Origin of the sequence: Sphingomonas sp. M1-B02 (assembly GCF_026167525.1) — a bacterium.
Lineage (GTDB): Bacteria > Pseudomonadota > Alphaproteobacteria > Sphingomonadales > Sphingomonadaceae > Sphingomonas.
This window is the reverse complement of the sequence record NZ_CP110679.1, coordinates 675,958-731,334: the sequence shown is the minus strand read 5'-3', so window position 1 is coordinate 731,334 and position 55,377 is coordinate 675,958. Positions and strand designations below refer to the sequence as shown.

At 66.6% G+C, this 55,377-nt stretch carries 56 protein-coding genes and 1 pseudogene (2 of these 57 cut by a window edge); 35 read left to right on the top strand and 22 right to left on the bottom strand.

The features are described from left to right. From OKW87_RS03635 to OKW87_RS03600, 8 genes are all read left to right on the top strand, one after another. On the top strand, window positions 1–210 hold the final stretch of the coding sequence (locus tag OKW87_RS03635) for a D-alanyl-D-alanine carboxypeptidase family protein (protein WP_265542356.1). It extends 951 nt beyond the left edge of the window; 210 of the gene's 1,161 nt are visible here — the last part of the coding sequence; its start codon lies beyond the left edge, outside the window; its stop codon occupies window positions 208–210. Window positions 211–330: 120 nt separating this feature from the next. Continuing rightward, a complete protein-coding gene (locus OKW87_RS03630) occupies window positions 331–1,311 on the top strand; it encodes an AAA family ATPase (protein ID WP_443025076.1) in 981 nt (326 codons plus the stop codon). A gap of 135 nt (window positions 1,312–1,446) precedes the next feature. After that, window positions 1,447–2,949, top strand: coding sequence for a methionine--tRNA ligase (metG, locus tag OKW87_RS03625; protein WP_265542353.1), 1,503 nt, complete (start codon window positions 1,447–1,449; stop codon window positions 2,947–2,949). Further along, on the top strand, window positions 2,946–3,725 hold the full coding sequence (locus OKW87_RS03620; RefSeq protein ID WP_265542351.1) for a TatD family hydrolase: 780 nt from the start codon (window positions 2,946–2,948) through the stop codon (window positions 3,723–3,725). Before metG ends, OKW87_RS03620 begins: the two co-directional genes overlap by 4 nt. A 214-nt stretch (window positions 3,726–3,939) precedes the next feature. Next, entirely contained in the window at window positions 3,940–4,707 is a 768-nt protein-coding gene (locus OKW87_RS03615; RefSeq protein WP_265542349.1) for an MBL fold metallo-hydrolase, read from the top strand. Continuing rightward, entirely contained in the window at window positions 4,704–5,411 is a 708-nt protein-coding gene (locus OKW87_RS03610; RefSeq protein ID WP_265542347.1) for a retropepsin-like aspartic protease family protein, read from the top strand. Before OKW87_RS03615 ends, OKW87_RS03610 begins: the two co-directional genes overlap by 4 nt. Window positions 5,412–5,523: 112 nt before the next feature. After that, window positions 5,524–6,243 (top strand): nucleoside triphosphate pyrophosphohydrolase, encoded by a 720-nt coding sequence (gene mazG / locus OKW87_RS03605; RefSeq protein ID WP_443025096.1) that lies wholly within the window; start codon window positions 5,524–5,526, stop codon window positions 6,241–6,243. Beyond that, complete coding sequence (locus OKW87_RS03600) at window positions 6,240–6,584, top strand: low molecular weight protein tyrosine phosphatase family protein (RefSeq protein ID WP_265542343.1); 345 nt, start codon at window positions 6,240–6,242, stop codon at window positions 6,582–6,584. The genes mazG and OKW87_RS03600 overlap by 4 nt, the downstream gene beginning before the upstream one ends. A 263-nt stretch (window positions 6,585–6,847) precedes the next feature. Here the strand turns inward: OKW87_RS03600 and hflX are convergent, their stop codons facing one another. The 7 genes from hflX to dusB form a co-directional block, all read right to left on the bottom strand. Further along, on the bottom strand, window positions 6,848–8,137 hold the full coding sequence (gene hflX, locus OKW87_RS03595; RefSeq protein WP_265542341.1) for a GTPase HflX: 1,290 nt from the start codon (window positions 8,135–8,137) through the stop codon (window positions 6,848–6,850). A gap of 7 nt (window positions 8,138–8,144) precedes the next feature. Continuing rightward, window positions 8,145–8,636, bottom strand: coding sequence for an RNA chaperone Hfq (hfq, locus tag OKW87_RS03590; protein WP_265542339.1), 492 nt, complete (start codon window positions 8,634–8,636; stop codon window positions 8,145–8,147). Between the two features lie 126 nt (window positions 8,637–8,762). Next, on the bottom strand, window positions 8,763–10,142 hold the full coding sequence (gene ntrX / locus OKW87_RS03585) for a nitrogen assimilation response regulator NtrX (protein ID WP_265542337.1): 1,380 nt from the start codon (window positions 10,140–10,142) through the stop codon (window positions 8,763–8,765). Next, entirely contained in the window at window positions 10,139–12,397 is a 2,259-nt protein-coding gene (locus tag OKW87_RS03580; RefSeq protein WP_265542335.1) for a sensor histidine kinase, read from the bottom strand. Before OKW87_RS03580 ends, ntrX begins: the two co-directional genes overlap by 4 nt. A 59-nt stretch (window positions 12,398–12,456) precedes the next feature. Next, window positions 12,457–13,899, bottom strand: a complete 1,443-nt coding sequence (ntrC, locus tag OKW87_RS03575; RefSeq protein WP_265542333.1) for a nitrogen regulation protein NR(I) — start codon at window positions 13,897–13,899, stop codon at window positions 12,457–12,459. After that, window positions 13,896–14,993, bottom strand: a complete 1,098-nt coding sequence (locus tag OKW87_RS03570; RefSeq protein ID WP_265542331.1) for a two-component system sensor histidine kinase NtrB — start codon at window positions 14,991–14,993, stop codon at window positions 13,896–13,898. The genes ntrC and OKW87_RS03570 overlap by 4 nt, the downstream gene beginning before the upstream one ends. Continuing rightward, entirely contained in the window at window positions 14,969–15,967 is a 999-nt protein-coding gene (gene dusB, locus OKW87_RS03565) for a tRNA dihydrouridine synthase DusB (RefSeq protein ID WP_265542328.1), read from the bottom strand. The genes OKW87_RS03570 and dusB overlap by 25 nt, the downstream gene beginning before the upstream one ends. 82 nt (window positions 15,968–16,049) lie before the next feature. Here dusB and OKW87_RS03560 point away from each other — a divergent pair, with 82 nt between their 5' ends. Both OKW87_RS03560 and OKW87_RS03555 read left to right on the top strand, forming a co-directional pair. Continuing rightward, complete coding sequence (locus tag OKW87_RS03560) at window positions 16,050–17,195, top strand: bifunctional 2-C-methyl-D-erythritol 4-phosphate cytidylyltransferase/2-C-methyl-D-erythritol 2,4-cyclodiphosphate synthase (protein WP_265542326.1); 1,146 nt, start codon at window positions 16,050–16,052, stop codon at window positions 17,193–17,195. Window positions 17,196–17,232: 37 nt separating this feature from the next. Continuing rightward, the gene (locus tag OKW87_RS03555) at window positions 17,233–17,751 is read left to right on the top strand and encodes a CinA family protein (protein WP_265542325.1); all 519 of its coding nucleotides are present in this window, start codon (window positions 17,233–17,235) and stop codon (window positions 17,749–17,751) included. Here the strand turns inward: OKW87_RS03555 and OKW87_RS03550 are convergent. Together OKW87_RS03550 and lipA are read right to left on the bottom strand one after the other, a co-directional pair. Beyond that, window positions 17,694–18,173 carry a type II toxin-antitoxin system RatA family toxin gene (locus OKW87_RS03550; protein ID WP_265542324.1) on the bottom strand — a complete coding sequence of 160 codons (480 nt, stop codon included), beginning with the start codon at window positions 18,171–18,173 and terminating at the stop codon, window positions 17,694–17,696. The genes OKW87_RS03555 and OKW87_RS03550 overlap by 58 nt on opposite strands. Beyond that, on the bottom strand, window positions 18,173–19,105 hold the full coding sequence (gene lipA / locus OKW87_RS03545; protein ID WP_265542322.1) for a lipoyl synthase: 933 nt from the start codon (window positions 19,103–19,105) through the stop codon (window positions 18,173–18,175). The genes OKW87_RS03550 and lipA overlap by 1 nt, the downstream gene beginning before the upstream one ends. A 54-nt stretch (window positions 19,106–19,159) precedes the next feature. Between lipA and OKW87_RS03540 the strand changes: the two genes are divergently transcribed. Then, on the top strand, window positions 19,160–19,789 hold the full coding sequence (locus tag OKW87_RS03540) for a carbonic anhydrase (RefSeq protein ID WP_265542320.1): 630 nt from the start codon (window positions 19,160–19,162) through the stop codon (window positions 19,787–19,789). 9 nt (window positions 19,790–19,798) lie between these two features. Here the strand turns inward: OKW87_RS03540 and OKW87_RS03535 are convergent, their stop codons facing one another. After that, window positions 19,799–20,584, bottom strand: a complete 786-nt coding sequence (locus OKW87_RS03535) for a polyphosphate kinase 2 family protein (protein WP_265542319.1) — start codon at window positions 20,582–20,584, stop codon at window positions 19,799–19,801. A gap of 218 nt (window positions 20,585–20,802) precedes the next feature. Beyond that, on the bottom strand, window positions 20,803–22,599 hold the full coding sequence (gene aspS, locus OKW87_RS03530; protein WP_265543984.1) for an aspartate--tRNA ligase: 1,797 nt from the start codon (window positions 22,597–22,599) through the stop codon (window positions 20,803–20,805). Between the two features lie 187 nt (window positions 22,600–22,786). Here aspS and rnd point away from each other — a divergent pair, with 187 nt between their 5' ends. Then, window positions 22,787–23,959 (top strand): ribonuclease D, encoded by a 1,173-nt coding sequence (gene rnd / locus OKW87_RS03525; protein ID WP_265543982.1) that lies wholly within the window; start codon window positions 22,787–22,789, stop codon window positions 23,957–23,959. Next, the gene (locus OKW87_RS03520) at window positions 23,956–24,246 is read left to right on the top strand and encodes an I78 family peptidase inhibitor (RefSeq protein WP_265542318.1); all 291 of its coding nucleotides are present in this window, start codon (window positions 23,956–23,958) and stop codon (window positions 24,244–24,246) included. Before rnd ends, OKW87_RS03520 begins: the two co-directional genes overlap by 4 nt. Before the next feature lie 16 nt (window positions 24,247–24,262). On the opposite strand, the gene OKW87_RS03515 is transcribed toward OKW87_RS03520, so the two are convergent. Genes OKW87_RS03515 through OKW87_RS03500 form a run of 4 tightly spaced genes read right to left on the bottom strand, consistent with a single transcriptional unit; the run spans window position 24,263 to window position 29,845 of the window. Beyond that, a complete protein-coding gene (locus tag OKW87_RS03515) occupies window positions 24,263–25,759 on the bottom strand; it encodes a Ppx/GppA family phosphatase (protein WP_265542317.1) in 1,497 nt (498 codons plus the stop codon). 3 nt (window positions 25,760–25,762) lie between these two features. Then, window positions 25,763–27,907, bottom strand: coding sequence for an RNA degradosome polyphosphate kinase (locus tag OKW87_RS03510; RefSeq protein WP_443025075.1), 2,145 nt, complete (start codon window positions 27,905–27,907; stop codon window positions 25,763–25,765). A 46-nt stretch (window positions 27,908–27,953) separates the two neighbouring features. Beyond that, entirely contained in the window at window positions 27,954–28,559 is a 606-nt protein-coding gene (locus OKW87_RS03505) for a chromosomal replication initiator DnaA (RefSeq protein ID WP_265542315.1), read from the bottom strand. Next, window positions 28,556–29,845, bottom strand: coding sequence for a heavy-metal-associated domain-containing protein (locus OKW87_RS03500; protein ID WP_265542314.1), 1,290 nt, complete (start codon window positions 29,843–29,845; stop codon window positions 28,556–28,558). The genes OKW87_RS03505 and OKW87_RS03500 overlap by 4 nt, the downstream gene beginning before the upstream one ends. A gap of 62 nt (window positions 29,846–29,907) precedes the next feature. Between OKW87_RS03500 and purM the strand changes: the two genes are divergently transcribed. The 14 genes from purM (at window position 29,908) to OKW87_RS03430 (ending at window position 42,068) form a co-directional block, all read left to right on the top strand. Continuing rightward, window positions 29,908–31,002 carry a phosphoribosylformylglycinamidine cyclo-ligase gene (gene purM / locus OKW87_RS03495; protein ID WP_265542313.1) on the top strand — a complete coding sequence of 365 codons (1,095 nt, stop codon included), beginning with the start codon at window positions 29,908–29,910 and terminating at the stop codon, window positions 31,000–31,002. A gap of 150 nt (window positions 31,003–31,152) precedes the next feature. Then, window positions 31,153–31,674 (top strand): phosphoribosylglycinamide formyltransferase, encoded by a 522-nt coding sequence (gene purN, locus OKW87_RS03490; RefSeq protein ID WP_265543980.1) that lies wholly within the window; start codon window positions 31,153–31,155, stop codon window positions 31,672–31,674. After that, complete coding sequence (locus tag OKW87_RS03485) at window positions 31,659–32,027, top strand: MmcQ/YjbR family DNA-binding protein (protein WP_265542312.1); 369 nt, start codon at window positions 31,659–31,661, stop codon at window positions 32,025–32,027. The genes purN and OKW87_RS03485 overlap by 16 nt, the downstream gene beginning before the upstream one ends. A gap of 102 nt (window positions 32,028–32,129) precedes the next feature. Further along, on the top strand, window positions 32,130–32,339 hold the full coding sequence (locus OKW87_RS03480; RefSeq protein WP_265543978.1) for a hypothetical protein: 210 nt from the start codon (window positions 32,130–32,132) through the stop codon (window positions 32,337–32,339). A 49-nt stretch (window positions 32,340–32,388) separates the two neighbouring features. Beyond that, window positions 32,389–33,084, top strand: coding sequence for an endonuclease/exonuclease/phosphatase family protein (locus OKW87_RS03475; RefSeq protein WP_265542311.1), 696 nt, complete (start codon window positions 32,389–32,391; stop codon window positions 33,082–33,084). Next, window positions 33,084–35,369, top strand: coding sequence for a patatin-like protein (locus OKW87_RS03470; RefSeq protein ID WP_265542310.1), 2,286 nt, complete (start codon window positions 33,084–33,086; stop codon window positions 35,367–35,369). Before OKW87_RS03475 ends, OKW87_RS03470 begins: the two co-directional genes overlap by 1 nt. A 60-nt stretch (window positions 35,370–35,429) precedes the next feature. After that, window positions 35,430–35,741 (top strand): lipopolysaccharide assembly protein LapA domain-containing protein, encoded by a 312-nt coding sequence (locus OKW87_RS03465; RefSeq protein ID WP_265542309.1) that lies wholly within the window; start codon window positions 35,430–35,432, stop codon window positions 35,739–35,741. Then, window positions 35,738–36,412, top strand: a complete 675-nt coding sequence (gene pyrF, locus OKW87_RS03460) for an orotidine-5'-phosphate decarboxylase (RefSeq protein ID WP_265542308.1) — start codon at window positions 35,738–35,740, stop codon at window positions 36,410–36,412. The genes OKW87_RS03465 and pyrF overlap by 4 nt, the downstream gene beginning before the upstream one ends. Window positions 36,413–36,571: 159 nt before the next feature. Continuing rightward, complete coding sequence (locus tag OKW87_RS03455) at window positions 36,572–37,207, top strand: phosphoribosylanthranilate isomerase (protein WP_265542307.1); 636 nt, start codon at window positions 36,572–36,574, stop codon at window positions 37,205–37,207. Beyond that, window positions 37,204–38,433 (top strand): tryptophan synthase subunit beta, encoded by a 1,230-nt coding sequence (gene trpB / locus OKW87_RS03450; RefSeq protein WP_265542306.1) that lies wholly within the window; start codon window positions 37,204–37,206, stop codon window positions 38,431–38,433. The genes OKW87_RS03455 and trpB overlap by 4 nt, the downstream gene beginning before the upstream one ends. Before the next feature lie 118 nt (window positions 38,434–38,551). Continuing rightward, window positions 38,552–39,364, top strand: a complete 813-nt coding sequence (gene trpA, locus OKW87_RS03445) for a tryptophan synthase subunit alpha (protein ID WP_265542305.1) — start codon at window positions 38,552–38,554, stop codon at window positions 39,362–39,364. Continuing rightward, window positions 39,361–40,215, top strand: coding sequence for an acetyl-CoA carboxylase, carboxyltransferase subunit beta (gene accD, locus OKW87_RS03440; RefSeq protein ID WP_265542304.1), 855 nt, complete (start codon window positions 39,361–39,363; stop codon window positions 40,213–40,215). The genes trpA and accD overlap by 4 nt, the downstream gene beginning before the upstream one ends. Window positions 40,216–40,256: 41 nt before the next feature. Beyond that, entirely contained in the window at window positions 40,257–41,573 is a 1,317-nt protein-coding gene (locus OKW87_RS03435) for a bifunctional folylpolyglutamate synthase/dihydrofolate synthase (protein WP_265542303.1), read from the top strand. 69 nt (window positions 41,574–41,642) lie between these two features. Next, the gene (locus OKW87_RS03430) at window positions 41,643–42,068 is read left to right on the top strand and encodes a DUF6628 family protein (RefSeq protein ID WP_265542302.1); all 426 of its coding nucleotides are present in this window, start codon (window positions 41,643–41,645) and stop codon (window positions 42,066–42,068) included. Here the strand turns inward: OKW87_RS03430 and OKW87_RS03425 are convergent. Continuing rightward, complete coding sequence (locus OKW87_RS03425) at window positions 42,065–42,574, bottom strand: DUF2939 domain-containing protein (RefSeq protein ID WP_265542301.1); 510 nt, start codon at window positions 42,572–42,574, stop codon at window positions 42,065–42,067. The genes OKW87_RS03430 and OKW87_RS03425 overlap by 4 nt on opposite strands. Next, window positions 42,571–43,926 (bottom strand): AmpG family muropeptide MFS transporter, encoded by a 1,356-nt coding sequence (locus OKW87_RS03420; protein ID WP_265542300.1) that lies wholly within the window; start codon window positions 43,924–43,926, stop codon window positions 42,571–42,573. The genes OKW87_RS03425 and OKW87_RS03420 overlap by 4 nt, the downstream gene beginning before the upstream one ends. Window positions 43,927–43,983: 57 nt before the next feature. On the opposite strand from OKW87_RS03420, the gene OKW87_RS17455 reads away from it, so the two are divergent. Next, window positions 43,984–44,295 carry a hypothetical protein gene (locus OKW87_RS17455; protein WP_322740327.1) on the top strand — a complete coding sequence of 104 codons (312 nt, stop codon included), beginning with the start codon at window positions 43,984–43,986 and terminating at the stop codon, window positions 44,293–44,295. Next, on the top strand, window positions 44,271–45,107 hold the full coding sequence (locus OKW87_RS03415; protein ID WP_322740343.1) for an SRPBCC family protein: 837 nt from the start codon (window positions 44,271–44,273) through the stop codon (window positions 45,105–45,107). The genes OKW87_RS17455 and OKW87_RS03415 overlap by 25 nt, the downstream gene beginning before the upstream one ends. Here OKW87_RS03415 and OKW87_RS03410 read toward each other — a convergent pair. Next, complete coding sequence (locus OKW87_RS03410) at window positions 45,088–45,513, bottom strand: response regulator (protein ID WP_265542299.1); 426 nt, start codon at window positions 45,511–45,513, stop codon at window positions 45,088–45,090. The two genes, OKW87_RS03415 and OKW87_RS03410, sit on opposite strands and share 20 nt — an antisense overlap. Before the next feature lie 116 nt (window positions 45,514–45,629). Here OKW87_RS03410 and OKW87_RS03405 point away from each other — a divergent pair, with 116 nt between their 5' ends. Both OKW87_RS03405 and rsmD read left to right on the top strand, forming a co-directional pair. After that, window positions 45,630–47,021, top strand: a complete 1,392-nt coding sequence (locus OKW87_RS03405; protein WP_265542298.1) for a pseudouridine synthase — start codon at window positions 45,630–45,632, stop codon at window positions 47,019–47,021. Then, complete coding sequence (rsmD, locus tag OKW87_RS03400; RefSeq protein WP_265542297.1) at window positions 47,021–47,560, top strand: 16S rRNA (guanine(966)-N(2))-methyltransferase RsmD; 540 nt, start codon at window positions 47,021–47,023, stop codon at window positions 47,558–47,560. The genes OKW87_RS03405 and rsmD overlap by 1 nt, the downstream gene beginning before the upstream one ends. Here rsmD and OKW87_RS03395 read toward each other — a convergent pair. Further along, window positions 47,538–48,803, bottom strand: coding sequence for an MFS transporter (locus OKW87_RS03395; RefSeq protein WP_265542296.1), 1,266 nt, complete (start codon window positions 48,801–48,803; stop codon window positions 47,538–47,540). The genes rsmD and OKW87_RS03395 overlap by 23 nt on opposite strands. A gap of 125 nt (window positions 48,804–48,928) precedes the next feature. On the opposite strand from OKW87_RS03395, the gene OKW87_RS03390 reads away from it, so the two are divergent. Beyond that, window positions 48,929–49,114: a hypothetical protein gene (locus OKW87_RS03390; protein ID WP_265542294.1), complete on the top strand. Its 186-nt coding sequence runs from the start codon at window positions 48,929–48,931 to the stop codon at window positions 49,112–49,114. On the opposite strand, the gene OKW87_RS03385 is transcribed toward OKW87_RS03390, so the two are convergent. Next, a complete protein-coding gene (locus tag OKW87_RS03385) occupies window positions 49,111–49,293 on the bottom strand; it encodes a hypothetical protein (protein WP_265542292.1) in 183 nt (60 codons plus the stop codon). The two genes, OKW87_RS03390 and OKW87_RS03385, sit on opposite strands and share 4 nt — an antisense overlap. Before the next feature lie 97 nt (window positions 49,294–49,390). On the opposite strand from OKW87_RS03385, the gene OKW87_RS03380 reads away from it, so the two are divergent. Next, window positions 49,391–51,703: an ATP-dependent helicase gene (locus OKW87_RS03380; RefSeq protein WP_265542291.1), complete on the top strand. Its 2,313-nt coding sequence runs from the start codon at window positions 49,391–49,393 to the stop codon at window positions 51,701–51,703. A gap of 308 nt (window positions 51,704–52,011) precedes the next feature. Then, window positions 52,012–53,562: pseudogene (locus OKW87_RS03375) on the top strand (ATP-binding protein); the annotation flags it as partial. 41 nt (window positions 53,563–53,603) lie between these two features. Here the strand turns inward: OKW87_RS03375 and OKW87_RS03370 are convergent. Further along, complete coding sequence (locus tag OKW87_RS03370; RefSeq protein WP_265543975.1) at window positions 53,604–54,500, bottom strand: L-lactate dehydrogenase; 897 nt, start codon at window positions 54,498–54,500, stop codon at window positions 53,604–53,606. 138 nt (window positions 54,501–54,638) lie between these two features. Between OKW87_RS03370 and OKW87_RS03365 the strand changes: the two genes are divergently transcribed. Continuing rightward, on the top strand, window positions 54,639–55,178 hold the full coding sequence (locus OKW87_RS03365; RefSeq protein WP_265542288.1) for a glycine zipper 2TM domain-containing protein: 540 nt from the start codon (window positions 54,639–54,641) through the stop codon (window positions 55,176–55,178). A gap of 40 nt (window positions 55,179–55,218) precedes the next feature. Here OKW87_RS03365 and OKW87_RS03360 read toward each other — a convergent pair whose 3' ends face one another. Then, window positions 55,219–55,377, bottom strand: partial view of a hypothetical protein gene (locus OKW87_RS03360; protein ID WP_265542286.1) — the final stretch only. 189 nt of this gene lie beyond the right edge of the window; the window shows 159 of its 348 coding nt (coding positions 190–348); its start codon lies beyond the right edge, outside the window; its stop codon occupies window positions 55,219–55,221.

Genomic DNA, 55,377 nt, shown 5'->3' with positions numbered 1-55,377 from the left:
CCCGCCGGCACCTCCCCCGAGCTCAAGGGCCGCATCGTCTATCAGGGCCCGGTCAAGGCGCCGATCAAGGCGGGCGACCATATCGCCGACCTGATCGTCGACACCCCCGGCATGCCCAGCCAGACGCTGCCGCTGGTCGCGCAGGCCGACGTCGCCGAAGCCGGCTTCTTCCGCCGTGCCTGGCTCGGCCTGACCTCGCTGTTCGGCTGAGTCCCCAACTAAATCCCGTCATCCCGGCGAAGGCCGGGATCCAGGGTTTTCTCAGCCGTCCCGCTTGTGACTCTGGATCCCGGCCTTCGCCGGGATGACGAAATTGGGTATGAAGTGCGAATGCCCCTCCTCGGCAACGACTCCGCCCGCGAGGCGCTAGCCGCCGCGATGGCCAGCGGCGCACTCCACCACGCCTGGCTGATCGCCGGGCCCGAGGGGGTAGGGAAGGGCAGCTTCGCCCGCATCGCCGCGCTGCGCATGCTCGCCGAAGCCTCCGAGCCGCAAAAGCTGAGCCCCGGCTGGGACACGCCAGAGACCAGCCAGACCGCGCACCTGATCGCCGCCGGCGCCCACCCTGACTATCGCGTCCTGGCCCGCCTGCCCAAGGATCCCGACAAGCCCGACGAAGCGCTCGCCCGTTCGATCACAATCGCCCAGGTCCGCAGCCTCCAGCCGCTCTTCGCCAACAAGCCGTCGCTGTCCGAACGGCGCGTCATCATCATCGATTCGATCGACGATCTCGAGCGCAGCGGCGCCAACGCCCTCCTCAAAAATCTCGAGGAGCCCCCGCAAGGCACGATCTTCCTGCTCGTCAGCCACGCCCCCGGCCGCCTGCTGCCCACGATCCGCTCGCGCTGCCGCCTGCTCCGCTTCGAGGCGCTCGCGCCCGAGCAGGTCGCGTCGATCCTGCGCGCCGAACTGCCCCAGGCCACCGCAAGCGAGGTCGAAGCGCTGGTCCGCGCCGGCGAAGGCTCCCCCGGCCGCGCGCTCGGCTTTGCCGGCCTCGACGTGGCCGCCCTCGACGCCGCGATGGCCGAACTCGCCGAAACCGGCGACCCGAGCAACGTCACCCGCTCGCGCCTCGCCAAACTGCTCGGCACCAAGGCCGCGCAACCCCGCTACGAAGCCTTCCTCGACCGCGCCCCCGCCTTCATCGCCGCCCGCGCGAAGCCCTTGTCGGGCGAGTCCCTGCTGACCGCGCTCAACGCCCACGCCGCCGCTCGCGACCTCGCCGGGGCGGCAATCGGCCTGTCGCTCGATGCGGGGGCGACGGTGTTCGAAATGTCGGGCCTCATCGCGCGGCTTTCATTCCAAAAATAGTCGTCATCCCGGCGAAAGCCGGGATCCAGAGTAACTCTGCCTTGCCCTCCGCCACCCTGGATTTCGGCTTTCGCCGGAATGACGGACAAAAGGCGCGTGTTGCTCCGGTGCCCCACCCCCCCTAAAGCCCGGGACATGTCCAACCCTTACTATATCTCCACCGCGATCCATTACCCCAATGGCCGCCCGCACATCGGCCACGCGTACGAAATGATCGCAGCAGACGCCGTCGCCCGCTTCCAGCGCCAGCAAGGCCGCGACGTCTTCTTCCAGACCGGCACCGACGAGCATGGCCTCAAAATGGTCAAGACCGCGCGCGAGCGCGACATGACCCCGCGCGCCCTCGCCGATGAAATGTCCGGTTATTTCCGTGAGATGACCGAGGTTCTCGATATTTCGTGCGATCGTTTCATCCGCACCTCCGAGCCCGAACATTATGCCGCGAGCCAGGCGATCTGGCAGGCGATGGCCGATGCCGGCGATCTCTATCTCGATCGCTACGAGGGCTGGTATTCGGTCCGCGACGAGGCCTTTTACGAAGAGAAGGAACTGACCGAAGGCGAGGGCGGGGAGAAGCTCTCGCCCCAGGGCACGCCCGTCGAATGGACCGCCGAGGAGACCTGGTTCTTCCGCCTCTCCAAATACCAACAGCCGCTGCTCGATCATTTCGCGGCAAACCCGGACTTCATCCGCCCGGAATCGCGCCGCAACGAGATCCTGCGTTTCGTCGAGGGCGGGCTGGTCGATCTCTCGGTCAGTCGCACTAGCTTCGATTGGGGCGTCCCCGTGCCCGGCTCGCCCGATCACGTCATGTACGTCTGGGTCGATGCGCTGACCAATTACATCACCGGCGCCGGCTACCCGCACGATCCCGAGCGCTTCGCCAAATATTGGCCTGCCGATCTGCATCTGATCGGCAAGGACATCGTCCGCTTCCACGCAGTCTATTGGCCCGCCTTCCTGATGTCCGCCAAGCTGCCGCTTCCCAAGCAGGTCTTCGGCCACGGCTTCCTGCTCAATCGCGGGGAAAAGATGTCCAAATCGGTCGGCAACGTCGTCGATCCGATGGAGCTTGCCACGCTCTACGGCAAGGATGCGCTGCGCTATTTCCTGCTCCGCGACGTCAGCTTCGGCCAGGACGGCACGTTCAGCGACGAAGCAATCGTCACCCGCGCCAATGCCGATCTGTCGAACAGCTTCGGCAATCTCGCCCAGCGGACTTTGGCCTTCATCGCCAAGAATTGCGACGGCCAGGTAGAGGAGGGGAGGGTCGAAAAGGCCGACGCCATCCTGCTCGCCGAAGTCGACGTCGCCTGCGCGGCCTTCCGGTCGGCGTTCGAGGACCTTGCGCTGAGCCAGGGGATCGAGGCCTGGATGACCGGCGTGTTCGCATGCAATCTTTACATCGACACCCAAGCTCCCTGGGCACTTCGGAAAACCGACCCCGATCGGATGCGCGCAGTCCTCCGCACGCTGGTCCGCGCGATCCGCCATCTCGCCACCACGATCCTGCCGGTCATCCCCAGCTCGACCGCCAAGCTGCTCGCGATTCTGCCCTCGGAGGATGACGAGGCCTTCCGCATCGGTACCCCCACGCCCATCTTCCCTCGATTGGAGCTGCAGGCGATCGAAGCATGAAACTGGCCGACAGCCATTGCCACCTGATCTACAAGGGCCTCGGCGAGCAGCAGCCCGAAGTCCTCGCCCGCGCCCGCGAGGCCGGCGTGGTGGCGATGCTCAACATCTCGACGCGCGAGAATGAGTGGGACCAGGTCATCGAAGTCGCCGAGCGCGAACCCGATGTCTGGGCGTCGGTCGGCATCCACCCCCACGAAGCCGACAAGCACGAACATATCGACACCGCCAAATTGGTGGACCGCGCACGCCACCCCCGCGTGGTCGGCATCGGCGAATCCGGGCTCGATTATTATTACGACCATTCGGACCGCGATCGCCAGCGCGCCAGCTTCCGCGCGCATCTCGCGGCATCGCGCGAGACGCAGCTGCCGATCATCGTCCACACCCGCGATGCCGAGGAAGACACCGCCGAGATCCTGCGCGACGAGATGGGGAAGGGGGCCTTCCCCGGCGTGATTCACTGCTTCACTGCCAGCGGCGCCTTCGCCGACGCGGCGCTGGAACTCGGCTTCTACATCTCGATCTCGGGCATCGTCACCTTCAAGAACGCCAGGGATCTACAGGAAACCGCCGCCCGCCTGCCGCTCGATCGCCTGCTGATCGAGACCGACGCCCCCTTCCTCGCCCCGGTCCCACACCGCGGCCGCACCGGCGAACCCGCCTTCGTCGCCGACACGTGCAGGTTCCTGGCCAAGCTGCGCGGCGAGGATCCCGCCGCGCTTGCCGAGGCGACCCGGCAAAACTTCCACAAATTGTTCGCCAAGACCGTCGCGTGACGTTGTTCGCGCAACGACGCGACGACGCGAAGATGTTTGCGCGCAGAGGCGCAGAGGACGCAGAGATCGCCGCGTCAGCGGCTTTGATCTCCGACTCCTCAAAACTTAGCGCCCTTTATGCGCTGCGCGCAGCCCCAAAGCGCTCTGCGTCCTCTGCGCCTCTGCGCGAACTCAACCTCTTCTTCGTCGCGTCGTCGCGTCGTTGCGCGAACAAATGAAAATCCGCCTCCTCGGCTCCGGCACCTCATCGGGCGTCCCCCGCATCGGCAACCAATGGGGCGCGTGCGACCCCCACGAGCCGCGCAACCGCCGCACCCGCGCCTCGGTGCTCGTCTCGACCGACACCACGACGATCCTCGTCGACACGAGCCCGGACATGCGCGAACAGCTCCTCGCCGCGAACGTCGGGCATGTCGACGCCGTACTCTGGACCCACGATCACGCCGATCACACCCACGGCATCGACGATCTCCGCCAGCTCATGCACCTGCGGGGAGGGGAGCCGATCCCCGGCTTCGCGCGGCCCTTCACCCACCGGCAGCTGGAACAGAAGTTCGCTTATGCCTTCTTCGGCGGCGACGGTTACCGCCCGACGGTCGATCTTCAGCCGCTCCCCGACAGCCTACGGATTGGCGACATCCACATCCAAGTCGCCGATCAGCCCCACGGCAATATCAGCTCGGCCGGCCTTCGCTTCGATAGTAACGATAAATCAATAGGTTATGCTACAGACTTCCATGAGATGACGAAGGAGATGCGCGCGCTCTACAACGGCCTCGACGTCTGGATCGTCGATGCGCTGCGCCGCGCGCCGCATCCCACGCACCCCCATCTCGCGCAGGTGCTGGGCTGGGTAGGGGAGCTTGTCCCCAAACGTTCCGCGCTGGTTCATATGGACCATACGATGGACTATATGAGCCTGGCAGCCGAGCTGCCCGACGGGGTGGAGCCAGGCTTTGATGGTCTGGAGATGGTCGCGTGAACTGGGACAGCTGGGATAGTATGGACATGATCTGGCTGGTGGCCGTCCTGGTCCTGGCCGTCAGCGCCCTGACTGCGCGCCGGCTTTCCTTCGGCTATGTCCTCCGATCGCTGTTGAGTTGGGCGGTCATCGCGCTCGTAGCGTTCGTCGCCGTTGCAAATCGCCACGAGCTCGGCGCGCTATTTGCCAGCGCCTCGGCCAAGCTCGGGCTCGACGATCAGCAGGTCGATGGCGAGACCGTCCGCATCCGCATGGCGCCGGACGGCCATTTCTGGGCGCGGGTCACGCTGAACGGAGTCGAGCGCCGGATGCTGATCGACAGCGGCGCGACGATCACTGCGATCTCCGATCGCACCGCGGCCTCGGCCGACATATCGGCAAGCGGCGGGCTGCCGGTGATGATCGAAACCGCCAACGGCACCGTAGCGGCGCGCCGCGGCCGGATCGACGAGCTCGCGATCGGCCCGCTCAAGACCAGCGATCTCGGCGTCGTGGTGTCAAGCAGCTTCGGCGAACTCGACGTGCTCGGCATGAACTTCCTGTCGCGGCTGCACAGCTGGCGCGTCCAGGGCAATGTCCTCATCCTCGAGCCCAAGCCTGAGGCGATCGACGGCGGCAGCGACGCCACGACGAACAGCGCGGAGAATGCGCCGGCACGCCGTCGGCAGGGCGATGCCGGTCGATCCGATCGCCCCCCCGCCTGAACCGACCTCGACTTTACATAATGTATATTATCGTTCCGATGCATTAGCTGAGAAAGGGCCCCGCTCCGTGACCCCCATCGCCCCCGTCAATATCGAACGCCTCGTCGACATCATGGCCCGGCTGCGCAATCCCAAAACCGGTTGCGAATGGGACAGCGTCCAGACCTTCGCGACGATCGCGCCCTATACGATCGAGGAAGCCTATGAGGTCGCCGACGCGATCCAGCGCGCCGACATGGCCGAGCTCCAGGACGAGCTCGGCGACCTGCTCCTCCAGGTCGTCTTCCACGCCCGCATCGCCGAGGAAGCCGGCCATTTCGCATTGCCGGACGTAATCGCCTCGATCAGCGACAAGATGGAGCGCCGCCACCCGCATATCTTCGGCGACGCTGCCGAGGGCGGCCATTATCTCTGGGAACAAATCAAGGCCGCCGAGCGGGAGCGCAAAGGCGAGCAGGGCGCGCTCGACGGCGTAGCGATCGGCCTCCCCGCCCTCCTCCGCGCCGAAAAGCTCCAGAAGCGCGCCGCGCGCACCGGCTTCGACTGGCCCGATCCCAGCGGCGCCCGCGCCAAGATCGACGAGGAACTGGCCGAGGTCGAAGCGGCCACCAGCGATGCCGAGCGCGAGGAAGAGATTGGCGACCTGCTCTTCGCGGTGGTGAATTGGGCGCGCAAGCAAGGGGTCGACCCGGAGGCGGCGCTGCGATCCGCCAACGCCAAGTTCGAGCGCCGTTTCAAGGCGATGGAGGCCGAAGCCGGCAACGCCTTCGCCGGGCTCGATCTGGATGCCAAGGAGGTTCTTTGGGTTGCGGTGAAGCAAGCCCGCCCGTGAAGAACATCCTCTTCATTTGCAGCCAGAACCGGCTCCGTAGTCCTACCGCTGAGCAGATTTTCGCCAGCCATCCTTCGATCGAAGTGAGTTCGGCGGGCACGAATCACGATGCCGAAAACCCGTTGAGCCGGGAATTGATCGAATGGGCAGATCTGATCTTCGCCATGGAACGCCAGCACCGCAGCAAGGTGCAGAAGCGTTTCCGCGCCTCGCTCAACGGGAAACGGATCGTCGTCCTCGATATTCCCGACGATTACGAATTCATGGACCCCGCCCTGATCGCGCTACTCGAGGCAAGGATGAAGCGCCATCTTCCCCCGGCCCCATTGCCTACGGAATAGCCCCTCTCGGCACGGGCTTGCAGAATAGGACTTCCTGTGCCTCGTTCTCTGCTTGTTCTTTGGCATTGGAATATAGCTAGCCGCCAAGACAGGCGGCGCGACATTTCGAGATTGGCCGACGGATGAATGCCGGCGCCGACGCGGCTTGCGGTTTCGCATTACACTGGTCATCCCGGCGAAAGCCTGGAGCCAGGGTCACGAGCGTCGGTCTGTCCGGCTCTCGCCGCGATGCCGATAGTGTGACCTTGGTGTGACTTTCGGCGCTAGCCGCGCTGCCCGAACCGCTCATAATCCCGCGGCGCCATCCGCACTTCATAGACTGCGCGATCGTCCTCGACGGTCTGCTCGATCACTTCGCCATGCTGGTGCAGCCACGCCGCCGCGGCGCCGTCGCCGGCCTCGAGCTCGATGACATAGCGCCGATGCCCCTCGGTCAGCCGCGCGGCAACGGTCTCGAGCAGCGTCGCCACCCCTTCCCCGGTCCAGGCCGAGATCGGCATCACATCCTCGCGCTTGGCCGCATCTTCGAGCAGCGCCGCGCGATTCTCGTCATCGACCAGATCGAGCTTGTTCCACGCCTCGAACCGCGGCGTCTCCAGCGCAACCCCGATCTCCCCCAGCACCTTCTCGACGTCGGCGCGCTGCGCCTCGGAGTCGGGATGCGAGATGTCGCGGACATGGATCAGCAGATCGGCCGAGATCACTTCCTCGAGGGTCGCCTTGAACGCCGCGACCAGCTGCGTCGGCAGCTCGGAGACGAATCCCACCGTGTCGGAAAGGATCGCCTTGTCGATCCCCGGCAGTTCGATCTGGCGCAGAGTCGGGTCGAGCGTGGCGAAGAGCAGGTTCTCCGCCATGACGTCGGCGCCGGTCACGCGGTTGAACAGGGTCGACTTGCCCGCATTGGTATAGCCGACCAAGGCGATCACCGGCCACGGTGCGCGCTGGCGCCGGTCGCGATGCAGCGCGCGAGTGCGGCTCACCTGGTCGAGCTCTTTCTTGAGTCGCGCCATCCGGTCGCGGATCAGCCGGCGATCGGCCTCGATCTGGGTCTCGCCCGGGCCGCCGAGGAAGCCGAAGCCGCCGCGCTGCCGTTCGAGGTGGGTCCAGCTGCGCACCAGTCGGCCCGCCTGATAATCGAGATGCGCCAGCTCGACCTGCAGCCGACCCTCGGCGGTGCGCGCCCGCTCGCCAAAGATCTCCAGGATCAGCCCGGTGCGGTCGATCACCTTGCAGCCGAGCGTGGTCTCGAGATTGCGCTGCTGCACCGGCGTGAGCGCCGCGTCGAACACTGCGAGCTGCAGCTCCGCGTCGCGCACGGTCTCGGCAAGAGCCTCGACCTGGCCCGATCCGATCAGCGTGCCCGGCTTGGGCTGGCGCAGCTTGAAGCTGACCTTGTCGACCACCTCCACGCCGATCGCCATCGCCAGGCCCGCAGTCTCCTCGAGCCGCGCGTCGGAATCGCGCGAGCTGCCGCCCGTGTCGGGGTAAATGACGACAGCCCTCGCGCCACGCGAGAACTCGGTGGCGTCGCGATCAAATCCGGTGCTCATGCCATGCTCAATCGTCGTCGGACCCGTTGGTTTCCTCGGCCAGGTTCAGCGGATGCGCCGGCTGCACCGTCGAGACCGCATGCTTGTACACCAATTGCGCCATGCCCTCGCGCTGGAGCAGCATGCAGAACAGGTCGAATGCGGCGATCTGGCCCTGCAGCATGACGCCGTTGACCAGGAACATCGTCACATTTTCCTGCTGCCGGCGCACCGCGTTCAGGAAGATCTCCTGCAAGACCGGGTTCTTGGCCTGATGCTCTCCCGCCGCTTCGAGCAAAGCGGTGAGGTCGACCGGGCCCGACGGCATGATCGTGGAAATGGCATGCTTGTAGATCAGCTGCGATTGTCCGTCGCGACGCAGCAGCACGGAGAAATTGTCGAACCAGGTCACGATGCCCTGCAGCTTCACACCCTTGACGAGGAACATCGTCACCGGGGCCTTCGAGCGGCGGAGCGAGTTGAGGAACAGGTCCTGGAGCGAGGTTTGCTTCTCGGCCATGGCTGGAGGTCCTTATATTATTGGCGGGGTCTGTCCCGCAACGCGCCGTTTCCCGGCGTCGGAGTGCCGCACCACCTCGGCGCGCCGTGCCAATCTAGGGTCTGGGACCGCCAACGTCCAGAAGCGCTATTCGTCCCGGGTATCGGTGATGCCGAGCAGCTTCAGCTTGCGATGCAGCGCCGATCGCTCCATCCCGATGAAGCTGGCGGTCCGCGAGATGTTGCCCGAGAAGCGGCGGATCTGGACGCGCAGATATTCGCGCTCGAACGTCTCGCGCGCTTCCTTCAGCGGCGCGCCCATGATCGCGTTGGCACCCGCGCCCGCGCCCAGCTCGCCGGGCTTGCCGAGCACCTCGGGCGGCAACAGGTCGAGGTCGATCCGCCCGATCCGATCGCCCGGCGCCAGGATGACGGTCCGCTCGACCACGTTGCGCAGCTGGCGGACATTGCCGGGCCACTCATAGCTCTGCAGCGCCACCATCGCATCCGGCGCGACCTCGGGCGTCGGCACGCGGCGATCGCTGGCATAATGGGCGACGAAATGATCGACCAGCACCGGTATGTCCTCGCGCCGATCGGTGAGCGGCGGGATCGGCACCGGCACGACGTTGAGCCGATAATAGAGGTCCTCGCGGAAACGGCCCGCGGCGATCTCCGCCATCAGGTCGCGCGCGGTGGCGGAGACGACGCGCACGTCGACCTTGACCACGCGGGTGCCCCCCACCCGGCTGAAGCTCTGGTCGGTCAGCACGCGCAGGATTCTTGCCTGCGTCGCCACGGGCATGTCGGCAATTTCGTCGAGAAACAGGGTGCCGCCATGCGCCTGTTCGAGCAGGCCGGGGCGCACGAGATCGCCGGCTTCCTCGACGCCGAACAGTTCCTCCTCGACTCGCTCGGGCGTCATGCGTGCTGCGCTGACGATGACGAAGGGCGCCTGGGTCCGCTGGCTCCACCCGTGCAGCAGCCGCGCCGCGACTTCCTTGCCCACGCCCGGCCCGCCGGTGATCAGCACGCGGCTGCCGGTCGAGGCGACCCGCTTGAGCGTCGCGCGCACGCTGTTGATCGCGGCGGACGTGCCGGTGAGATCGGTCTCGCGTCCCACCGAGGCGCGCAGCGACACGACTTCCTGTCGCAACCGGTCGGTCTCGGTCGCGCGCTCGACCAGCAGCAACAGCCGCTCGGCCTCGAAGGGCTTTTCGATGAAGTCCGCGGCACCGCGCCGGATCGCGGCCACTGCCGTGTCGATATTGCCATGCCCCGAAATCACCAGGACGGGAATCGAAGGATCGCGCCGCTTCATCTCGTCGAGCAGTTCCAGCCCGTCGAGCCGCGAGCCTTGCAGCCACACGTCGAGCAGCACCAGGCTCGGCCGCCGTTCGGCGATGGCCTCGAGCGCCGCGTCGCTATCGGCCGCGCCGCGAGTGGCATAGCCTTCGTCTTCGAGCACGCCAGCTACCAGTTCGCGGATATCGCGTTCGTCATCGACGACGAGAATGTCCAAACTCATGACTTGCTGTTTCCACTACGTGTGAGTGCTGCGGGGCGCGGCTCGGCGGAATCGCCAGCGTCGGGATCGGAGGCCATTTTCGCCAGTTGCTCGGCATCGAAGCTGATCGTGACGAGCGTGCCCCCGCCGTCGCGATCGGAGAAGGCGATCGTCCCGAAATGCTCCTCGACGATCTTCTTGACGATCGCGAGGCCCAGCCCGGTGCCGCCGCTGCGCGTGGTCATATAGGGCTCGACGATCCGGTCGCGCTCGATCGGCAGCCCCACCCCGTTGTCGCCCACCGTCAGGATGATGCGCTTGGGGCCTTTCGTCTCGATCGCAAGCAGGATCTCGCCTTGGGGGAGTCCCTCCCCGTCCTCCCGCGCCTCGATCGCCTCGACGGCGTTCTTGATCACATTGGTAAGCGCCTGCCCCATCTGGCGGCGATCGGAGACGAGCAGCGGGGGATCTTCGGGCGCGTTCAGCTCGAAGCGGATCGACGGGTGCGCAACTTCGTGGAGAAACATCGCCTGGCGAGCGATATCGAGCAGCGATTCCTCGCGGAACAGCGGTTTCGGCATCCGCGCGAAGGACGAGAATTCGTCGACGATGCGGCGCAGGTCGCCGACCTGGCGGATGATCGTCTCGGTGAGGCGGGCAAAGACGCCGTCGCCAGTCTCGATCTGCTTGCCGTAGCGCCGCTGGAGCCGTTCTGCGGCGAGCTGGATCGGGGTGAGCGGGTTCTTGATCTCGTGCGCGATGCGGCGAGCAACGTCGGACCAGGCGGCGCGGCGCTGATCGAGCAATTGCTGGGTGATGTCGTCGAAGGTCAGCACCTTGCCGCCCTCGTCGCTGGTGATCTTGACTGCCAGCGTGCGCGAATCTCCGCCCGTCGCCACCTGGACGATGGCCTCGCGATCATCGCCGTCGAGCAGGGCGTCGAGCTCGGGCGCTATCTCCTTGAGCGGGCGACCCACAGGATCGCGGGCGCCGTGGCGAAGCAGCGCCATCGCCGATGCGTTCATGAGCCGCACCGTCCGATCGGCGCCGATCGAGATGACACCCGCCGAAACGCCCGACATCACCGCCTCGATCAGAGCGCGCCGGCTCTCGATCTGGGCGTTGGCACTGACCAGGGCATTGGTCTGCTCCTGCAGCCGTCCGGTCATGCGGTTGAACGCGCTTGTCAGCACGCCGAGCTCGTCCCGCGCCTTGCGATCCGGAACCCGCGCAGTCAGATCGCCGGCCGCCACCTGCCGTGCAGCGCCGACGAGATCGTTGACCGGCCGAACGAGCCGGTCCGCCACCTGCAGCGCCACCCACACGGCAACCCCGACGATGAACAGCGAAAGCACCAGCAAGGCGATGTTGAACTGGAGCTGCAGCGAGCGCGATCGGCTCAGCAATGCGCGATAATCGGCCAGCACCTGCGCGGCGCGATCGGTCTGCGCAGACATCTGGCCCAGGTCCGAAGCCCGTCCGGCGTAGAGATACAGATTGTCGGTATCGGGCACCCGGGTCAGCGAACGCGTCCGGTCCCCCTGTGCGTCGACGACGCTCGACAGACCCTGGTCGAGCTTGGCCAGCGCGTTGCGGTCGATCTCCTTTTCGAGATCACGTTCATAGGGGTTCACCAGAGCGATCGTCTGGATCTGGCCATCGCGTCCGACCGCGAAGATGATCGCCTCCGAAAGGCTGCGGATATAGACCTGCGTAGCGAAAAGCTGGCGAAAGCGCATGCTCTCCGGCGGTGCCTCGCGCAGCTCGTTCGACACGTCGACCGCCATCGCCACCGTGTTGCTGTCGACATAGGATAGAAGCTGCTTGTAGGATTCCTGCGCAAGAGCCTGCGAATTCTCGATCATCCCGCGGGCGCGATCCGAGAACCAGAATTCGACGCCATATTGGAAGAGCAGCGAGGCGGTGACTGCCACGAACAGGGTCGGCACGCTGGCCAGCACCGAGAAGATCGCGACGAGACGAACGTGCAGCCGCCCTTCCCCGCCCGCCGCCGAGCGCGCCGCCCGCCGCCGGGCGATGCGCCGCCCGATCAGCACCAGCAGCGCGACCCCCGGCAGCAGATTGCCGATCAGCAGCAAGGCGACGATCGGCGGCGTCAGCAGCCGCTCGGGCGATTTCTCGCCGCTGATCACGAAATAACTGATCAGCGCCACGATGATTGCGAGCGAGAGGATTCCGACCTCCACCGCAGGCGTGACGCCAAACCGCCGCTTTGGCGGCGCAGGATCGGTCACGGGCTCGGCAGGGGCGTGCATCGTTGCTGGAATACAACGCAACCGTTGCCCAGAGAACACACAAAATCGGTCAGTTGTCGCTAATCGGCACCATCCGAACGATTTCCGGCCATTTCGATGCCGAGCGTGTCGAGCCGCTTGCGCAAGGTATTGCGGTTGATTCCAAGCGCGCGTGCGGCTCGCAGCTGATTTTGCTGGTGCCGCGCCAGCATCGCTTCGATCAGCGGACGCTCCACTTCGCCGATGATCCGGTCGTAGAGCGTCCCGTCATCGAGCGCGCGGGGCTCCTCGATCGCGATCCGCTCGAGCCGCGCGCGCACCGCGGCTTCGATCCCGGCATCGCCCGCCGTCGGCTGCGCGCTGCCCGCCTCGCCGAGCGATCGACGGATCGATTCGGCATCGACCCACTCGTCGCGGCTCAGCGCGGCGATGCGGCGCATCAGATTTTCGAGCTCGCGGACATTGCCCGGCCAGTCGTAATTTTCGAGCACCGCCACCGCGTCGCGGTCGAGCTGCTTCCTGGGCAGCCCGTCCTCGGCCGCGCGATCCAGGAAATGGCGCGCCAGCAACGGCACGTCCTGCCGCCGCTCGCGCAGCGACGGCAGCGCCACCGGTACCACGTTGAGCCGGTAAAACAGATCCTCGCGAAACTGGCCGATCTGCACGAGCTGGGTCAGATCCTTGTTGGTCGCGGCGACGATGCGGACGTCGGCGCGGATCGTGCGTGCGCCGCCGACGGTGGTGAATTCGCCCGACTGGAGCACGCGCAGCAGCCGCGTCTGGGCATCCATCGGCATGTCGCCGATCTCGTCGAGGAACAGGGTGCCCCCCGCCGCCTGCTCGAACTTGCCCGCGACTCGGCTCGCCGCGCCGGTGAAGGCGCCGCGCTCATGGCCGAACAGCTCGGCCTCGATCAGCTCGCGCGGGATCGCCGCCATGTTGAGCGCCACGAATGGCGCACGGCGGCGCGGCCCGAGATCGTGAATCGCCTGCGCGACAAGTTCCTTGCCGGTGCCCGACTCGCCCGAGATCAGCACGGTAAGGTCATTGGAAACGACCCGGGCGATGACCCGATAGACCTCCTGCATCGCGGGCGAACGCCCGATCAGCGACGGGCCGCCGCCGACCTCGGAATCGGGCAAGTCGGCCGGCTGCCGCCTGCCCTTCGCCATCGCGCCGCGCACCGCCTGCGCCAGCACGTCGAGATCGAACGGCTTGGGAAGATAGTCGAACGCGCCGACTTCGGTCGCGCGAACCGCGGTTGCCAGCGTGTTCTGGGCCGAGAAGACGATCACCGGCAGGTTGGGATGCTCGGTGGTCAGCTTCGCCACGACGTCGAGCCCATTGCCGTCGGGCAGCACCACGTCCGTCACCAGCACGTCCGGAAGATCCGCCGCGAGCGCCCGGTGCAACTCCCCAACGCTGGCCGCCGTAACGACGGTATGGCCTTCGCGGCGCAATGCGGCGGCCACCACCGTGCGAATCGCGCGATCGTCGTCGACGATCAGAACCGAGCCCTTCATGCAGCCCTCGGCAGCAGGATGCGAAACACCGTCACTTCGGGCTCGCGCTCTCGGGCATATTGCACGATCCCGCCCATGTCGCGGACCAGCTTTTCGACGAGCGGGAGTCCCAGCCCCTGCCCTTCGGGCTTGCCCGACACGAACGGTTCGAACAGATGGTCGGCGATGTCGGCCGGCGCGCCCCGTCCATTGTCGATAACCAAAATCTCGATCGGTAGCGGCTGGCGCGGCCTGCCTGCCCCAGTGCTCACCGACATTCCGTGGCGATAGGCGGTGGCGAGGGTGATCCGCGGCTGAGCCAGGCCGGTCAGCGCCTCGGCTGCATTCTTGAGCAGGTTGAGCAATACTTGCAGGAAAGCGTCGGGATCGATCAGCACCGGCGGCAGCGAGGGATCGAAGCGCTCCTCGATCACCATTCCCCGCGCGAATCCGGCCAGCGCGACCCGGCGTGCGTGACCCAGCAACGGATAGACATTGGTAGGCGCCAGCTTGAGCGGGCGGGTGTCGGTAAAATCCTGCATCCGATCGATCAAAGCGACGATGCGATCGACTTCGGTGGTTATCAGCTCGGTGAGCTCGCCATCCTCGCCGCTCGCGCCCAGCAATTGCGCCGCGCCGCGGATGCCGGAGAGCGGGTTCTTGATCTCATGCGCCAGCATCGCCGCCGCGCCCACCGCGGCCCGCGCGCCCGCAGTCCGGTCCGCGCCCTGTGCCACACGGCGCGATTGCGGCGCGTGGTGGAGCGTCACGATCCGCCAGCCGGGATGATCGGCCACCAACGTCTCGACGAAATCGACGCGAAAGCGCGGCCCCCGCACCGCTTCGATCTCGATATCGAAGGCGGCGAAGCCATGGCCGTCGCGGCGATCGGCATAATCCTCGGGCGGGTGCAGCACCGACTCATAGGGCTGGCCGATCATGCTCGATTCGCTGTGGTTGAGCAGCAGCTCGCAGGCAGCGTTGGCATGCGCGATGCGCCCGTCGGGATCGATCACGAACACCGCGACCGGCAGCCCGGCGAACAGCTCGGCAAAATTCGGGGCAGCAGCCGGCAAGGGCCGGCTGCGCCTCAGGCCGCCGCGCGGGAAAGCCACGGCGCGTAGAATTCGGCGAGCATGTCCAGCACCACCTGCGGATCGGCCTGCTGGTTCACCTTGTTGCGGAACTCGGCCGAGCCATGGATGCCCTTGGTGTACCAGCCGATATGCTTGCGCATCATGTTGACGCCGACTTCCTTGCCATAAAGCGCAAGGCTGTCCGCATAATGGTCGGTAATGATTCGATATTGTTCATCGAGCGACGGATCTGCGCGCTCGCCCTTTCCGGTCAGCGCGTCCATCATCTGGCGCAGCACCCAGGGGCGGCCATAGGCGCCACGGCCGATCATCACCCCGTCGGCGCCGGATTGGCGCAGCGCCTCGCGCGCTTCCTCGATCGTGCAGACGTCGCCATTGGCGATCACCGGGATCGACACCGCATCCTTCACCCGGCGGATGAAGCTCCAGTCGGCGCTGCCCTTGTACATCTGGTTGCGGGTGCGGCCGTGGACGGTGACCATCTTCGCGCCGAGGTCCTGCGCGATGCGCGCCAGTTCGGGCGCATTCAGGCTGTCATGGTCCCAGCCCATCCGCATCTTGACGGTCACCGGCACCGACACGGCCTTGACGCACGCCTCGATCAGCGAACCCGCCAGCTTGAGATCGCGCATCAGCGCTGATCCCGCGTCGCCGCTGGTCACCTTGCGCACCGGGCAGCCCATATTGATGTCGACGATCGCCGCCCCGCGATCCTGGCTCAGCCGCGCCGCTTCGCCCATCTCATAGGGCGTGCAGCCGACCAGCTGCATCGACACGGGATCCTCGATCGGATCCCAGGCGAATTTCTGGATCGACTGGCGGGTCTCGCGGATCGCCGCCTGGCTCGCCACCATCTCGGTGACGTTGAGCCCCGAACCGTGGCGGCGCACGACGCGGCGGAACGGCAGGTCGGTGACGCCGGTCATCGGCGCGAGCAACACCGGCGCGTCGATCGTCACCGGACCGATCTGGATGGGGGAGAGTTCGCGCATGATCTGCCTGAAAATTAGGCAATGCGCCTAGCCGTCCACGCCGCGATTGGCAAGCCGAGCGTCTCCGGCTAGGGCGCGCGGCATGGGCAAGACCGCAGCGCTGATCGTTGCCGCCGGACAGGGCGTCCGGGCCGGCACCCTTTTGCCCAAGCAGTTCGCGATGGTCGCCGGGAAGCCGATGCTCGCCCACAGCCATGCCACACTGTCTGCGCATCCGGCGATAGACGAAGTCCTGGTGGTGATCGGCGAAGGCCAGCAAGAGGCGCTGGAAGTTGCCCTTGGGCCCGTGTCGTTCGTGATCGGTGGCCCGACCCGCCGCGAGTCGGTCGGCAAGGGTCTTGACGCCTTGGAGGGAGTCGACCGCGTGCTGATCCACGACGCCGCCCGCCCCTTCCTCTCTGCGCCTGTCATAGGCTCGCTGCTCGCTGCCCTCGAAAGCTATGACGGCGCCCTCCCCGCGCTTCCCGTCGCCGATACCCTGGCACGCGACGAAGGCGGCCTCGGCGAAACCGTGCCGCGCGAAGGTCTTGTGCGGGTCCAGACCCCCCAGGTCTTTCGTTTCGACGCCATAGTAGAAGCGCACCGCGCCTGGCCGCAGGACAAGGAGGCGACCGACGACGCTCAGATGGTTCGCGAACTGGGCCGCCGCGTAGCGCTCGTCCCCGGAGACCCCATGCTCGAAAAGATCACCCACCCCGCCGACTTCGCCGCCGCCGAGGCGCGCCATGCCGCCACGTTGCGCGTCCGCACCGCGCAGGGCTACGACGTCCACCGCCTCGAAGCCGGCGAACAGCTGTGGCTCGGCGGGGTTCTTGTACCGCACGACAAGGGCCTTTCGGGCCATAGCGACGCCGATGTTGCGCTCCATGCCATCACCGACGCCCTTCTCGGCACGATCGGCGCCGGCGACATCGGCATGCACTTCCCGCCCAGCGATCCGAAATGGCGCGGCGCCGCCTCGGCGCGCTTCCTGGAGCATGCCGCCGCGCTGATCCGGGCGCAGGGCGGAGTGATCGATTTCCTGGATCTGACCCTGATCTGCGAAGCGCCCAAGATCGGTCCGCATCGTGAGGCGATCCGCGCGAGCATCGCCGACATCCTGGCGCTGCCCGCCTCACGTGTCAGCGTGAAGGCCACCACCACCGAACGGCTGGGCTTCACCGGGCGCGGCGAAGGCATGGCCGCACAGGCCATCGCGACGGTGCGCGTGCCCGACAGCAACCCATGACTCGCTTCCGTAGCGGCGCAGTGGCAGAGGCCTGAGCATGGACACGATTCTCCCGGCCCGTCTGCTCGAATCCGCACGCAAGGTGATCGAGGCGAACCGCGCCGTGGGTCGTCGCGTCGCGGTCGCCGAAAGCTGCACCGGCGGTCTCGTGAGCGCGGCACTTACCGAGCTTCCGGGCTCTTCCGACGTGTTCGAAGTCGGCTTCGTCACTTATTCGAACGAGGCGAAGACCGAGATACTCAAGGTCAGCACCGATGTGCTGGAGACGTTCGGTTCGGTATCGATTGCGGTTGCCTGGAGCATGGCGCAGGGCGCGCTCGCCCGCAGCAACGCCGATGTGGCGGTCGCCATCACCGGCATTGCCGGCCCCGATGGCGGCACCGAGAAGAAGCCTGTCGGCACGGTCGTGTTCGCCCAGGCCGAGCGCGGGGCGGACCCCAAGCATATCGTCGCGGATACGCGGCTGTTCGAGAATGACGGTCGCGGCGGGGTTCGCCTTCAGGCGGCGCTCTGCGCGCTCGAACTGCTGATGCCCGGCGCGCCCGAGTCGCCATAGAGCCGCGCCGCGCGCTCTTCGAAGGCGTTGATCATCTTGCGAAGCGCGCGATCGAAGACCTGCCCCGCAAGCATCTCGAACACGCGGTTCTTGAACGCGAAATCGACGCAGAAGTCGACCAGGCAGCCGCCTTTTCCGTCCGAGCGGAACTTCCAGTCGTTGGTCAGATGCTTGAGCGGTCCATCCAGATAATCGACGCGGAGGTGCCCCGGGCGCTCCTTCTCGATCTTGGAGGTGAAGGTCTCGCGCAGCCCCTTGAACCCGACGATCATGTCCGCGACCATCGCCGTATCGCCGTTCGATCGCACCCGGATCGCGCTGACCCAGGGCAGGAACTCCGGATAGCGCGCCACGTCGGCGACCAGATCGAACATCTGCTCGGGCGTATAGGGAAGCGAACGCGTCTCGCTATGCTTGGGCATCAGACCGTCGCGGCAACCTTGGCCAGCTTCAGCGCGCGGGCGTCGCGCATCTTCGCGAAGTCGTCGCCGGCATGGTAACTGGAACGGGTCAGCGGGGAGGAGGCGACCAAAAGGAAGCCCTTCGCCCGGGCGATCGCGCCATAGGCGTTGAACGCGGCGGGGGGCACGAAATCCTGCACCTTGGCGTGGCGCGGGGTCGGTTGGAGATATTGCCCCATCGTCAGGAAATCGACGTCGGCGGAGCGCATGTCGTCCATCACCTGATGCACTTCGAGCCGCTCTTCGCCCAAGCCCAGCATGATGCCCGATTTGGTGAAGATCGACGGATCTAGCTTCTTCACCGACTCGAGCAGCCGCAGCGACGCGTAGTAGCGCGCGCCGGGACGGATCGTCGGATAGAGCCGCGGCACCGTCTCGAGATTGTGGTTATAGACGTCGGGCCGCGCCGCGACGATCATCTCGACCGCGGCTTCATGCTTGTTGCGGAAATCGGGAGTCAGGATCTCGATCGTCGTCGTCGGATTCGAGCGGCGTATCGCCTCGATCACCTTCACGAACTGCTTCGCGCCGCCATCTGGCAGGTCGTCGCGATCGACCGAAGTCACGACGATATGCGCCAGCCCCATCTGCGCCGCGGCCTCGGCGACATGCTCGGGCTCCATCGGGTCGACTGCGCGCGGCATGCCGGTCTTCACGTTGCAGAAGGCGCAGGCGCGGGTGCAGGTGTCGCCCAGGATCATCACCGTCGCGTGCTTCTTGCTCCAGCACTCGCCGATATTCGGACAGGCGGCCTCTTCGCACACCGTCGTCAAATTTTTCGAGCGCATCAGCGCGCGGGTGGCGGCGAACCCCGCCGAGGTCGGGGCCTTCACCCGGATCCAGTCCGGCTTGCGGACGCGTTCCGGGCGGGGCAGCGGAGTGAGCTCGTTCATGCAACGCATCTAGCGATGGCTTGAAGCCGTTACAACACGCGCTAGAGGAGACCCATGAGCGACATTTCAGACCTTCTCGAGGGCTATGCCCGCTTCCGCCTCTCCGAATATCGTCGCCACCGCGAGCGCTGGACCGAATTGTCCGAAGGGCAGAGCCCCAAGGTGATGGTGATCGCCTGCTCGGACAGCCGAGTCGATCCCGCCCAGATCTTCGATACCTCGCCCGGCGAGATCTTCGTCGTGCGCAACGTCGCCAATCTGGTGCCGCCGTTCGAGAGTGACGGGCAGCGCCATGGCGTGTCGGCTGCGCTCGAATTCGCGGTCACCCAGCTCGAAGTCAGCGAGATCGTGGTGATGGGGCATGGTAAATGCGGCGGCGTCCACGCCGCGCTGACCCAGCGCTTTGCCGGCAGCCCCCCGGGCGAAGGCGGCTTTATCGCGCACTGGGTCGATATGCTCGACGAAGCGCGCGATCGCATCATCGCCGAGCATGGCACGGGCCCCGAGGCGGTTCATGCGCTCGAGCTCGAGACGGTTCGCGTATCGATCGCCAACCTGCGCACCTTCCCCTTCATCCCCGAGCGCGAAGCGGCGGGCAGGTTGAAGATCCACGGCGCTTATTTCGCAATTTCCGACGGCGTCCTCCACGTGATGGACGAATCGGGTGCCTTCGCCCCGGCCTGATCGGTACGCTTAGTCTACGGCCGCCAGCCCCAGCGCCTCGCGCGCGACCCGCTCCACTTCGGGATCGAGCTGCGGCGGGTCCATCGGCACATGTGCCTCCAGCGCCTCGGCGATCGCCGTCAGCGCCGCGATCCGTGCGGCCTTCTTGTTGTTGCCGTCGATGACGATCCACGGCGCCGTCTTGGTGTCGGTCTCGCGAAACATGTCGTGCATAGCCTCGAGATAGTCGGCACGGCGGGCGCGGTTGCGATAATCGTCGAGCCCTGTCTTCCAGCGTTTCCAGGGATGCTCCAGCCGGTCGGCGAGCCTTTTGTCCTGGGTTTTCTGCGTCGCATGGACGAAGATCTTGATCAGCGTCGTACCGTTGGCGACCTGCTGCGCCTCGAAATCGTTGATCTCGGAATAGCCGCGCTTCCATTCGTCCTTGGTGGCGAAGCCCTCGACCCGCTCGACGAGGACGCGGCCATACCAGCTGCGATCGAAGATCGAGATATTGTGAACCGGCGGGAGGCGGCGCCAGAAGCGCCAGAGGAAATGATGCGCCTTCTCCTCGTCGGTGGGCGCCGAGATCGGCCATACCTCGAAATAACGCGGGTCCCACTCGCCGGTCAGGCGTTTGATGATCCCGCCTTTCCCCGCCGCATCCCAGCCCTCGAACAGGATCACGGCGCGGCGTTTGTGGACGATGTGGGCGTAATGGATGTGGGAGAGGTGCTTCTGGAGCTTGGCGAGAGCTTCGTCATAGTCGCCGTCGAACTTGTCGCCGGCTTCATAGTCGCTGAGTTTTATGGTCATGGGCGACCGTAACACTCCTTCTCCCCTTGTGGGAGAAGATCATCAGGTGAACAGCGCCCCGCGCTGTTCAGGCCATGCTGGGAGCATGGCCGACCTGATAATGGGCCCGCTGCGCAGCAGTGGGAAGGATGAGGGGGACGTCTGGTGAGACACACTCCCCCTCACCCTTCCGCCGATTTCATCGGCTCCCTCCCTCTCCCACAAGGGGAGGGATATAGCTACCCCGCCTTCGGGCCGTCGCTCGCCAGCTTGATGCTCAGTTCCTTCAACTGCCGCGGGCTCACCTCGGCCGGCGCCTGCATCATCAGATCCTCCGCCCGCTGGTTCATCGGGAAGACCACGACCTCACGAATGTTCGGCTCGCCCGCGAGCAGCATCACGATCCGATCCACCCCCGGCGCCGAGCCACCATGCGGGGGCGCGCCGAACTTGAAGGCGTTGATCATGCCGGCAAAGTCGCTGTCGACCTGCGCCTGCGTGTAGCCGGCGATCTCGAACGCCTTGTACATGATCTCGGCCTTGTGGTTCCGGATCGCGCCCGAGCTCAGCTCCACGCCGTTGCAGACGATGTCATATTGATAGGCCAGGATGTCGAGCGGGTCCTTGGTCGTCAGCGCCTCCATCTCGCCCTGCGGCATCGAGAAGGGGTTGTGGCTGAAATCGACCTTCTTGGCGTCCTCGTCATATTCGAACATCGGGAAATCGACGATCCAGCAGAATTCAAAGCGGCTCTGGTCGACCAGTTCGAGCTGCTCGGCGGCGCGGGTACGCGCCAGGCCGGCGAGCTTGGCGGCCTGCGCTTCCTTGCCCGCGGCGAAGAAGATGCCGTCGTTCGGGCCGAGACCGAGCGCGTCGGCGATCGCCTTCATCCCCTCCTGGCCGTGATTGTTGGCGATCGGGCCGCCGAACACGCCGTCCTTCTGGGTGGCATAGCCGAGGCCCGGGAAGCCCTCGCTCTGCGCCCAGCTGTTCATGTCGTCGAAGAACTTCCGGCTCTTCTCGTGGGTATTGGGCGCGGGGATGGCGCGGACGACGCTGCCTTCTTCGACCATCGAGGCGAAGCGGCTGAAGCCCGAGCCCTTGAAATGCTCGGAGACGTCGCTGATCAGGATCGGGTTGCGCAGATCGGGCTTGTCGTTGCCGTATTTCAGCATCGATTCACGGTACGGAATGCGCTTGAACGGCAATGCGGAGACGCTGCGGCCCTTCCCTTCCCAATCGGCGAATTCCTCGAACACGCCGTGGAGCACCGGCTCGATCGCTGCGAAAACATCGTCCTGCGTGACGAAGCTCATCTCGAAATCGAGCTGGTAGAATTCACCCGGGCTACGATCGGCGCGGGCATCCTCGTCGCGGAAGCAAGGGGCGATCTGGAAATAGCGATCGAAGCCCGCGACCATCAGCAGCTGCTTGAACATCTGCGGCGCCTGGGGGAGCGCATAGAATTTGCCGGGATGGACGCGGCTGGGGACGAGATAGTCGCGCGCGCCCTCGGGGCTGCTCGCGGTGAGGATCGGGGTCTGGAATTCGGTAAAGCCCTGGTCGATCATCCGACGGCGGAGCGACGCGATGACGTTCGATCGCAGCATGATATTCTTATGGAGCCGCTCGCGGCGCAGATCGAGATAGCGATAGCGGAGGCGGATTTCCTCCGGATATTCGGCCTCGCCGAACACGGGAAGCGGCAGCTCCTGCGCCGCGGACTGGACGACGACATCGGCGACGCGGACTTCCACGGCGCCGGTCGGCAGGTTCGGGTTCACCACGCTCTCGTCGCGCGCGACGACCTTGCCGGTCACCGTCACCACCGATTCGCTGCGCAGCGACTCGATGGCTTCGAACGCCGGGCCGCTGATGTCGGTGACGATCTGGGTGATGCCATAATGGTCGCGCAAGTCGATGAAGACCAGATCGCCATGATCGCGCTTGCGATGCACCCAGCCCGAGAGGCGCACTTCCTGGCCGACATGGGTGTCGCGCAGTTCGGCGCAATTATGGGTGCGATAGGCGTGCATCGTGCTTGTCTTTTCTTCTTCTTCGTCATCCCCGCGCAGGCGGGGATCCATCTCCTACCATATCAGCCCGCGGCGGCGGCGGGAGATGGGCCCCCGCTTTCGCGGGGGTGACGGGTTGGTGGAGTTGTTGCGCGCTTTCCTGTCACACACCCTTTTGTCAACCCGCAGACCTGTCTATGGGGCCATGATGCATATCCATGGCCTGATCGAGGATTCCGCCGCCCTCGCCAATCTCTGCGCGCGTTTCGCCACCAAGCCCTACATCTGCGTGGACACCGAGTTCATGCGGGAGAACAGCTATTGGCCCGAGCTCTGCCTGATCCAGATCGCCGACGACGAGGAAGCCGCGGCGATCGATCCGATGGGCGGGATCGACATGAAGCCCCTGCTCGATCTGATGACCCAGAATGAGGATGTCCTGAAGGTCTTCCACGCCGGCGGCCAGGATATCGAGATCGTCTACAATCTCACCGGCAAGACCCCGCATCCTCTGTTCGATACCCAGGTTGCCGCCATGGCGCTGGGGCAAGGCGAGCAGATCGGCTATTCGAACCTGGTCGACACCTACCTGGGCATCACCGTCGACAAGGGCGCGCGCTTCACCGATTGGGCGCGCCGCCCGCTCGACAAGCGCCAGATCGATTACGCGATCTGCGACGTCACCTATCTCTCCGAAATCTTTCCCAAGATGCTCGACAAGCTTCGGAAAACGGGACGCGGCGCCTGGCTCGACCAGGAGATGGAACGGCTCGCCGACCCCGAAAATTATCACAACGATCCCGATGAAGCGTGGCAGCGCGTCCGCGTTTCCAGCCGCAAGCCCGAAGTGCTGGGCCGGCTGAAGGCGCTCGCCCGCTGGCGCGAGCTGGAGGCGCAGGGCAAGGATCTGCCGCGCGGCCGGATCATCAAGGACGAGACGCTCGCCGATCTCGCCGGCACGCCGCCCAAGAAACAGGCCGATCTCGGCCGCGTCCGCGGGCTCTCCACCGCCTGGGCCGGCAATGATATCGGCGCGCGGATGATGGCGGCGCTGGAGGCCGCGACGCCGATGTCGTCAGACGAGATGCCCGCGCGCGACGATCGCAAGCCGGCGCTGGGCAAGGACGGCGCGCTCGTCGCCGATCTGCTCAAGCTGCTGCTCAAGATCCGCGCCAAGGAGATCAACGTCGCCGCCAAGCTGCTGGCGCGCACCGACGATCTGGAGGCGCTCGCTGCCGGGCAGCGCGAGGGATTGTCGATCCTCGAGGGTTGGCGGTTCGAGCAATTCGGGCGCGACGCGCTCGAACTGGTCGAGGGTCAGCTGGGGTTCACGGTCAAGAACAATAAGCTGAAGATGACTCGCACCGAGGAGCCATCATGATCCGCTTTACCCTTCCCCTCATCGCTCTCGCCGCCGCCGGCTGCACCTATGGCGACCGCCCGCAGGTCCCCGTACCTGTTACCGGAAAATGCGCGAACGAGGGCCTCGGCGCGCTGATCGGCAAGACCCGCAGCGAGCAGGTCGCGAGCGAGGCGCTGCGTTTGTCGGGGGCGACGACGCTGCGCTGGATCAGCCCGGGGATGATGGTGACCAAGGACTATCGGGAAGAGCGGCTGAACCTGAACCTGGACGACAACGGCAAGATCGCCAGCACCAGCTGCGGCTGAGCTTCGCGCGGGAAGCTCAGACTTCCAGCACCGGGTGCAGGCCGAACGCGCCCGCCAGCGCCCGGTGCCGCTTGGCCACCGCATCGCCGTACAGCGCTTCGTCCGCGCCTTCGACGCACAGCAAGAGCGCATCCTCCTCGATCGCCAGCCGCGTGCGCCGCAGCGGCGCCGCCACGCCTGCGCTCAGCCGCTGCCCCAGCCGCATGGCCAGTCCCCAGCGCTTCGCCAAAGTGAGTGCATCGGTTGACGCGAGCCGTCCCAGCGGCTCGGGCGTCCGCATGTTGCCGCCCAGCGAGGTAAACAGCGCCTGCGCCAAGAGCGCCCGGCCTTCCGAGTCGATACCCACCCAATTGCCGTGCAGCCCGGTCTCGAGGCCACGCTCGGCACGGAATTCGGGATTGGCGCGCCAGCCAACATCGGCGAGCAGGCAGGCGGCATGCCGCAGCCGCGCGGTCTCGGACGGCTCGCCTTCGAACAAGGGCGCGATCCAGGCATCGAGCAGGTCGCCATGCTCGGGGAAGCGGCCAACTCGCTGACCCTCGTCACGAGCGGCGGCGATAAGCGGGTCTTCCTGCCGCTGCTCGGTCGACAGGCGCTGGTAAAGCAGCCCTTCGCGCAGGCCATAGGCCGAGACGATCGTCTCGCTGCTGCCAAGATGCTTCAGCACCCCGATCAGCAGCGCGGTCGCATCGCCCAGCGTCGGCAGCCGCGCGCTTGACAGGTCCGGGACACCCTTGAGCGCCGATTTGGACATCGCTCCCAGTGCCCCGGACAGCTCGCCGATCCGCGCCACCGAAAGCGGATATTGGTGGAGAATGGGCAGCGGATAATCGGACAGGTGCATGTCGAGCTTGGCGAGCGACCGCCACGATCCGCCGACCAGATAGAAAGGCAGACCGGCGCCCCGCCCTTGCCAGCCCGCTTCCTCGACATAAGTGGCGATCGCGCGATCCAGGGCGCCGCGATCCTTGCGGAACGCGCCGAGCCGCAGCACGCCGAGCGGGAAGGAAGCGCGGTTGGTCACGGTGCCGGCGACGACGCGGACCAGCTCCAGGCTGCCCCCGCCCAGATCGCCGACGATGCCGTCCGCATCGGGAATGCCCGAAAGCACGCCCATCCCCGAAGCGGTGGCCTCTTCCTGGCCGCTGAGCAACTCGACGTCGAGGCCGAGCGCCTTGGCAGCTGCGATCAGTTCGCCGCCATTGCTCGCGTCGCGCACCGCGGCGGTCGCCACCGTGCGCAATTCCTGTACCTGCATCTCGCGCGCCAGCAGGGCGAAGCGCGCCATCGCCGCGCGCGCCATCGCCAGGCTGCCCGAATCGATCGCCCCGGTGTCGCTCAGCGAACGACCGAGCCCGGCCATCACCTTCTCGTTGAACAGGATGCAGGGCAGCCGCGCCGCGCCCTCATAAACGACGAGCCGCACAGAGTTCGAACCGATGTCGATGATCCCGACACGTGCCGAGGCGGGCGCTTGTTCCTGCCGGCGCTTCGCGAAGAGCTGGGTCGCCAAGGCTCAGGCCTCCTTCTTGGCCGAACGGCGGCGCTTCAGCGACAATTTGGGCACCGGCTTGCGCGATTCGAGCGCCGCCCCGCGTCCCGAAAGCGAAGGATTGGTCATGAAATAGCGGTGGAGGTTGAAGCCCCCCTCCTCGCCCGGCTGCACCCGCGCATAGCGGCCGTCGGGCTGGAGGAGCCAGCTCTGCTCGTTGTCCAGCAGATTGGCGACCATCACCTGATCGATCACCTGATCGTGCACCGTCGGGTTCAGGATCGGCAGCATGAATTCGACGCGCCGATCGAAGTTGCGCGGCATCCAGTCGGCCGACGACATGAAGACCTTCGCCGCGTCGCTCGGCAGCCCCTTGCCCGCGCCGAACGCCCAGATCCTGCTATGCTCGAGGAAGCGCCCGACGATCGATTTGACCCGAATATTCTCCGACATCCCGGCAACGCCCGGCCGCAGGCAACAGATGCCGCGGATGATCAGGTCGATCTCCACCCCGGCATTGCTCGCCTCGTACAGTTTCTCGATCACCGCGGGATCGACGATCGAGTTCATCTTCGCCCAGATCGCCGCCGGACGCCCCTTGCGGGCATGGTCGATCTCGTCGTCGATCAGCGCGACCAGATCGTTGCGCAGCGCGCGCGGCGAGATCGACATCAAATCGAGCCCCGCCGGTTCGACATAGCCGGTCACGTAGTTGAAGATTTGCGCGGCATCGCGGCCCATCCGCGGATCGGCGGTGAAGAAGCTCAGATCGGTATAGATGCGCGCGGTCACCGGGTGGTAATTGCCCGTGCCGAAATGGCAGTAGGTGCGGAACATCGCCCCTTCGCGTCGAACTACCATCGAAACCTTGGCGTGGGTCTTCCAGTCGATGAAGCCGTAGACGACCTGGACGCCCGCCCGCTCCAGCGCGGTTGCCCAGAGCAGATTCTGCTCCTCGTCGAACCTCGCCTTGAGCTCTACCACCGCAGTGACCGACTTGCCGGCCTCGGCTGCCGCGATCAGCGCGTTGATCACCTGCGGCTGCTTGCCGGCGCGATAGAGCGTCTGCTTGATCGCGACCACGTCCGGGTCCGCGGCGGCCTGCCCCAGAAAGGAGAGCACGACGTCGAACGTCTCATAAGGGTGATGGACGACGATATCCTTGGCGCGGATTGCGGCGAAGCAATCCCCGCCATATTCGCGGATCCGCTCCGGAAAGCGCGCGGTGTAAGGGGGGAATTTGAGATCGGGCCGATCTTCGTCGACCAGCATCGATAGCTCGCCGATCCCCAGGAAGCCGCCGGTCTCGGTCAGCAGCGCCTCGCTGCCGCCCAGTTCCTCCTTGAGCACCGCTTCGAGTGCGGGCGAGATCGATTCCTCCATCTCGAGCCGGATCACTCGGCCGCGGCGCCGGCGCTTGATCGCCGAGCGGAAGGTGAGGACCAGATCCTCGGCTTCTTCCTCGATCTCCAGGTCGCTGTCGCGCAGCACCCGGAACGCCGCCGAGCCGAGCACATCATATCCCGGGAACAACAGATGCGAGAAGCGCTTGAGCATGGTGTCGACGGCGACATAGCGCGCCGGGTTGCCGGGCAGCCGCACGAAGCGCGGCATCGTCATCGGCAGCAGCACCAGCTCGCGAATCGGCTCGCGGTCCGATCGGCGGACGAGATCGAAGATCACGCTCGATCCCTGGTTGGGGATGAACGGGAACGGATGCGCAGGATCGAGCGCCTGCGGGGTCAGGATCGGAAAGATCTGCTCGCGGAAATGCGCGTTCAGCCACGCCTCGATCTCGCCGTCTATCTCGTCCGCATCCAGCACCTCGATGCCGGCCTCGGTCAATTGGTAGCGGATGTCGGTCCACACGCTCTGCTGGCTGTCCGCAAGCACCTCGGCCTCGGCCGAGATCGCGGCGAGCTGCTGTCCCGGGGTGAGCCCGTCGTCGGATCTCGCCTCGATATTCTGCAGCTGCTGCCCCATCAGCCCGGCGACGCGGACCATGAAGAATTCGTCGAAATTGCTGCCCGAGATCGACAGGAAGCGCAGCCGCTCCAGCAGCGGATGGGCGGGATTGCACGCCTCCTCCATCACGCGGCGGTTGAACGAGAGCCAGCTCAGCTCGCGATTGAAGAAGCGCTTGCCCGCGTTGGGCGTGGGTTCGCTCATCGCTTCTGTCTCTGCGGCGGGCGTGCTTGCTGCCTTGGGCATGCCGCTAATCGTCGTCCGTTTCAATTAAGAGACCATTCGTTTCGAGTGTGGCGCGCACGACCGGGATCGACAAGCGCTTGCCGGTCTCGAGCTCCAATGCATCTGCAACGCGCAGGATGGCGATATGGCTACGCTCGATCCGCTTCGCGATCCAGCCGATCACGTCGGGCTTGGCATGGATCAGATGCCGTTCGAAGGCACGCTCCACCAATTGCGGCAGCAGCACATCGTCGGGCGCCCCGATTTCGAGCAACGGCGAGGCGGCCAGCCGCGAGCGCAGGTCCGGCAGCTTGATCTGCCATTCGGGCGGTGCCGCCTCGGCGACGATCAGCAACGGCCGCCGCTCCTGTTGCGCCTGGTTCCAGGCGTGGAAGACGTCCGCTTCCTTCATCCGGTCCGCATCATCGAGGATTCGCCCGCCGCTCTTTGCCGCGAATATCCGCGCGAGCAGGCTGCGCCCCGATTTGCGCGGGCCCACCAGCAATGCCGTCATGACCGGCCAGGTCGCCCAGCGTTCGAGCTGGTTGACCGCGCGCACGTTCGATTCGCCCACCAGAAATTCCGTCTCGCGCGCTTCGGGCAAGCCCAGCGGCAGGCGCAGCTGGCTCATTGCGGCGCGGGGATTTCCGTAGCCGGCGGGGGCGTGGCCGTCGCCGCAGCCCGGCGAATCCGCAGGACTCCGGCGCCTTCCTGCACCTGCCAGCCGCGAGCCTCCAGCGCGGCGCGAAGGCCCGCGATCGGCCCGTCATAGACGACGCGCATCACCGATATGCCGCCCAGAGCCAGGCTGGTCGTGGCGGCCGAGCGTACGCCGGGCACGCCGCGCACGGCCGCCTCCGATGCGGTCAGCGCAGCCGCACTCGGCGTCTCGACCTGGAGCGTGAAACTCGCCGTCGTCGTCGTCATCGGCGTATCGAGCATAGGGTCGGCGGCCGCCGCGGCCGCCGCGGCCGCCGCTGCTGCCTCGGCTTCCGCTTCGGCTTTCTTCTGTTCCTCGGTCTTCGGTTGCGGCGGCCGGGTCGCGAGAAGCGAGTCGGTGCGCAGCACGCCCGAGGACAATGCTTCCTGATAGGCCTTGTCGAGCCGCTGGACCCCCGCATCGAGCAGCGCGTCGAGCGCATCGCCATTGTCGACCCGAAGCGCAAAGCCCGCGATCGGCTGCTTGTCAGGTCCATGATTGGCGGCAAACACGCCGACGATCGGCCCGCCCGGATATTCGCGGCGCAGCTGGACCTCGGCGATCAGCACGTCGCTGGCGCCATATTGATCGAGCACGGTGCGCCACCAATTGCGCCCGCGCCGTAGCATCTGGCCAGAATTGAGCAGCAGCGCATCGGGTCCGGTGCCACGCAGGCGGACATAGTCGACCGTACTCCCGCCGCTGCGGAAGCGATTCCAGGCGCGGGCCCAGGCGGTCTCGCGCTCGAACACGCGCCCCACCCCGCCCGAATATTCGAGCGGCAGCAGCAGCATCGGCGGCGATTGGCTGACCGCGACCGCCACGCCCAGGATCGCCCCCGACTTGTTCCGGTCGAACAGCACGCCCAGCCGCGCGACATAGCGATTGGGGCCGATCTGCTCGCGCTCGATGACGATGCCGGTGACGATCGCGTCGAGCGCCGAATCGGATAATGTCGATTTCTTGCCGGCAAGCCGCTGGGCGAGGATATCCCATCCCTTGCGTTGGGCAATCCGCCAGCCGCCCTCGCGCGCGGTCTCCGCATCCTTGCCGCTGACATCGACCTGCACGCCCGAGACTTCGAAACTGCCCGAGGCGTCGATCGGCACCGCGCTGGCGCCGCCGGCCGGCCCCTGCGCAGTCACGACCCCCGCCGCTCCCGCGATTGCGAGCGCGCTGGCCAGGCCGAGCGTCAGGGAAATGCGGGAGAGTTGCATGCGGCGGCCCTTTTGGCGAAGCGGGCGTGGAAATCCAAGCGCGGAATGGCTAGGCGGCTGTGATGACCGATCCGAAAGCCTATACCTACGCCCAGGCGGGCGTCTCGATTGCCGCGGGCAATGCCCTGGTCCGCGCGATCGGCCCGCTGGCCAAGTCCACCCGCCGCCCCGGCGCCGACGCCGATCTCGGCGGGTTTGGCGGTCTGTTCGACCTCAAGGCGGCGGGGTTCAGCGATCCGCTGCTCGTCGCGGCCAACGACGGCGTCGGCACCAAGCTCAAGCTCGCGATCGAGCATGACGCGCATGACGGGGTCGGGGTCGATCTCGTCGCGATGTGCGCCAACGATCTGGTCGTCCAGGGCGCCGAACCCCTCTTCTTCCTCGATTATTATGCCAGTGGGAAGCTTGATCCCCAGGTCGCCGAGCGAGTCATCGCGAGCATCGCCGAGGGCTGCCGCCAGGCCGGCTGCGCGCTGATCGGCGGCGAGACCGCCGAGATGCCCGGCATGTATGCCGACGGCGACTATGACCTCGCCGGCTTCTGCGTCGGCGCGGTCGAGCGCAGCCAGTTGCTCGACGGCAGCGCGATCCGCCCCGGCGATATGATCCTCGGCCTCGCCTCGACCGGCGTGCATTCGAACGGCTTCTCGCTCGTCCGCCGCCTCGCGGCCGACAAGGGCTGGAAGCTCGATCGGCCTGCAGTCTTCGACCAGGATGTGCTGTTCATCGATGCGCTGATGGCGCCGACGCGGATCTATGTCCGCAGCTTGCTCCCGGAAATCCGCAAGGGCCGCATCCACGGCCTCGCCCACATCACCGGCGGCGGACTGCTGGAAAATGTCCCCCGCGTGCTGCCCGAGGGCTGCCACGCCCGCATCGACGCCGCCGCTTGGCCGCTCCCGCGCCTGATGGCCTTTCTGCAGGCGCAGGGGAATATCGAGCCCGAGGAAATGGCGCGGACCTTCAACTGCGGCATCGGCATGGTCGCGGCGGTGGCGGCCGAGGATGCGGAGGCGGTCGCCGCCGGGCTCACCGAAGCGGGCGAGACGGTGTTCCGGATCGGCGCGATCGAGGCGGGGACCCGCGGCTGCACCGTATTCGGCCCCGCCGACACCTGGAGCGCGCGCGACAATTGGAGCGCGACGCATGCCGGATGACCGTTCCCCTGCGAAGGCAGGGGCCCAGCCCTTCAGGTCAATTGCGCGCGGTAGCGCGTTCGGCGTTGCGCGCCGAGCCGGGACCCCTGCCTTCGCAGAGGAACGAGAGTGAAGAAGCTCGGCATCCTCATCTCCGGCCGCGGCTCCAACATGGCAGCCCTCGTCGAAGCCACCCGCGCCGAAAACTGCCCCTATGAAGTCGTCCTGGTCGCGAGCGACAAACCCGAAGCCGCCGGCCTGGTCTGGGCAGGCGAGCATGGCATCGCCACCTTCGCGCACTCCCCCAAAGGCGTGCCCAAATCCGAATATGAAGCCGCGATCGACGCCGCGCTCCGCGACGCCGGCGTCGAAGCCATCGCCCTCGCCGGCTATATGCGCCTCCTCTCCGCCGAATTCGTCGCGCGCTGGGAGGGGCGGATTGTCAACATCCACCCCTCGCTGTTGCCCAAATATAAGGGCCTCGACACCCACCGCCGCGCGCTGGTCGCCGGCGACATGGTCGCCGGCTGCTCGGTCCATTTCGTCACCGAAGAGCTGGATGCCGGCGAAATCCTCGGCCAGACGGAAGTTCGGATCGAAGCCCGCGATACGCCCGAAACGCTGGCCGAACGCGTGCTCGCCGCCGAACATCGCCTCTACCCCCGGATCGTCGCCGAATGGCTGAGCCGCTGAACCCGCTCGATCGGGTGCGCGCAATCGCACTGGACCTCCCCGAAGCCGAGGAGCGGATCAGCCACGGCCAGCCGACCTTCTTCGTCGCGGGCAAGATGTTCGCCCAGTTCCGCCACGATCATCATGGCGTCGGCCGCACCATCGTCGCGGTCAAGACCGCCGATGCCGAGGAAGCGTTGATGCTGATAGAGGCTGCGCCCGACGACCATTCGCGCGTAGCCTATTTCGGCGCCGCCTGGGTCGGCCTCGCGCTTGGCGGCGAAGACCCCGACTGGGCGCATGTCGGCGATCGCATCGCGCGCAGCTGGGAGCTCGCCGCGCCCCGCCGTCTGTTGGAGGCAGGAGGACGCTGACCCGAGACGGGACAGTCGGGTTGAGGCCGGATATTTTCGCTGCCTGCCGAGTTGGGAAATTCACGGCAGGCCGATGCTGCCCGCAGCAAATTGGATCGCGAGATGATCAGGCAACCTTCTCCCCAGCCGATTCACGTCGAACCGAAGACCAAGGGCGGCGTCGCGACAGCCGAACAGGGCCTGGTGATGCTCGACGGCCCGGCGGGCGTCGCCGTCGCCATGACGCCCGAAGCAGCGGCCGAAACCGGATACAGCCTGCTCGCCGCAGCCGAGGAGGCGGGCCGTCAAAGGGGCGGATCTCGTCGCAGCTAGGCGCAACCCCCTTGCCCCCGCCCCGTCCGCGCCCCGATAAGGGGCGGCAATGATCAAGGTCGCCAGTTATAACATGCGCAAGTCGATCGGCACCGATCGACGCCGGAGTCCCGAGCGAACGCTCCAGGTGCTCTGCGAGATCGATGCGGATGTGATCGCACTTCAGGAAGCCGATCGCCGCTTCGGCACGCGCGAGGCGGTGCTGACGACGCATCTGCTTGCCGAACATGGCGACTGGAAGGCGATCCCGCTGGGCGTCCGCGCGCGCTCGATGGGCTGGCACGGCAACGCACTGCTCGTCCGCCGCGACGCCCAGATCCTCGATAGCGAAGCGATCCATCTGCCCTCGCTCGAGCCGCGCGGCGCGGTGATGGCCGATGTCCGCATCCGCGGGCAGATCCTGCGCATCGTCGGCATGCATCTCGATCTGTCGGGGCTGTGGCGGCGGCGGCAAGCGCATGCGATCGTCGCGCATCTCCAGGCGAGTACGCACCAGTATCCGACGGTGCTGATGGGCGATCTCAACGAATGGAGCGCGAACAGCGGCTGCCTTCACGATTTTGCGCAGCATTTCGATTTCGCGCAGACCGGCAAGAGCTTCCACGCCCGCCGCCCGATGGCCCGGCTCGACCGGATCATGATCAGCCGCGACCTGCGGATCGACGACGCCGGCGTTCATGCCAGCCTGCAGTCGCGCAACGCATCGGATCATCTGCCGGTGTGGGCCACGGTCCGCCCCGCCTGATGACGCAGGCCCGCGACAAGGAGTTGCGGCTCGCCCTGGTCTGTTACGGCGGCATCAGCCTTGCGGTCTATATGCACGGCATCACCAAGGAAATCTGGCGGCTGGCGCAGGCGAGCTGCGCACTGCGCGAAGGCGATCGGTCGGAAGGCGTCTATTGCGCGCTGCTCGACGAGATTCGCGAGACCGCGGGAATCAACGTGCGCGTCCTGGTCGATATCGTCTCCGGCGCCAGCGCAGGCGGGATAAACGCCGTCTTCCTCGCCCAGGCGATCGCGACCGGCCAGTCGCTCGATCCGCTTACCGATTTGTGGATGGAATATGCCGATGTCGAGGCACTGATCGCGCCCGACCAGGCGCCGTCGCACCGCTTTGCCAAGATCTGGGCGACTCCGCTCGCCTGGATGATCGCCGACCGCACCAAGGCGATCGACGAGACGGTCGAGGCCGGTGCGCGCGACGAAGTCCGCCACAAGCTCGAACGATTCGTTCGCTCGCGCTGGTTCGAGCCGCCGTTTGGCGGCAAACAACTGCTCGGCACGATCCTCGATGCCTTCGCAGCGATGGCAAAGGGGCCGAGCTACAAGCGGCTGTTGCCCGACGGCCAGCCGCTCGACCTGTTCATAACCGTCACCGATTTCCGCGGCCATCCCGAAGCGCTGCGGCTCAACTCGCCACCCGAGGTGATCGAGACCGAGCATCGCCTGGTTTTCCCCTTTACGGATCACGGCACGACCCGGCCGTTCGCGAACCCCGCCGAACTCGCCTTCGCGGCGCGTGCGACCTCCAGCTTCCCGGGCGCCTTCCCGCCCTTCACCGTGCAGGAGATCGACGATCTGCTCGCGGAACGCGGCGAAGCCTGGCCCGCGCGCGATGCGTTTCTCGAGCATATGCTTCCCCAGCAATGGGCGCATGGCCGCGCCGAGGGGGCGGTGCTGATCGACGGGTCGGTGCTCGCCAACGCCCCCTTCCGTCCGGCGATCGAAGCCCTGCGCGAGCGTCCCGCCCGCCGCCAGGTCGATCGCCGCTTCGTCTTCATCGATCCGTCGCCCGGCATGCGCTTCGATTTCTACGGCAAGAAGCAGGAGAAACCCGGCTTCTTCCAGACGATCATCGGCGCGCTGTCCGAACTCCCCCGCCAGCAGCCGATCCGCGACAATCTGGAGGCGATCGGCGAGCGATCGGACAAGATCGAGCGGATGCTCTCGATCATGGCGGAGATCCGCGCCGAGGTCGAAACTCAGGTCGAGGCGCTGTTCGGCTATACGCTCTGGCTCGATTACCCGACGCCGAAGCGCATAGCGGGCTGGCGTCGCCGCGCGCAGATCGCCGCCGCGGCGAAAGCGGGCTACGGCCACACCGCCTACGGCCTGCTCAAGATCGATTCGATCGTCGATCGCACGACGCGGCTGCTCTACACGATCGGCGACCGCCGCGATCCGGAGCGGCTCCACGAAATCCGTGAGGCAGTGCTCCAGGCGGTGCAGGCGCGCGGCGTCGATCGCTTCGGCGCGACGCTGTCGAACGGCGCGAGCCCGCAGACGCTCGAATTCCTGCGCGGGCACGATATCGGCTTCCGCATCCGCCGGCTGCGCCTGCTCGCGCGCCGGCTGAGCGAGATCGATCTGCCCGCCTCGCACGCCGAACTGGTGCCGATGCGCGAGGCGATCTACGAATCGCTCGCCGCCTATCTCGAGCTCAAGCGCTCGGACAGCTTCGCCGAATTGCGCGACGAAATCCGCGCGATGACCGACGATGCCGGCCCGCTGCTCGATCGTCTCGCCGAACGGATGCAGCTCAAGGCGCTCGACGCCGAAACCGATTCGCGCCTGTCGGTCGGCTTCAGCGCGCTTTCGAAGGATCTGCGTCGCCCGATGCTGCTCGCGCATCTCGGCTTTCCTTTCTTCGACATCGCCACGCTCCCCTTGCTCCAGGGCGAAGGGCTCGACGAGTTCGATCCGATCCGGGTCGATCGCATCTCCCCGGACGATGCGGTCGCCATCCGCTCGGGCGGCGCGCCGGCGACGCTCAAGGGCACCCAGTTCAACAATTTCGGCGCTTTCTTCAGCCGCGCCTATCGCGAGAACGACTATCTCTGGGGCCGCCTCCACGGCGCCGACCGGCTGATCGACATCGTCCTGTCCACCGTGCCGATCGAAAGCCGCCTGCCCGGAGCGGGAGTCGCCGCCATCAAGCGCGCAGCCTTCCATGCCATCCTCGATGAGGAAGAAACCAAGCTCAGCGCGATCCCCGGCCTGTTCAAGGAACTACGGGCCGAGATCGGCTAGAGTTGGCAATCGCGCCCCTCTCGGCCTATCGTCCCTCCTCAACATCGGGATGACAGGCGCATGCGATTTCTGAAGGTCCTCTTCTGGCTCCTGCTCGGCGGCCTGGTCGCGGCCTTCGTGATCTACAATGGCGGCGAGCGGGTGAGCTTCCATCTCTGGGGCGGCCTCATCGCCGATTTCAGCCTGCCGCTGCTGCTGATCCTCGTCTTCCTGCTGGGCCTGCTGCCCTCGATCATCGCGTATCAGGCGCTGCGCTGGCGCACGCGCCAGCGGATCGCGGGGCTCGAGCGCGCGCTCGCCGATCTGCGCGCGGCAACCGCGACCGAAGTGGTCGTCGAAACGCCGGTGGTGATCGTCGAGCAGCAGCCATGAGCTCTCGGCTCTACGTCGCGCTCGACACGCCCGATCTGGCGAAGGCCAAGGCGCTTGCGAACCGCATCCACAACCATGTCGGCGGAATCAAGCTCGGCCTTGAGTTCTTCATGGCCAATGGCCGCGCCGGGGTGCGCGAGATGGCCGATATCGGCCTGCCGATCTTTCTCGACCTCAAATTCCACGACATCCCCAACACCGTCGCCAAGGCGATCCAGGCGCTTCGCCCGCTCGAGCCCGCGATCTTGACCGTCCACGCCGCGGGCGGCCGCGCGATGCTCGAGGATGCCAAGGCCGCCGCGCCGGCGGGCACCAAGGTCGTCGCAGTGACGATGCTCACCAGCCTCGATGACAGCGATCTCGTCTCGATTGGCCTCCGGCCCGACTCGCACGAACAGGTCGTTCGCCTCACCGAGCTTGCCCGATTGGCGGGGGTGGACGGGATCGTCTGCTCGGGCGCCGAAGTCGCCGCGGCTAAGAAGGCCTGGCCGCACGGCTTCTTCGTCGTGCCCGGCGTGCGCCCCGCAAACGGCCCTCTGGGCGATCAGAAGCGAGTCGTAACCCCCCGCGCCGCGCTCGACGCCGGCGCATCGATCCTGGTGGTGGGCCGCCCGATCACCCAGGCCGAAGACCCCGATCAAGCCGCCCGCGAGATAGAGGCGACGCTCTGATCTCCCCTCCCTGCAAGGAGGGGATCAAGGGGTGGGTTGGCGGCGGACGGGGCTCGATGCCCCGTTCGTCGCTTTATTGAACGCGAGGAGCTCGCTTCGCTCGCACCCACCCCCAACCCCTCCCTTGCAGGGAGGGGAGAAACATGGCTTGGCATTGTCATGCCCGTCACCACCAAAATTTGCGGCCTATCCACCCCCGACACGCTCGGCGCAGCCATATCCGGCGGCGCGGCGCAGGTGGGTTTCGTCTTCTTTCCCCCCTCCCCGCGCAATCTCGCCTTCGATCAGGCCGCCGCCCTCGCAGCGCTCGTCCCTGCGCATGTCGCCAAGGTCGGAGTCTTCGTGGATCCCGACGACCGCGAGCTCGACGCCGCGATCGCCGCCGCGCATCTCGACGCGATCCAGCTCCACAAGACCACGCCCGAACGCACCGCCGCGATCCGCAACGCCACCCGCCGCGAAATCTGGTCCGCCATCGCGGTAAAGACTCGCGCCGATCTCGCCGCCGCGCAGACCTATGCCGGCGCCGCCGACCGCATCCTCTACGACGCCAAGACGCCCGATAGCGCCGCCCTCCCCGGCGGAATGGGCCTACGCTTCGACTGGACCCTGCTCCAGGGCCATCGCCACCCCCTCCCCTGGGCGCTCTCGGGCGGCCTGACTCCCGAAAACGTGACCGAAGCCGTCCGCATCACCGGCGCCACCGCGGTCGACGTCTCCTCCGGCGTCGAGTCCGCCCCCGCCGTCAAGGATATGGACAAGATCGCCGCTTTCCTTAAAGCCCTCGGCGCATGACCCCCCCCAACAGCTATCGCGCCCAGCCCGACGAGCGTGGGCATTTCGGCCAGTTCGGCGGACGCTTCGTCGCCGAGACGCTGATGCCGCTCGTCCTCGATCTCGACCGCGAATATCGCGCCGCCAAGGCGGACCCCGCCTTCAAGGCCGAGTTCGACGATCTGCTCGAACATTATGTCGGCCGCCCCAGCCCGCTTTATTATGCCGAGCGGCTGACCGAGGCGCTGCGCACCGGGGCCGAGCCCGGAATGGGTGCCCAAGTCTGGTTCAAGCGCGACGAGCTGAATCACACCGGCGCGCACAAGATCAACAATTGCATCGGCCAGATCCTGCTCGCGATCCGCATGGGCAAGACGCGGATCATCGCCGAGACCGGCGCCGGCCAGCACGGCGTCGCCACCGCCACCGTCTGCGCGCGCTTCGGGCTGCCTTGCGTGATCTATATGGGCGCGACCGACGTCGCGCGGCAGCAGCCCAACGTGTTCCGCATGAAGCTGCTCGGCGCCGAGGTCCGCCCGGTCACCGCCGGCGCGGCGACGCTCAAGGATGCGATGAACGAGGGCCTGCGCGATTGGGTCGCCAACGTCCACGACACCTTCTACATCATCGGCACCGCCGCCGGCCCGCACCCTTATCCCGAGCTGGTCCGCGACTTCCAGAGCGTGATCGGCATCGAGGCGCGCGCGCAGATGCTCGCGCGCACCGGCCGCCTTCCCGACCTGCTCGTCGCCGCGATCGGCGGCGGATCGAACGCGATCGGGCTGTTCCACCCCTTCCTCGACGATGCCGATGTGGCGATGCTCGGCGTCGAGGCGGCGGGCCACGGGCTCGACAAGGAGCATGCCGCCAGCCTCGCAGGCGGCGCCCCCGGCATCCTCCACGGCAACAAGACCTATCTGCTCCAGGACGATGACGGCCAGATCACCGAAGGCCATTCGATCTCGGCCGGGCTCGATTATCCCGGCATCGGCCCCGAACATGCCTGGCTGCGCGACATCGGCCGGGTGGAATATACCTCGGCGACCGACGTGGAGGCGCTCGACGCGTTCCAATTGCTGTGCCGCACCGAGGGCATCATCCCTGCGCTCGAACCTTCTCACGCGATCGCAGCAGTGGCGAAGAAGGCACGGGAAATGCGGCAGGACCAGATCATCCTGGCGAACCTGTGCGGGCGCGGCGACAAGGACATTTTCACCGTGGCGACCGCGCTGGGAGTGGAGATTTGAGCCGCCCCAACACTCGTCATCCCAGCGAAAGCTGGGATCTCCTGGTTGGCGCGCAAGGCCCCCGCCCCACGGCGACCCCAGCTTTCGCTGGGGTGACGGATATCGGCGACCGCGCAGCATGAATCGCCTCTCCGCAACCTTCGCCCGCGCCGCCGAGCAAGATCGCGCCGCACTCGTGACCTTCATCACCGCCGGCGACCCTACCCCCGCCGCCACCGGCCCGATCCTCGATGCGCTGGTCGAGGGCGGCGCCGACGTGATCGAGCTTGGCATGCCCTTCACCGATCCGATGGCCGACGGCCCGCCGATCCAAGCCGCCAACATCCGCAGCCTGGGCGCTGGCACCCGCACCGCCGACGTGCTCGACATCGCCCGCGGCTTCCGCGCGCGGCACCCGGACGTGCCGCTCGTCCTCATGGGCTATTCCAACCCTATGGTCCGCCGCGGCGCCGAATGGTTCGCGACCGCGGCGCACGACGCGGGCGTCGACGGGGTGATCTGCGTCGATATCCCGCCCGAGGAGGACGATGCGCTCGGCCCCGAGCTTCGCGCAAAGGGCATCGCCCCGATCCGCCTCGCGACTCCCACGACCGACACCGCGCGGCTTCCGGCGGTGCTCGATGGCGCTGCGGGCTTTCTCTATTATGTCTCGGTCGCCGGGATCACCGGGCTCCAGCAGGCCGCGCAATCCTCGATCGAGGATGCCGTCGCCCGCCTCAAGGCCGCCACTGATCTCCCCGTCGCGGTCGGCTTTGGCGTGCGCACCCCCGAGCAGGCCGCCGCGATCGGTCGCGTCGCCGATGGCCTGGTCGTCGGCTCGGCGATCGTCGAGCTGGTCGCCCACCACGGCGCCGATGCGCCCGAGCCCGTCCGCGCCTATATTCACTCTCTCTCGACGGCGATCCACGCCGCCCGCAAGGAAGCCGCATGAGCTGGATCAGCCGCGTCCGCAACGTCCTGTCCTTCGTGCCGCGCAAGGACATTCCCGACAATCTCTGGCACAAGTGCAAGGGCTGCGGGACGATGGTCTTCATCAAGGAGTTGGAGGATAATCTCCACGTCTGCACGCATTGCGATTTCCACGAGCGGATCGGCCCGGCGCTGCGCTTCCAATATCTGTTCGACGAAGGCAGCTACACCGTCCTCAGCAGCCCGCGCGTCGTCGACGATCCGCTGAAATTCCGTGACTCGAAACGCTATGTCGATCGCCTCAAGGCCGCGCGCACCGCGACCGGCGAGCCCGACGCCTTCCTCAACGCCTCGGGCACGATCCACGGCCAGAGAGCCGTGATCGGCGTCCAGGATTTCGCCTTCATGGGCGGATCGATGGGCCAGGCAGTGGGCGAAGCCTTCATCGCCGGCGTCGAAGCCGCGATCGAGGCCAACGCGCCCTACATCGTCTTCACGGCATCGGGCGGCGCCCGCATGCAGGAAGGCATTCTCAGCCTGATGCAAATGCCGCGCACCACCGTCGCCATCGAAATGCTCCACGATGCAGGGCTCCCCTATATCGTCGTGCTGACCGATCCCACTTCGGGCGGCGTCATGGCGGCCTATGCGATGCTCGGCGACGTCCAGATCGCCGAACCCCGCGCGACCCTCGCCTTCACCGGGCGGCGGGTGATCGAGAACACGATCCGCGAAAAGCTCCCGGACGATTTCCAGACCAGCGAATATTATCGCGACCACGGCCTGGTCGACATGGTCGAGCACCGCAAGGACCTGCGCGACGTGCTCGGGCGGCTGATCGGCCTGCTGGGCGACACGCGAGCGGCGGCGTGATCCGAGAAAATAAGCCCCTCCCCTTCAGGGGAGGGGCTAGATTGGACTCCGCCTCCTCCACGGACCCCGCAGTCCAGCGCCAGCTCGACCGCCTGACCCTGCTCTCCCCAGGCGCGGACATCCTAGGTCTCGAGCGTATCACCAAGCTGCTCGACCGGGTGGGCAACCCCCACCTCCGTCTGCCCCCGGTGTTCCACGTCGCCGGCACCAACGGCAAGGGCTCGACCTGCGCCTTCCTCCGCGCCGCGATCGAGGCCGCCGGCCACCGCTGCCACGTCTATTCCAGCCCGCACTTGGTCCGCTTCAACGAACGCATCCGCCTCGCCGGCGCGCTGATCGAGGACGACCATCTCGCCCCTCTCCTCGCCGAAGTGCTCGACGCGGGCGGTGATATCGGCGCGAGCTTCTTCGAAGTCACCACCGCCGCCGCCTTCCTGGCCTTCGCGCGGACCCCCGCCGATGCCTGCGTGATCGAAGTCGGCCTAGGCGGCCGGCTCGACGCCACCAATGTGCTGGCCGATCCCGCGGTCACAGGCATCGCCCAACTCGGCATCGATCATGAAGCGTTCCTCGGCGACACGATCCTCAAGATCTCGCGCGAGAAAGCAGGCATCGCCAAGCCCGGCCGCCCGCTCGTGGTCCTCGATTATTCGCCCGAAGTGAATGCGGTAATCGCTGAGTGCGCGGAGACCGCCGGCGCCCCGCTGTTCGCCGCACCCGCGCGCTGGTCCTTCGCACGCGAACAGGACCGACTGGCCTATCGAGACGAGGCAGGCGCGCTTACCACCCCCCTCCCCGCCCTCGCCGGCGCGCATCAGAACGCCAACCTCGCCCTCGCCAGCGCGATGATCCGCCACCAGGATCGGGTCGAAATCCCCCTCGCCGCGCTCCAACTGGCCCCCCGCGCCGCGCGCTGGCCGGCGCGGATGCAGCGGCTTTCCGCCGGGCCGCTCACCCGATTGCTCCCCGAAGGCAGCGTTGTCTGGCTCGACGGCGGACACAATGCCAACGCCGCGGAGGCGGTGAGCAGTGCCATCGCGGCGATTGCCGGCGCGCGGCCGCTCCACCTCGTTCTCGGCATGCTCGAGAATAAGGACGCGGCGGCGATGATCGCGCGCTTCGCACCGCTCGCGGCGTCGCTGACGGCGGTGCCCGTGCCGGATCACCCCCATCACGCGCCGGAGGCTCTAGCTGCGCTGGGCAACGACGTCGGACTGCCGAGCCGAACCGCGCCCGACGTGCCTGCAGCGCTCGCAGTGATCGCCGCCGACAGCGGTCCGGAGCCCTTCGTCCTGATCCTCGGCTCGCTCTATCTCGCCGGCACGGTGCTCCAGGCGAACGACGAACTGCCGGACTAGCGACTTATTGCGATTGACTTGCAATAGCGAACTGCGGACACTGCGGCATCAGTTTCGCGGGAGTCGCCAATGTCCGTCACCAACCCCCTGTCCGCTCTGCTTCCGGCGCGGCAGCCCGAGGATCCCGGCGCGCGCCTGCTCCTGTTCGGAGTCCGCCAGATGGGCGCGCATGGGCTCAACGACGCCAGCGCCGCACATGCCTTCCTCGTCGCCTTCGGCAAGGGCTTCCAGCGCCCGCTGGTTTTGCTCCGTACGCTGATGACCGAAATGTCGGCGCAATCCGCCGGCCCGATCCAGATCGCTCCCTGGTGCTGCCCGCGCATGACCGCGTCCGAAGCGGCTTTGCTAGACGTGATCGCCCGCGTCCGCACCCAGCCCGAAACCGCCGCGCTGCTGCTCGCCGACCTGCTGGGCGTGCGCGAGGCGATGGGCGTCACCGTCACCGCGCATGCCGTGGCCAACGCCTTCGCCGATCTCGCTTTGCCGATCGATTAGGGGAGGTCCGGGTCCCGATCGGGCATGCGGATCCGCACCAGCTTCCAGCCGAGCCCACGGAGCCGGAAGCCGAGCTCGCCGCCCCGCCCGTCGCGACGCACCAGCCGGAAATGACCGAGCGACTCCCGCCGCACCACCATCGCATCGGCCTTGAGCCCGAACGCCGGGGTCTCGGTCGTGCTCGCGGCGGCCCCCGTCGCGAAGATCGCCCGCATCCCCTCCGGCGTCACGACCGCGTCGACCACCGGATCGGCAAAGCGCGCCGCGATCCGCGCGCCGAGCGCCTCGAGCGGATCATCGCTCGGCGCATCCGCCAGCCGTTCGCGCAACTGGATCTTCAGGCTCTCGCGCACCGCCGGCAGATCGACATGCGCCAGCATCCCCTCCACGTCGCGCGCCTCGGCGGCCCGCTTGAGCTGCCACACCGTCAGATAGGGCGATCCGATCGCCCAGCCGGCGGCCAGCGCCACCAGCAGGATCGCCGCCCCGATGATCCAGCGCTTCACGCCGGCGCCGCTTCAGGCACGGCACGCGCCTTGCGCACGCTCTCGACCACGAAGCCCTTGCGCCACAAGATCCACAGCAGGATCATCCCCGGCAGCGCGACGATGGCGGTCATCACCCAGAAGCCGACCCAGCCCAGTTCCTCGGCGAGAATGCCGGCCGGGCTCGACAGCCAGGTCCGCCCCACGCCCGCAAGCGACGAGAGCAAGGCGAATTGCGTCGCAGTGTAGGCTAGACTCGATAGTCCCGAGAGATAGGTCACGAAGATCGAAAGCCCCATCCCACTGGTCACCTGCTCGGTCGCCACCGCGATCGTCAGCCACAGGTTCGAATGGCCCTGCGAGGCCAGCACCGCGAAGGTCAGGTTGCTCACCATCATCAGCACGCCGGACACGAACAGCGCCCGCCCCATCCCGAGCCAAGCGAGCAAAGGCGCCGAAAGCGCGACGCCGACGATCAGCCCCCAGAATCCCACCACCTTGTTGATCGCGATGAACTCGGTGTCCGAAAAGCCCAGCTCGACGATCATCGGATTGAGCATCGCCTGCCCCATCGCGTCGCCCAATTTGTAGACGAGCACGAACAGCAGGATCAGCAGCGCCCCGCGCCGCTGGAGAAATTCGCGAAACGGCCCCACCAGCGTCTTCTGCAGCCACTGACCCGGCGATTGCCGCGGCTCGTCCTGCAGCACCCGGTCGTGCAGCCCAGGCCCGGCCCAAAGCGCCGCTAGCATCCCCGGCAGCACGCAAAAACCGGTCAGCCCATAGGCCATCGCCCAGCCCAGCCCGAGCCCCTCGGACGACGCGATAGCGATCGTCCCCACGCCCGCGGCAAAGGCGCCGAGCCGATAGCCGAACTGGTTGTTCGCGGTCCCGTGTGCCAGTTCGTCCTCGGACAATATCTCGATCCGATAGGCGTCGATGACGATATCCTGCGTCGCGCCCAGGAAGGCGGTGACGATCGCCCAGAAAGCGAACAGCCCCAGATGCAGCTCGGGCTGGCTCGCCCCCAGCATCCAAACCGAGCAGAACAGCAGCGCCTGCACGAGGAACAGCCACGCCCGCCGCTGGCCGAACAGCCCGGTCAGCACCGGCAACTTCACCCGATCGATCAGCGGCGCCCACAGGAATTTGAGCGTGTAGGGCGTGGTCAGCCCGATCGCGAAGCCGATCGTCTTCTTGTCGATTCCCACCTTCGCCAGCCAGAAGGTCATCGTGCCGAGCAACAGCGCCAGCGGAAATCCGCTCGATATGCCCAGCAGCAAGGCAGCCAGCGGGCGCGGCTTCAGATAGGGCGCCATCGTCGCGCCGAATCCGCCCCGCGTCCCTTCTTCCAGCACTGCCTCACCCGCCATCGCTTGCTCCCTATTCGCGTTCGCGCGACACTAGCCGAAAAGCAGCGGAGAGGAAGGATGAACGCGCCCACCCAGGGCCAGCTTGCGCTGGCCGCTATGCTCGCCCGCGGCGGCAGCCCCGATGGCGGCGCGATCAGCCATGTCGACGCGCGCGTCTATACGAGTCCGGATCGCTTCGTCGCCGAACAGGCGCAGATCTTCGCGCACGTGCCGATCGCGATCGCGCCCTCGGCATTGCTCCCGGCGAACAATATGGCGGTGCCGCATGACGGTTTCGGCAAGCCGTTGCTAAGGACGGGCAGGCGCATGTCTTCCTCAACGTCTGCCGCCACCGCGGCACCCGCCTGGTCGAGGGATGCGCGGTGGTGACGGCACCGCGGCTGGTCTGCCCCTATCATGCCTGGACCTATGCGCTCGACGGCCGCCTCACCGGCCTGCCCCGCGCCGACACCTTCCCCGGCCTCGACAAATCCGAGCATGGGCTGAAGCGCCTGCCGACCCACGAGGCGGGCGGCTTGATCTGGTTCAGCTTCGACGAAAGCGCCGACTTCGGCGAAGCGGAAACGCTAGCCCGCGATTTCGAGGCGTTCGATCTCGCCGGCCAGCATCTGTTCCGCCGCCGCACGCATGATGTACGCGCCAATTGGAAGCTGATCATGGACGCCTTCCTCGAAGGCTATCATATCCAGCGGCTCCACGCGGGCACGATCGCGCCCTTCTTCAAGGACGGCGTCTCCACCGCCGACGCGATCGGCCCGCACCAGCGCTCGGCGGTCGGCCGCGAGGCGGGGCATGCCGCTTTGTCGTCGAGCGACTGGGCGACGCTGCGCAGCGCGATCACCTACACCTATCAGATGTTCCCCGGCACCGTGCTCGTGGTCAGCCCGGACTATATCAACCTGATGGTGCTGATGCCCCAGGCGGCGGATCGCGTCCTCGTGGAGGATTTCATGCTGATCCCGCAAGCCTCGGCGACCGAGAAGGCGCTGGCCCATTGGGAGCGCGGCTGGGAACTGCTCGATGGCGGCGCCTTCGCGGGCGAGGATTTCCGCGCCTGCGAACTGGGCCAGCAGGGCCTCGCCTCGGGCTCGCTCGACCGGCTTACGCTCGGCACGCTCGAACGCGGCATCCGCAGCTTCCACGATGCCGTGGATCGCGCGCTTACGCCCCGAACAGGCTGAAACTGCCCGGCAGCTTCTTGGGCGTGTTGCCTTCGATCACCGCCTCGATCGCCAGGATCGCGGCGAGCAGGTCGCGGTGCGGATAGGGTTTGGCCAGGCAGCCCGCGGCCAGCCGCCGCGCCTCCTCGGGGAAGTTGCCGGTCACGAACAGCACCTGGATTCCGCGGGCATGCGCGGCTTCGGCCACTTCGACGCCGCTGCCGTCGGCCAGGCTGACATCGACCAGCACGAGATCGATCTCCTCCGCCTCGTCCACTGCCGCCAGCCCATCGGCCACCGAATCGACCGTCGCGACGATCGTGAACCCTTCGCCGGTCAGGAAATGTTCGGTGTCGAAAGCCACCAGCGGCTCGTCCTCGACGATCAACAGCCGCTCGATCAGTCGCTTCTTCTTGCCGAACAACATCGCTTTGCCTTCATGCGCAGCGGGATCCGATGCCCCCGCTCCGTCGCTAACGCCCGAAAACCCGTTCGGCGCCGCAATAATTTTGCCGTGCCGAGCATTATCGCTATATCGCCGCGGTGCCCCCGTCCAACGCCAAAGAATCGCAGCGCATCGCGAAGCTGCTCGCCCGTGCCGGAATCGCGTCGCGTCGCGAAATCGAACGCATGATCGCCGATGGGCGCATCGCGCTCAACGGCGTCGTGCTCGATACCCCCGCCACTCTTCTCACCTCGCTCGAAGGCGTCACCGTCGACGGCAATCCGGTCGAGGCGCCCGAGCCGGCGCGGCTGTTCCGCTATCACAAGCCCGCCGGGCTGCTGACCGCCGAGCGCGACTTCACCGGAAGGCCGACGATCTACGATCGCCTGCCCCCGGGCCTACCCCGCGTGATCCCGGTCGGAAGGCTCGATCTGGGCACCGAGGGGCTGCTGCTCCTCACCACCGACGGCGAACTCAAGCGCGAGCTCGAACTGCCGTCGACCGGCGTCGAGCGCAGCTATCGCGCCCGCGCTTATGGCCATGTCACCCAGGCCCAGCTCGAGGAACTGATGCTCGGCGTCGAGATCGAGGGCGTCCGCTACGGATCGATCAACGCCAATATCGAGCGGCGCACCGGCGCCAATTTGTGGATCGAGATGACGCTGACCGAGGGCAAGAACCGCGAAGTCCGCCGCGTGCTCGAACATCTCGGCCTCCAGGTCAGCCGCTTGATCCGCACCCGCTACGGGCCCTTCTATCTCGGCGATCTTCCGATCGGCGACGTCGACGAGATCCGCGCGAGCGATCTCAACACCTTCCGCACCGTGCTGAGCAAGCCCGGCGGCGGCAAGGCGGCGTCGAACCTGCAATTCGCGGTCCGCGCCCGCGTCGTCGCCTCGCCCGCGCCCAGGCCCGAGCCGGTCCGCCCCGGCCCGCGCCGCGAGCCCGAGCGTTCGGCGACCCGCGCCGCCGGTGCCGCCCGCCACTCGACGCCGCGTCCCGAAGCGCCCGGCGGCGAAGCACGCTTCCCTACGCGCGTTGCTCCGAATCACAGCGATGCTCCGCGCGAGGAAGTCCCCCGCCGCGGCCCGCTCGTCGGCAAGCCCTTCGGCAGCTCGGGCGAGAATCGCTTCCCCAAGCGAACCGTCGTCCCCCGTCAGGAACGGCTCGCCCGGGCCGAAGCCCCCGCGCGCCGCGGCGCCGGCTGCAACGCCCCCGCCGAAGCGAGCGATGCGCCGCGTCCAGATCGCAAGGAAGCCCGCTTCACCCCGCGCGTGACTCCGGGCCGCGCCGATCCCGGCCGTCCCGCGCGCAGCGAGGCGATCGAGAAGCCCGCCCGCGCCGCCCGCGCCCGCGCGCATCGCGACACGCAGGAACCCCGCTCGGGCGAGATCGGCGACGGACCGCGCAAGCTCCCGCGCACCCGCGGCCCTTCGGACGGTCGCGGCAAGCCCGCCAAGCCCAAGCGCCCGACCCGGTCGCGTAAATAATGCGGATCATTGCCGGCACCTGGCGCGGCCGCCCCCTCGTATCGCCAAAAGGCGACGCCACCCGTCCCACCGCCGATCGCACCCGCGAGGCGCTCTTCTCGATGCTCACCAGCCGCCTCGGCAGCTTCGAGGGGCTAGCCGTCGCCGATCTCTTCGCTGGCTCGGGCGCCCTCGGCCTCGAAGCATTGTCGCGCGGCGCCGCCACCTGCCTGTTCGTCGAGCAGGACAAGGCCGCGCTCGATACGCTCAAGGCCAATGTCGCCAAGCTCGGCGCAAAGGGGGCCGACGTCCGCCCCACCTCGGCGCTCGCGCTCGGCAGCGCGATCAAGCCGCTCGACCTGATCCTGATGGACCCGCCTTATGGCACCGGCGCGGGCGCCGTGGCGCTCGACAAGCTCGGCCGCCTCGGCTGGACGAGCCCTGCGACCTGGATCAGCATCGAGACCGCGAAGGAAGAGCAGGTCGACGTCGCCGGCTTCGCGATCGACGCCAGCCGCGTCCACGGCAAGGCGCGAATCACGCTGCTACGCGTCGCCTGAGCATCCAAAGCCCGATCAGGCTCAGCATGCCCGCCCCCGCCAGATAATAGCCGACCGACATAAGCCCGCTCCGCGTCACCAGCGCCTCGGCGATCAGCGGGGTAAGCCCGCCGCCGACGATCCCGCCGATGTTGAAGGTCACCGACACGCCGGTATAGCGCACCCGCGCCGGGAACAGGCTAGGCAGCCATCCCCCCAGCGGGCCATAGACGAAGCCCATCGTGAAGAGCGCGAAAGCGAGCCACAGGAAGACGCTCGGCAGCGATCCGCCGGGGAGCAAAGATGCCATCGTCAGTCCCACCGGGATCGTGACGATGCAGCCCAGCGCCAGCACCCGAGTCGCCCCGCCCCGGTCGGCCAGGATCGCCGCGACCGCAATCCCCGCCGCCATGAACAGGATCGCGCCTAGCTCGAGCCCCAGGAAGGTCTCGCGGTCGTAGCCCAGCGTCTTGGTGCCGTAGCCGATGATGAACACCGTCGAGATATAGAAGAGCGCGAAGCAGGCGATCGTCGCCACTGTCCCCGCCAGCGTCGGCAGCCAATGTTCGCGGAACAGTTCGGCGATCGGCACTTTCGGAGGCGCCGCCTTCTGCGCGGCTTCCACGAACGCCGGCGTCTCGGTCAGCGTCACCCGCACCCACAGCCCGAGCCCGACCAGGATTGCGCTCGCCAGGAAGGGCAGCCGCCAGCCCCATTCGCGGAACTGATCGTCGCTCAGCAGCGCGCCCAGGATCAGGAAGAAGCCGTTGGCGAACAAAAAGCCGACCGGCGCGCCCATCGGCGGGAAGCTGCCATAGCGATAGCGCCAGCCCGGCGGCGCATTCTCGACTGCAAGCAGACTCGCCCCGCCCCATTCGCCGCCCAGCCCCAGCCCCTGCCCGAAGCGCAGCACGCACAGCAGCACCGGCGCGACCCAGCCGATCATCGCATAGGTCGGCAGGAAGGCGATCAGCACGGTCGAGACGCCCATCAGCATCAGCGATGCGACCAGCGTCGACTTGCGCCCCATTCGGTCGCCGAAATGCCCGAAGACGAGCCCGCCCAGCGGCCGCGCGAAAAAGGCGACGCTGAAGCTCGCATAAGAGAGCAGTTGCTGGAGGCTGGGATCGTGCGACGGGAAGAACAGCGCGGGAAACACCAAAGCGGCGGCCGTGGCGTAGATGTAGAAATCGTAGAACTCGACCGAGGTGCCGACCAGGCTCGCGGTTAGAATCCGCCGATGCGATGCGACTGCTGCAGTCATTCGGTGCCCCTCCGCGGCCTTCCCTATGGAGAAGGCGGATCGCGCTCAACCCCGTTCATCGCGGCGACAGCAATGCAGCGATAGCCATTGGCGAACAATGCGGGCGGGCAAGGAGGGAAACTGCGATGCGCGGAACGACAGCCAAACGCTATGGCTACGCCGCGCTTTTCGCGCTCCTCGCCGGGCTGTTGGTCGCGTTCGGCAATCCAGTGGATCATGTGAAAGCGGATCTGCGTGCCGATGGGAGCGATTTCGCGATCAGCCTCTCCGTCGCCACGCATGCGATCGAACGATATGGCAGCCGCCTCTAGCTCTGGGCCGCGCACTCCTTGCGGGTGATCTTCACGATCTTGCCCGATGCGTCCTTCTCTTCGACTCGCTCGGGCTCACACGGCGCACGGCTGGCCTGATTGGTCCGCCACGCATAGAATAATGCGAAGACCGCGATGGCGAGGACGATAGCGAGCCGCAGTTTTCGATTGCGCAACATGGCTTCATCCTAGCCAGCCGGACGGCCCAACGCGACTCCCATCGCATTGCCGCGCGTCGCGCTTGCCCCCGGCCCGCGCGTTCCCTAACTGTTCACAATGAACCTACCCGCGCCTTCCCATGCCGACGCCCCTTATCTCGCGTCGCTCAATGCCCCCCAGCGCGATGCCGTGCTCACCACCGAGGGGCCGGTCCTCGTCCTCGCCGGCGCCGGGACCGGCAAGACCGCCGCGCTCACCGCCCGGCTCGCGCACCTGCTGTGGACGCGGAAAGCCTACCCGTCCGAGCTGCTCGCGGTCACCTTCACCAACAAGGCCGCGCGCGAGATGCGCGAGCGGGTCGGCCGCCTCGTCGGCCAGGCGGTCGAGGGCATGCCCTGGCTCGGCACTTTCCACGCGATCGGCGCCAAGATGTTGCGCCGCCACGCCGAGCTGGTCGGGCTACAGTCCAATTTCACGATCCTCGATACCGACGATCAGCTGCGCCTGCTCAAGCAGCTCATCTCCGCCGCCGATCTCGACGAGAAGCGCTGGCCCGCACGCAGCCTCGCCGGGCTGATCGATCAGTGGAAGAATAAGGGCCTCACCCCCAAGGAGATCGATGCCGGCGAGTCCGAGCGCTACGCCAATGGCCGTGGCCAGGCGCTCTACGCCGCCTATCAGGAGCGGCTCAAGACGCTCAACGCCTGCGATTTCGGCGATCTGTTGCTGCACATGCTGGTGATCCTGAAGACCCACCGCGACGTGCTCGAACAGTATCAGCAGCGCTTCCGCTACATCCTCGTCGACGAGTATCAGGATACCAACGCGGTCCAATATCTCTGGCTGCGCCTGCTCGCCCAAGAGCGCCGCAACCTCTGCTGCGTCGGCGACGACGATCAGTCGATCTATTCGTGGCGCGGCGCGCTGGTCGAGAATATCCTGAAGTTCGAAAAGGATTTCCCCGGCGCCAAGGTCATCAAGCTCGAGCAGAATTACCGCTCGACACCGCACATCCTCGCCGCCGCCAGCGGGGTCATCGCCAACAATGGCGGCCGCCTCGGCAAGACGCTTTGGACCGACAAGCCCGAGGGCGAGAAGGTCAAGGTCCTCGGCATCTGGGACGGTCCCGAGGAGGCGCGCCGGGTCGGGGAAGAAATAGAGGGCCTCCAGCGCGGCGGGCTCAGCCTCGATGATACCGCGATCCTCGTCCGCGCGCAGCACCAGACCCGCGAGTTCGAGGACCGCTTCATCGCGATCGGCCTGCCCTATCGCATCATCGGCGGCTTCCGCTTCTACGAGCGCGCCGAAATCCGCGATGCGCTCGCCTATCTGCGCATCGTCGCCCAGCCTTCCGACGACCTCGCCTTCGAACGCATCGTCAACGTCCCCAAGCGCGGCCTCGGCGACAAGGCGCTCGCCAAGGTCCACCAATATGCCCGCGCCGCGCAATTGCCCTTGGCCACCGCCGCCGCGCGCATCCTCGATACCGACGAGCTCACTCCCCAGGCCCGCCGCGCGCTGGGCAATCTGATCGGCGACGTGGCCCGCTGGCGATCGATGGGCGACACCCTCCCTCATCCCGAGCTCGCCCGCATCATCCTCGACGAGAGCGGCTACACCGCGATGTGGCAGGCCGATCGCACCGCCGAGGCCGCCGGTCGCCTCGAGAATCTCAACGAGCTCGTCCGCGCGATGGAGGAATATGAGTCGCTCACCGGCTTCCTCGAACATGTCAGCCTCGTCATGGACAATGAGAGCAATGCCGAGGATGCCAAAGTCACGATCATGACGATCCACGCCGCCAAGGGGCTCGAGTTCGACACCGTCTATCTGGCGGGCTGGGAGGAAGGCATCTTCCCGTCGCAGCGCGCGCTCGACGAAGGCGGCCTCGCCAGCCTCGAGGAGGAGCGCCGGCTCGCCTATGTCGCGATCACCCGCGCTCGCCGCCAGGCGACGATCCTCCACGCCGCCAATCGCCGCATCTATGGCCAATGGACCAGCAGCCTGCCCTCGCGCTTCATCGCCGAGCTCCCGGCCGAGCATATTGCCGAGGAATCGACGATGTCGGGCGGCGCGTCGTTGTGGCAGGCGAACTGGAGCGACCGTGCCGATCCCTTCGCCGACGTGGGCCGCGGCACCGGGCGCGGCCCCGGCTGGCAGCGCGCGGCGGGCGTCGATCCCAAAAATCCCGGCGGGACCTTCCATAGCCGTACCTTCACCCGCGAGGCGCCGCGAGTATTGGAAGCCCGGGCGAGCGCAGTCAGCTTCGGGGCCAAACCGCGCGATGATCTGTCTGTGGGGATCCGCGTCTTCCACCAGAAGTTCGGCTACGGCCTGGTTGCGGAGATCGAAGGCAACAAGCTTGAGATCGATTTCGAACAGGCAGGCCGAAAGCGCGTGATGGACAGCTTCGTGACGTTAGGGGCCTGAGCTGCCAGATTGAAAATAGAGACGGTCCACGGGGGTGAAGGTACGCGAAATAATCCGTGTCACCGAGTCTCGCAATTTATTTCCCAAGCGCGTCCGTTTACTTCAACATATCCAATATTCAAATATGCGAAGGCATGAATAGACACGCATTTCTGCGGCTTTCGTGCGCGAAAGCCAGGAGAAATACATATAGATCACAATGATATGTGGTGGAACGCAATCTGCATCAATGGTACTTCGCTCGCAAGCGTAACGATCTTTGGTTGCGTGAGTTCCGTGAAGCGCGGAATTTCTTATTCGGCACCGCCATGACGCCGAATGAGATGTTCAAGCCGCGCTTCGCTTTTGAGGCAGTGATGAACATGGCACAAAAAGCGCCCGTCGTTTCGAGGCAGATGAGTCTGCTCGAACCGATGCCTGGTCCAATTTCAGCCCTTTCTGATGCAGCCGCCACAGCTATCCTCTTCACCGATGCCTCGAAAGACGATCATTCCGTCATCTTCGTAAACGACGTCTTCCTCCGGATTACCGGCTACGCGCAGAAGGACGTCATCGGGAAACGCTTCCTCGCCGATCTCTGTGACGCCGATGATGTCCTGCTCGATCGGATCCGGGACCAGTTCGACGCCGACGGCGGCGAATCCGTCCAGCTGCCCATACGGTGCAAGAATGGCGAAACCTTCCGGGCCGCGATCAGCATCAATTCGGTTGCCACGACCGATGGCCACCCGGCCCAGCATTGTATCTCCTGCATCGATCTCGCCGCCCAGAGCCGGCGGCTGCTCGGCGAGCGCGCCGCGCTTCATATCCTGTACGAACATACCCCCGGCTTCATCGCCATCACCGAGGGCCCGGATCACCGCTTCACCTTCGCCAATGCCGCTTATCAGACCCTGATCGGGCACCGCGAGCTTGACGGGCGCACCGTCTCGGACGTCTTCCCCGAACTGGCCGGCCAGGATCTTCTCCGGGTGCTCGACCACGCCTACACGACGGGCGAACCCTTCCTGGGCACGGCGGTGCCAATCCATCTGCAGCGAAAGCCGGGCGGCGATCTTGAGCTGCGCTATCTGGACTTCATCTATCAGCCGATCCGGGGGCCCGACGGCGCGATCAGCGGCACCTTCTGCGAAGGACATGACGTTACCGAGCGCGAAGCCGCGGCGGGACAGGTCCAAAAGCTGCAGAGCGAAGTGGTCCATCTCTCCCGCGTGAGCGCGATGGGAACGCTGGCCGCCACGCTTGCGCATGAACTGACCCAGCCGCTCACCGCGATCGCCAATTATGCCGCATATTGCGAATCGCTTCGGCGCGAGGGGGGGCTCCTCAGCCAAGAGCAGTTCGCCCTTGGGCTCCAGGGAATAACCGAGAATGCTCAGCGCGGCGGCAAGATCATCCGCCGGCTCCGCGACATGACTGCCCGGCGCAAGCCGCAGCGCGAGGTCTTCGATCTGGCCGATGCGCTCATCGAATCGGTCGCACTCGTGCAGCTCGGCGCCTGCACCGAGGTTTCGATCGCGAACGGAGAGAGCTGCTCGGTCATGATCGAGGCGGATCGTGTCCAGGTCGAACAGGTCATCATGAACCTGCTGCGCAACGGCTGCGAAGCGGTCGGGGACTCGGGTCGCGGCGTCACGATCTCCACAGAAGTCGTCGGTGGCACCGTCATCGTCTCGGTTCAGGACGGCGGAAGCGGCATTTCAAAGGAAACCGCCGCCACCCTGTTCAACTGGACGCAGTCTTCGAAGGCCGGCGGAATGGGGCTCGGCCTCTCGATCTGCCGCACGATCATCGAGGCGCATCGTGGATCGATCTGGCTCGAATCAACGGGTCCGGAGGGAAGCTGCTTCTGCTTCTCGCTGCCCGTGGAGAAGGCAGCGCGCCGGAGCCGCCTGGCGGTTCACTCGATCCCGGCCATCGCCTCGCGCAATACCGCTGCCGATGCCATCAGCGCGGCAATCTCCGCTGCGTCCAGTTCGGGGGTCAAGGCTTTCTCCAGGCCACTCGAGCCGAGGATGCAGGGCAGGCTCAGATAAAGGTCGTCGATCCCATATTGCCCCTTCAACAGGGTCGAGACGGGCATCACCGCGCGTTCGTTGCGGACGATGGCCTCGCATATCCGGACGATGGCAGTGGCGACCCCAAAAGACGTATAGCCCTTCCCGGCGACGATCCGGTACGCGGCCTCGCGCACATCCTTCGTCACGATCTGTCGATCGACCGCGCCGGGTGCGAACGCCTCGAGCGCCATGCCGCCGATGCGGATCCCCGAAAAGGCGACGACTTCGCTGTCGCCATGCTCGCCCAGCACCTGCGCGTGGATCGCCCCAGGCGCGACGTCCAGCCGCGCCGATAGCGCCTGGCGCAACCGGTTCGAGTCGAGCAGCGTCCCCGTCCCGATCACCCGAGCGGGCTCCATCCCCGACCGGCGCAGCGCGACCATCGCCATCAGGTCGACCGGGTTCGACGCCACGACGATAATGCCCTTGAATCCCGCCGCCATCAGCGAATCGACGCAGGTCCGGACGATCTTGGCGGAACGTCCCGCGACGGAGAGCCGGCTTTCGTCGCCATGCGTCGCTGCGCCCGCGGTGATGACCGCGATCGCCGCGTCCGCCGCCTCGTCATAGCCGCCCGCCCGAATCTGTGCCGGCCGCGCCAGCGCGTTCGCATCGCGCAGATCGGCGGCTTCGGCCTCGGCGAGCGCCGGATCGCTGTCGATCAATATGATCTCGCGAAAGAGCGCCCGCAGCATCAGCGCATAGGCTGCGGTGGCGCCGACATGGCCGGCCCCGATGATGACGATGCGATGATGTTCGATCGGCTATACTCCTCAGACGCCCTCCCCCCTTACACCCATTCAGCGCCGCTTCACGAATGTTGCTGGAACGTTTCGGTGGCCTCGGCGTATCGTCGGGGAAGAAGGAGAGACATCATGAAGACCATCATCGGCATTGCCGCACTCGCGGCCGGTTGCCTGGTCGTCGCCACCCCCGCCGCCGCGCAGACGGGTTCCGCGCGCTATGCCCAGTCGGGCCAGGACGAGGACGCCCGCTTCGATGCCGCCCAGCGGCGCTTCGACAGCGAGTATGAAACCTTCCAGGCGGCGGTCGAGCGCTACCGCCGGTCGCGCACCACGCGCCCGGGCTATGACAATCGCGGCAACGATCCCCGCTTTCAGCAGAACAATTACGACGACGAGGATTATGATCCCGCCCGCGACTATCGCAGCGGCAATTATCAGGAGCGCGTGCTCTCGCGCGACGAGAATGTCTATCGCGGCGACGACGGCCGCTATTATTGCCGCCGCAGCGACGGCACGACCGGCCTGATCGTCGGCGCGGCAGCCGGCGGGCTGTTCGGCAACGTCATCTCGGGACGTCGTACCAGTACGGTCGGCACCTTGCTCGGCGCGATCGCCGGCGGCGCCGCCGGTTCGGCGATCGATCGCAACCAGCAGGTCCGCTGCCGCTGACCCGAGGGGAGCGTCGCTTTCGGGCGGCGCTCCCTTCGCCTCAGGCGGCGGGTTCGATCGCCATAAGCGTAACCCCGGCATATTTCTCCGCCGAGGGGTCGAACAGGTCGCTACGGTCGAACGGTCGCTCGATCAGCTTGAGATCGTTGAGGCCATCGAGCTTGTAGGTACCCAGCTTCGGTTCGCGCGGCAGCATGCC

Bases quoted from the DNA above. Each gene is read 5' to 3' on its own strand.
- OKW87_RS03630 (WP_443025076.1), top strand. From the start codon at position 331: ATGCCCCTCCTCGGCAACGACTCCGCCCGCGAGGCGCTAGCCGCCGCG.
- metG (WP_265542353.1), top strand. From the start codon at position 1,447: ATGTCCAACCCTTACTATATCTCCACCGCGATCCATTACCCCAATGGC.
- OKW87_RS03620 (WP_265542351.1), top strand. From the start codon at position 2,946: ATGAAACTGGCCGACAGCCATTGCCACCTGATCTACAAGGGCCTCGGC.
- OKW87_RS03615 (WP_265542349.1), top strand. From the start codon at position 3,940: ATGAAAATCCGCCTCCTCGGCTCCGGCACCTCATCGGGCGTCCCCCGC.
- mazG (WP_443025096.1), top strand. From the start codon at position 5,524: ATGGCCCGGCTGCGCAATCCCAAAACCGGTTGCGAATGGGACAGCGTC.
- hflX (WP_265542341.1), bottom strand. From the start codon at position 8,137: ATGAGCACCGGATTTGATCGCGACGCCACCGAGTTCTCGCGTGGCGCG.
- hfq (WP_265542339.1), bottom strand. From the start codon at position 8,636: ATGGCCGAGAAGCAAACCTCGCTCCAGGACCTGTTCCTCAACTCGCTC.
- ntrX (WP_265542337.1), bottom strand. From the start codon at position 10,142: ATGAGTTTGGACATTCTCGTCGTCGATGACGAACGCGATATCCGCGAA.
- OKW87_RS03580 (WP_265542335.1), bottom strand. From the start codon at position 12,397: ATGCACGCCCCTGCCGAGCCCGTGACCGATCCTGCGCCGCCAAAGCGG.
- ntrC (WP_265542333.1), bottom strand. From the start codon at position 13,899: ATGAAGGGCTCGGTTCTGATCGTCGACGACGATCGCGCGATTCGCACG.
- dusB (WP_265542328.1), bottom strand. From the start codon at position 15,967: ATGCGCGAACTCTCCCCCATCCAGATCGGTCCGGTGACGATCGACGCG.
- OKW87_RS03560 (WP_265542326.1), top strand. From the start codon at position 16,050: ATGGGCAAGACCGCAGCGCTGATCGTTGCCGCCGGACAGGGCGTCCGG.
- OKW87_RS03555 (WP_265542325.1), top strand. From the start codon at position 17,233: ATGGACACGATTCTCCCGGCCCGTCTGCTCGAATCCGCACGCAAGGTG.
- OKW87_RS03550 (WP_265542324.1), bottom strand. From the start codon at position 18,173: ATGCCCAAGCATAGCGAGACGCGTTCGCTTCCCTATACGCCCGAGCAG.
- lipA (WP_265542322.1), bottom strand. From the start codon at position 19,105: ATGAACGAGCTCACTCCGCTGCCCCGCCCGGAACGCGTCCGCAAGCCG.
- OKW87_RS03540 (WP_265542320.1), top strand. From the start codon at position 19,160: ATGAGCGACATTTCAGACCTTCTCGAGGGCTATGCCCGCTTCCGCCTC.
- OKW87_RS03535 (WP_265542319.1), bottom strand. From the start codon at position 20,584: ATGACCATAAAACTCAGCGACTATGAAGCCGGCGACAAGTTCGACGGC.
- aspS (WP_265543984.1), bottom strand. From the start codon at position 22,599: ATGCACGCCTATCGCACCCATAATTGCGCCGAACTGCGCGACACCCAT.
- rnd (WP_265543982.1), top strand. From the start codon at position 22,787: ATGCATATCCATGGCCTGATCGAGGATTCCGCCGCCCTCGCCAATCTC.
- OKW87_RS03520 (WP_265542318.1), top strand. From the start codon at position 23,956: ATGATCCGCTTTACCCTTCCCCTCATCGCTCTCGCCGCCGCCGGCTGC.
- OKW87_RS03510 (WP_443025075.1), bottom strand. From the start codon at position 27,907: ATGAGCGAACCCACGCCCAACGCGGGCAAGCGCTTCTTCAATCGCGAG.
- OKW87_RS03505 (WP_265542315.1), bottom strand. From the start codon at position 28,559: ATGAGCCAGCTGCGCCTGCCGCTGGGCTTGCCCGAAGCGCGCGAGACG.
- OKW87_RS03500 (WP_265542314.1), bottom strand. From the start codon at position 29,845: ATGCAACTCTCCCGCATTTCCCTGACGCTCGGCCTGGCCAGCGCGCTC.
- purM (WP_265542313.1), top strand. From the start codon at position 29,908: ATGACCGATCCGAAAGCCTATACCTACGCCCAGGCGGGCGTCTCGATT.
- purN (WP_265543980.1), top strand. From the start codon at position 31,153: ATGGCAGCCCTCGTCGAAGCCACCCGCGCCGAAAACTGCCCCTATGAA.
- OKW87_RS03485 (WP_265542312.1), top strand. From the start codon at position 31,659: ATGGCTGAGCCGCTGAACCCGCTCGATCGGGTGCGCGCAATCGCACTG.
- OKW87_RS03480 (WP_265543978.1), top strand. From the start codon at position 32,130: ATGATCAGGCAACCTTCTCCCCAGCCGATTCACGTCGAACCGAAGACC.
- OKW87_RS03475 (WP_265542311.1), top strand. From the start codon at position 32,389: ATGATCAAGGTCGCCAGTTATAACATGCGCAAGTCGATCGGCACCGAT.
- OKW87_RS03470 (WP_265542310.1), top strand. From the start codon at position 33,084: ATGACGCAGGCCCGCGACAAGGAGTTGCGGCTCGCCCTGGTCTGTTAC.
- OKW87_RS03465 (WP_265542309.1), top strand. From the start codon at position 35,430: ATGCGATTTCTGAAGGTCCTCTTCTGGCTCCTGCTCGGCGGCCTGGTC.
- pyrF (WP_265542308.1), top strand. From the start codon at position 35,738: ATGAGCTCTCGGCTCTACGTCGCGCTCGACACGCCCGATCTGGCGAAG.
- OKW87_RS03455 (WP_265542307.1), top strand. From the start codon at position 36,572: ATGCCCGTCACCACCAAAATTTGCGGCCTATCCACCCCCGACACGCTC.
- trpB (WP_265542306.1), top strand. From the start codon at position 37,204: ATGACCCCCCCCAACAGCTATCGCGCCCAGCCCGACGAGCGTGGGCAT.
- trpA (WP_265542305.1), top strand. From the start codon at position 38,552: ATGAATCGCCTCTCCGCAACCTTCGCCCGCGCCGCCGAGCAAGATCGC.
- accD (WP_265542304.1), top strand. From the start codon at position 39,361: ATGAGCTGGATCAGCCGCGTCCGCAACGTCCTGTCCTTCGTGCCGCGC.
- OKW87_RS03430 (WP_265542302.1), top strand. From the start codon at position 41,643: ATGTCCGTCACCAACCCCCTGTCCGCTCTGCTTCCGGCGCGGCAGCCC.
- OKW87_RS03420 (WP_265542300.1), bottom strand. From the start codon at position 43,926: ATGGCGGGTGAGGCAGTGCTGGAAGAAGGGACGCGGGGCGGATTCGGC.
- OKW87_RS17455 (WP_322740327.1), top strand. From the start codon at position 43,984: ATGAACGCGCCCACCCAGGGCCAGCTTGCGCTGGCCGCTATGCTCGCC.
- OKW87_RS03410 (WP_265542299.1), bottom strand. From the start codon at position 45,513: ATGTTGTTCGGCAAGAAGAAGCGACTGATCGAGCGGCTGTTGATCGTC.
- rsmD (WP_265542297.1), top strand. From the start codon at position 47,021: ATGCGGATCATTGCCGGCACCTGGCGCGGCCGCCCCCTCGTATCGCCA.
- OKW87_RS03395 (WP_265542296.1), bottom strand. From the start codon at position 48,803: ATGACTGCAGCAGTCGCATCGCATCGGCGGATTCTAACCGCGAGCCTG.
- OKW87_RS03390 (WP_265542294.1), top strand. From the start codon at position 48,929: ATGCGCGGAACGACAGCCAAACGCTATGGCTACGCCGCGCTTTTCGCG.
- OKW87_RS03385 (WP_265542292.1), bottom strand. From the start codon at position 49,293: ATGTTGCGCAATCGAAAACTGCGGCTCGCTATCGTCCTCGCCATCGCG.
- OKW87_RS03380 (WP_265542291.1), top strand. From the start codon at position 49,391: ATGAACCTACCCGCGCCTTCCCATGCCGACGCCCCTTATCTCGCGTCG.
- OKW87_RS03365 (WP_265542288.1), top strand. From the start codon at position 54,639: ATGAAGACCATCATCGGCATTGCCGCACTCGCGGCCGGTTGCCTGGTC.